The 57,671-nt window shown below is 41.5% G+C and carries 46 protein-coding genes, 1 pseudogene and 1 other annotated feature (1 of these 48 running past the window's edge); of the genes and pseudogenes, 31 read left to right on the top strand and 16 right to left on the bottom strand.

The window, feature by feature from the left end; genetic code table 11:
• Positions 1–271: the 5' portion of a 3-phosphoserine/phosphohydroxythreonine transaminase gene (gene serC, locus Xbud_RS14545; RefSeq protein WP_099136730.1), read on the bottom strand. It extends 818 nt beyond the left edge of the window; 271 of the gene's 1,089 nt are visible here — the first part of the coding sequence; the start codon lies at positions 269–271; its stop codon lies beyond the left edge, outside the window.
• 362 nt (positions 272–633) lie between these two features.
• Here serC and Xbud_RS14540 point away from each other — a divergent pair, with 362 nt between their 5' ends.
• Positions 634–3,690, top strand: a complete 3,057-nt coding sequence (locus Xbud_RS14540) for a non-ribosomal peptide synthetase (protein ID WP_099136729.1) — start codon at positions 634–636, stop codon at positions 3,688–3,690.
• 70 nt (positions 3,691–3,760) lie between these two features.
• Here the strand turns inward: Xbud_RS14540 and ansB are convergent, their stop codons facing one another.
• A complete protein-coding gene (gene ansB / locus Xbud_RS14535; protein WP_099136728.1) occupies positions 3,761–4,804 on the bottom strand; it encodes an L-asparaginase 2 in 1,044 nt (347 codons plus the stop codon).
• Positions 4,805–4,952: 148 nt separating this feature from the next.
• On the opposite strand from ansB, the gene ycaO reads away from it, so the two are divergent.
• From ycaO to pflA, 4 genes and pseudogenes are all read left to right on the top strand, one after another.
• A complete protein-coding gene (ycaO, locus tag Xbud_RS14530) occupies positions 4,953–6,722 on the top strand; it encodes a 30S ribosomal protein S12 methylthiotransferase accessory factor YcaO (protein WP_099136727.1) in 1,770 nt (589 codons plus the stop codon).
• A 326-nt stretch (positions 6,723–7,048) separates the two neighbouring features.
• Positions 7,049–7,715: pseudogene (locus Xbud_RS14525) on the top strand (formate/nitrite transporter family protein).
• A gap of 57 nt (positions 7,716–7,772) precedes the next feature.
• Positions 7,773–10,055 (top strand): formate C-acetyltransferase, encoded by a 2,283-nt coding sequence (gene pflB / locus Xbud_RS14520; protein ID WP_099136726.1) that lies wholly within the window; start codon positions 7,773–7,775, stop codon positions 10,053–10,055.
• 138 nt (positions 10,056–10,193) lie between these two features.
• Positions 10,194–10,934 (top strand): pyruvate formate lyase 1-activating protein, encoded by a 741-nt coding sequence (pflA, locus tag Xbud_RS14515; RefSeq protein WP_099136725.1) that lies wholly within the window; start codon positions 10,194–10,196, stop codon positions 10,932–10,934.
• 696 nt (positions 10,935–11,630) lie between these two features.
• Here pflA and serS read toward each other — a convergent pair.
• The 5 genes from serS to lrp form a co-directional block, all read right to left on the bottom strand.
• Positions 11,631–12,920 carry a serine--tRNA ligase gene (gene serS / locus Xbud_RS14510; RefSeq protein ID WP_099136724.1) on the bottom strand — a complete coding sequence of 430 codons (1,290 nt, stop codon included), beginning with the start codon at positions 12,918–12,920 and terminating at the stop codon, positions 11,631–11,633.
• Between the two features lie 162 nt (positions 12,921–13,082).
• On the bottom strand, positions 13,083–14,426 hold the full coding sequence (locus Xbud_RS14505) for a replication-associated recombination protein A (protein WP_099136723.1): 1,344 nt from the start codon (positions 14,424–14,426) through the stop codon (positions 13,083–13,085).
• A 7-nt stretch (positions 14,427–14,433) separates the two neighbouring features.
• Positions 14,434–15,045: an outer membrane lipoprotein periplasmic chaperone LolA gene (lolA, locus tag Xbud_RS14500; protein WP_099136722.1), complete on the bottom strand. Its 612-nt coding sequence runs from the start codon at positions 15,043–15,045 to the stop codon at positions 14,434–14,436.
• A 66-nt stretch (positions 15,046–15,111) separates the two neighbouring features.
• Positions 15,112–18,645 (bottom strand): DNA translocase FtsK 4TM domain-containing protein, encoded by a 3,534-nt coding sequence (locus Xbud_RS14495; RefSeq protein WP_099136721.1) that lies wholly within the window; start codon positions 18,643–18,645, stop codon positions 15,112–15,114.
• A 139-nt stretch (positions 18,646–18,784) separates the two neighbouring features.
• The gene (gene lrp / locus Xbud_RS14490) at positions 18,785–19,279 is read right to left on the bottom strand and encodes a leucine-responsive transcriptional regulator Lrp (RefSeq protein WP_004256338.1); all 495 of its coding nucleotides are present in this window, start codon (positions 19,277–19,279) and stop codon (positions 18,785–18,787) included.
• Positions 19,280–19,914: 635 nt separating this feature from the next.
• Between lrp and trxB the strand changes: the two genes are divergently transcribed.
• From trxB to infA, 5 genes are all read left to right on the top strand, one after another.
• Positions 19,915–20,874: a thioredoxin-disulfide reductase gene (gene trxB / locus Xbud_RS14485; protein WP_099136720.1), complete on the top strand. Its 960-nt coding sequence runs from the start codon at positions 19,915–19,917 to the stop codon at positions 20,872–20,874.
• A gap of 148 nt (positions 20,875–21,022) precedes the next feature.
• Complete coding sequence (gene cydD / locus Xbud_RS14480) at positions 21,023–22,792, top strand: heme ABC transporter permease/ATP-binding protein CydD (protein ID WP_099136719.1); 1,770 nt, start codon at positions 21,023–21,025, stop codon at positions 22,790–22,792.
• Between the two features lie 2 nt (positions 22,793–22,794).
• Positions 22,795–24,531, top strand: a complete 1,737-nt coding sequence (gene cydC / locus Xbud_RS14475; RefSeq protein WP_099136718.1) for a heme ABC transporter ATP-binding protein/permease CydC — start codon at positions 22,795–22,797, stop codon at positions 24,529–24,531.
• A 14-nt stretch (positions 24,532–24,545) separates the two neighbouring features.
• Positions 24,546–25,235: a leucyl/phenylalanyl-tRNA--protein transferase gene (gene aat, locus Xbud_RS14470; protein ID WP_099136717.1), complete on the top strand. Its 690-nt coding sequence runs from the start codon at positions 24,546–24,548 to the stop codon at positions 25,233–25,235.
• Positions 25,236–25,389: 154 nt separating this feature from the next.
• Complete coding sequence (gene infA / locus Xbud_RS14465; RefSeq protein ID WP_002211347.1) at positions 25,390–25,608, top strand: translation initiation factor IF-1; 219 nt, start codon at positions 25,390–25,392, stop codon at positions 25,606–25,608.
• A gap of 118 nt (positions 25,609–25,726) precedes the next feature.
• On the opposite strand, the gene clpA is transcribed toward infA, so the two are convergent.
• Both clpA and clpS read right to left on the bottom strand, forming a co-directional pair.
• A complete protein-coding gene (gene clpA, locus Xbud_RS14460; RefSeq protein WP_099136716.1) occupies positions 25,727–28,012 on the bottom strand; it encodes an ATP-dependent Clp protease ATP-binding subunit ClpA in 2,286 nt (761 codons plus the stop codon).
• A 31-nt stretch (positions 28,013–28,043) separates the two neighbouring features.
• The gene (gene clpS, locus Xbud_RS14455; protein ID WP_099136715.1) at positions 28,044–28,364 is read right to left on the bottom strand and encodes an ATP-dependent Clp protease adapter ClpS; all 321 of its coding nucleotides are present in this window, start codon (positions 28,362–28,364) and stop codon (positions 28,044–28,046) included.
• Positions 28,365–28,688: 324 nt separating this feature from the next.
• Between clpS and cspD the strand changes: the two genes are divergently transcribed.
• The 6 genes from cspD (at position 28,689) to artM (ending at position 33,614) form a co-directional block, all read left to right on the top strand.
• Positions 28,689–28,934: a cold shock-like protein CspD gene (gene cspD, locus Xbud_RS14450; protein WP_099136714.1), complete on the top strand. Its 246-nt coding sequence runs from the start codon at positions 28,689–28,691 to the stop codon at positions 28,932–28,934.
• Between the two features lie 580 nt (positions 28,935–29,514).
• Positions 29,515–30,417, top strand: coding sequence for a LysO family transporter (locus tag Xbud_RS14445; RefSeq protein WP_099136713.1), 903 nt, complete (start codon positions 29,515–29,517; stop codon positions 30,415–30,417).
• Positions 30,418–30,644: 227 nt separating this feature from the next.
• The gene (gene artP, locus Xbud_RS14440) at positions 30,645–31,373 is read left to right on the top strand and encodes an arginine ABC transporter ATP-binding protein ArtP (protein ID WP_099136712.1); all 729 of its coding nucleotides are present in this window, start codon (positions 30,645–30,647) and stop codon (positions 31,371–31,373) included.
• Positions 31,374–31,478: 105 nt separating this feature from the next.
• Positions 31,479–32,216 carry an arginine ABC transporter substrate-binding protein gene (artJ, locus tag Xbud_RS14435; RefSeq protein ID WP_099136711.1) on the top strand — a complete coding sequence of 246 codons (738 nt, stop codon included), beginning with the start codon at positions 31,479–31,481 and terminating at the stop codon, positions 32,214–32,216.
• A gap of 14 nt (positions 32,217–32,230) precedes the next feature.
• Entirely contained in the window at positions 32,231–32,953 is a 723-nt protein-coding gene (artQ, locus tag Xbud_RS14430) for an arginine ABC transporter permease ArtQ (protein ID WP_099136710.1), read from the top strand.
• Positions 32,946–33,614 (top strand): arginine ABC transporter permease ArtM, encoded by a 669-nt coding sequence (artM, locus tag Xbud_RS14425; protein WP_099136709.1) that lies wholly within the window; start codon positions 32,946–32,948, stop codon positions 33,612–33,614. Before artQ ends, artM begins: the two co-directional genes overlap by 8 nt.
• A gap of 108 nt (positions 33,615–33,722) precedes the next feature.
• Here the strand turns inward: artM and rlmC are convergent, their stop codons facing one another.
• The 3 genes from rlmC to Xbud_RS14410 all read right to left on the bottom strand — a co-directional run bounded on the left by rlmC (position 33,723) and on the right by Xbud_RS14410 (position 35,770).
• On the bottom strand, positions 33,723–34,856 hold the full coding sequence (gene rlmC / locus Xbud_RS14420) for a 23S rRNA (uracil(747)-C(5))-methyltransferase RlmC (RefSeq protein ID WP_099136708.1): 1,134 nt from the start codon (positions 34,854–34,856) through the stop codon (positions 33,723–33,725).
• A 24-nt stretch (positions 34,857–34,880) separates the two neighbouring features.
• Entirely contained in the window at positions 34,881–35,378 is a 498-nt protein-coding gene (locus Xbud_RS14415) for a type III secretion system chaperone family protein (RefSeq protein ID WP_099136707.1), read from the bottom strand.
• 80 nt (positions 35,379–35,458) lie between these two features.
• On the bottom strand, positions 35,459–35,770 hold the full coding sequence (locus Xbud_RS14410) for a YbjC family protein (protein WP_099136706.1): 312 nt from the start codon (positions 35,768–35,770) through the stop codon (positions 35,459–35,461).
• A 260-nt stretch (positions 35,771–36,030) separates the two neighbouring features.
• Here Xbud_RS14410 and Xbud_RS14405 point away from each other — a divergent pair, with 260 nt between their 5' ends.
• The 3 genes from Xbud_RS14405 (at position 36,031) to Xbud_RS14395 (ending at position 39,621) form a co-directional block, all read left to right on the top strand.
• Positions 36,031–36,294, top strand: a complete 264-nt coding sequence (locus tag Xbud_RS14405) for a GrxA family glutaredoxin (protein WP_099136705.1) — start codon at positions 36,031–36,033, stop codon at positions 36,292–36,294.
• Positions 36,295–36,743: 449 nt separating this feature from the next.
• Positions 36,744–37,373, top strand: a complete 630-nt coding sequence (ybjG, locus tag Xbud_RS14400) for an undecaprenyl-diphosphate phosphatase (protein WP_099136704.1) — start codon at positions 36,744–36,746, stop codon at positions 37,371–37,373.
• A 943-nt stretch (positions 37,374–38,316) separates the two neighbouring features.
• A complete protein-coding gene (locus Xbud_RS14395) occupies positions 38,317–39,621 on the top strand; it encodes an HAAAP family serine/threonine permease (RefSeq protein WP_099136703.1) in 1,305 nt (434 codons plus the stop codon).
• Positions 39,622–39,745: 124 nt separating this feature from the next.
• Here the strand turns inward: Xbud_RS14395 and Xbud_RS14390 are convergent, their stop codons facing one another.
• Entirely contained in the window at positions 39,746–40,951 is a 1,206-nt protein-coding gene (locus tag Xbud_RS14390) for a serine hydrolase (RefSeq protein ID WP_422645753.1), read from the bottom strand.
• A 167-nt stretch (positions 40,952–41,118) separates the two neighbouring features.
• On the opposite strand from Xbud_RS14390, the gene Xbud_RS14385 reads away from it, so the two are divergent.
• A complete protein-coding gene (locus Xbud_RS14385; RefSeq protein ID WP_099136701.1) occupies positions 41,119–41,739 on the top strand; it encodes a glutathione S-transferase family protein in 621 nt (206 codons plus the stop codon).
• Here Xbud_RS14385 and Xbud_RS14380 read toward each other — a convergent pair whose 3' ends face one another.
• Positions 41,740–42,591, bottom strand: a complete 852-nt coding sequence (locus Xbud_RS14380; RefSeq protein ID WP_099136700.1) for an SDR family oxidoreductase — start codon at positions 42,589–42,591, stop codon at positions 41,740–41,742. It abuts the gene before it with no gap.
• A 407-nt stretch (positions 42,592–42,998) separates the two neighbouring features.
• Positions 42,999–43,121, top strand: a sequence feature (His leader region).
• Between the two features lie 62 nt (positions 43,122–43,183).
• Here Xbud_RS14380 and hisG point away from each other — a divergent pair.
• Genes hisG through hisIE form a run of 8 tightly spaced genes read left to right on the top strand, consistent with a single transcriptional unit; the run spans position 43,184 to position 50,373 of the window.
• Entirely contained in the window at positions 43,184–44,083 is a 900-nt protein-coding gene (gene hisG / locus Xbud_RS14375) for an ATP phosphoribosyltransferase (protein WP_099136699.1), read from the top strand.
• A gap of 5 nt (positions 44,084–44,088) precedes the next feature.
• A complete protein-coding gene (gene hisD / locus Xbud_RS14370) occupies positions 44,089–45,471 on the top strand; it encodes a histidinol dehydrogenase (RefSeq protein ID WP_099136698.1) in 1,383 nt (460 codons plus the stop codon).
• Positions 45,471–46,577 carry a histidinol-phosphate transaminase gene (hisC, locus tag Xbud_RS14365; RefSeq protein WP_099136697.1) on the top strand — a complete coding sequence of 369 codons (1,107 nt, stop codon included), beginning with the start codon at positions 45,471–45,473 and terminating at the stop codon, positions 46,575–46,577. Before hisD ends, hisC begins: the two co-directional genes overlap by 1 nt.
• Positions 46,574–47,641, top strand: a complete 1,068-nt coding sequence (gene hisB / locus Xbud_RS14360; protein ID WP_099136696.1) for a bifunctional histidinol-phosphatase/imidazoleglycerol-phosphate dehydratase HisB — start codon at positions 46,574–46,576, stop codon at positions 47,639–47,641. Before hisC ends, hisB begins: the two co-directional genes overlap by 4 nt.
• A 12-nt stretch (positions 47,642–47,653) precedes the next feature.
• Complete coding sequence (hisH, locus tag Xbud_RS14355) at positions 47,654–48,244, top strand: imidazole glycerol phosphate synthase subunit HisH (RefSeq protein WP_099136743.1); 591 nt, start codon at positions 47,654–47,656, stop codon at positions 48,242–48,244.
• 4 nt (positions 48,245–48,248) lie between these two features.
• Positions 48,249–48,986: a 1-(5-phosphoribosyl)-5-[(5-phosphoribosylamino)methylideneamino]imidazole-4-carboxamide isomerase gene (gene hisA / locus Xbud_RS14350; RefSeq protein WP_099136695.1), complete on the top strand. Its 738-nt coding sequence runs from the start codon at positions 48,249–48,251 to the stop codon at positions 48,984–48,986.
• Complete coding sequence (hisF, locus tag Xbud_RS14345) at positions 48,968–49,744, top strand: imidazole glycerol phosphate synthase subunit HisF (protein ID WP_099136694.1); 777 nt, start codon at positions 48,968–48,970, stop codon at positions 49,742–49,744. The genes hisA and hisF overlap by 19 nt, the downstream gene beginning before the upstream one ends.
• Positions 49,738–50,373 (top strand): bifunctional phosphoribosyl-AMP cyclohydrolase/phosphoribosyl-ATP diphosphatase HisIE, encoded by a 636-nt coding sequence (gene hisIE, locus Xbud_RS14340; protein ID WP_099136693.1) that lies wholly within the window; start codon positions 49,738–49,740, stop codon positions 50,371–50,373. Before hisF ends, hisIE begins: the two co-directional genes overlap by 7 nt.
• Before the next feature lie 163 nt (positions 50,374–50,536).
• Here hisIE and yiaY read toward each other — a convergent pair whose 3' ends face one another.
• Positions 50,537–51,688, bottom strand: a complete 1,152-nt coding sequence (gene yiaY, locus Xbud_RS14335) for an L-threonine dehydrogenase (RefSeq protein WP_099136692.1) — start codon at positions 51,686–51,688, stop codon at positions 50,537–50,539.
• A gap of 337 nt (positions 51,689–52,025) precedes the next feature.
• On the opposite strand from yiaY, the gene Xbud_RS20945 reads away from it, so the two are divergent.
• Positions 52,026–52,151 (top strand): hypothetical protein, encoded by a 126-nt coding sequence (locus Xbud_RS20945; RefSeq protein ID WP_280176113.1) that lies wholly within the window; start codon positions 52,026–52,028, stop codon positions 52,149–52,151.
• A 110-nt stretch (positions 52,152–52,261) separates the two neighbouring features.
• On the opposite strand, the gene gndA is transcribed toward Xbud_RS20945, so the two are convergent.
• Complete coding sequence (gndA, locus tag Xbud_RS14330) at positions 52,262–53,668, bottom strand: NADP-dependent phosphogluconate dehydrogenase (RefSeq protein WP_099136691.1); 1,407 nt, start codon at positions 53,666–53,668, stop codon at positions 52,262–52,264.
• Positions 53,669–53,948: 280 nt separating this feature from the next.
• On the opposite strand from gndA, the gene Xbud_RS14325 reads away from it, so the two are divergent.
• Both Xbud_RS14325 and Xbud_RS14320 read left to right on the top strand, forming a co-directional pair.
• The gene (locus Xbud_RS14325) at positions 53,949–55,529 is read left to right on the top strand and encodes a TerC family protein (RefSeq protein ID WP_099136690.1); all 1,581 of its coding nucleotides are present in this window, start codon (positions 53,949–53,951) and stop codon (positions 55,527–55,529) included.
• A gap of 312 nt (positions 55,530–55,841) precedes the next feature.
• The coding region (locus tag Xbud_RS14320) for a phage tail protein (protein WP_099136689.1) at positions 55,842–57,671 on the top strand (1,830 nt) is incomplete at its 3' end.

Here is a 57,671-nt window from a genome sequence, read left to right as displayed (position 1 = left end):
TATTACCAAGTAAATTCAATGGCAATGCTGAAAACTGGCCTCGGGCACCACCATGACAAAATAGCACCTTATAATTATCAGGTATCGATAATAAATCCCGGAGATCTTTTTCTGCTTCAGTTGCAACAGCGATAAACTCTTTACTGCGATGACTGATCTCCATAACCGACGTTCCCAATCCATACCAGTTGCAAAGCTCTTGTTCCGCACGACGTAATACTTCTGCTGGCAACATGGCTGGGCCAGCACTGAAATTATATACCTGACTCATTAACTCACCCTATCATTATGGATACAATAAAAATCGGACGTATTGGTTTTATCATTCCCGCTCTGCCTCTGCAATGGTTATTACCAGATTATTGTTAACTTGCGGTTAGGTCATTCTGCTTGTAGTCAAAATATTAATCTGTCCAATAAAAAACTAATTATTTCAGATTAAAAATTCTGTTTTCGTTATTTGAATTCATATGATTTAATAGAAACATGAATATCAAATTATGTGTAATACCCGCCAAAGCCATTCAGCGTAAATTATTTATCGATAATTGATACAGTAAAAAAATAATAAACCTCCTGCTATATAACTATATAAATAAAGACAATTATTAATTATTTGTGAAAGGAATAATCATGATTCACACAATGATAAATACCACTCTCCATAATTTCGAAAGTAAATCGAAACCTCCTACTGACTGTGATTTAATTAATATTCTTATACAAAAAACTTCAGAAAATCCTGACCACCATGCAATAATTACAGAAGAACGTACAATCAGTTACCGAGAATTAGTCCATCAAGCACAATCATTGGCATTACACTTATATAATCTGGGTGTGAAATATGAAACTCCCGTTGCTATTTTACTGGAACCCGGAATCGAACAAGTCATTAGTCAAGTTGCCATTCTAATGGCAGGTGGAAGTTGTGTTCCTCTCGATCCTGCCATGCCTGATAACAGGCTATGTTTTATGTTACAAGATTTGCAAATAAATCTGACATTAACAACTCACCAATATCAAGATCGCACCTTACCAACAAATTTCGTTATTATTAATCAAAATATACTGGAAATTTCAAAGACTGAAGATCTTCCTAATATTCATAGAGGAAAAAACCATCGCTCCCATATTTTATTCACTTCTGGAACTACTGGAACCCCCAAAGCAGTTGAAATTGAAGCTCGCGGTATTCTCCGCTTCGTTATTAATCCAACTGATATCAATTTAACTGCTACGGATATAATGGCCTCTATTTGCAATCCTACATTTGATGTTTATCTGTTCGAGATCTGGATAACATTATTAAATGGAGCCTCAATAGTTGTTATTCCAAGAAAAATAATTATTGATCCTTATAGATTTAAAGCCACATTGGAAAAGTTTTCCGTGAATTGCCTGATTATGACGACCACTTTATTCCACTTAACTGCTCAAACATGTCCTGAAGCATTTCGTCAATTACGTTACCTTCTCGTAGGTGGTGAAACACTAAATCCACATGTTTTACGCCAAGTTTTACAATTCACACCTCCCCAACATTTCATAAACTGCTATGGCCCCACTGAAAGTACCATCATGGCCCTAACCTATGAAGCCACGTTAAACGAATTAACAGAAGATAGTGTACCAATAGGAAAGTCAATTGCTAATGCTGATATCTATATTTTAGATGACCAACAACAACCTGTTGCACCAAATCAAATAGGTGAGATATATCTTGCAGGCGAGGGTTTAGCCCGTAGTTATTGGAATCGTCCAGAAATTAACGCTCAACGTTTCATTATGATTGACGTTGGGAAAAATAACCAATTAAAAAGAATATACAAAACCGGTGATTTAGGCTGGAAACGTTCTGATGGTGCTTATATGTATGCAGGACGGATAGATAATCAGATAAAAATACGCGGACATCGTATCGAAATTGAAGAGGTAGAAACTCAACTATTGAAAAGCCAATTGCTACAATCAGCGGCGGTATGCGTAGTAAAAAAAGAGAATACAGAACCCTACTTAATTGCTTTTATCGTTCCTAAAGAATCGGAGACTTTCTCCAAACAAACACTTGCTCAATGGGTGAGTCATCATTTACCTGATTATATGCACCCCCGGCTTGTCGTTGTTGAATATATTCCTCTTACCCTAAATAGTAAAATGGATAGAGCTCATTTACTAGCGGAATATTCGAAGAATCAAAAACAACAATTGCTGTCTCAACTAAATACTGAAATGAGCGAAGAGGAATTAATCGTTTTGAATATTTGGAGTCAAATCTTAGATAATTACGATATTACGTTAGATAGCGATTTCTTCCAGTTAGGCGGTAGTTCATTACAAGCAGCCAGACTTATTATTGAACTCGGGAACAAGATGCAGCGAGCTTTACCCGTTCAACTCTTATATGAATCACCCACACCAAGAAAATTAGTAACAAGCCTACAACAAAACAAGAACAATCTCGCTGATTTATGCGCTATTATGCTTCAAGATGGCATAATCCCTTCAGATATTCAGCCATTATCTCAATCACCCCAACCATGGCTCAATTCAGACTCAGGACGAGTATTACTAACCGGAGCAACCGGATTTTTAGGCGCGTTTTTCTTGCGTGATTTGTTGTTACAAACAGAAATTAATAAGGTCATTTGTCTAGTACGTGCAGACAATGATGAAGCTGCCCTAACGCGAGTTAAGAAAAATCTAAATCAATATGGTCTATGGAAAGAAGAATTTCTCTCACGATTACAAGTTATTGCCAGTGATCTTATCAAACCTCAATTAGCCTTGAGCCAACAAATTTATGATCAACTCTCTACAGAATGTGATGTTATTTTTCATTTGGCTGCACATGTAAATTATATTCAGCCTTATTCTGCGCATTATTCTGGCAATATTTTGGGAACACTAAATGTATTACGCTTTACTGTTAGCAAAAAAACAAAGCCCTTACACTATGTATCTACTCTTTCTGTTTTTGGCCCCGCCAGCCTTTTCTCTCCTGTACCCAGAATATATGAAGATAACGATATAACACCTTACTTGACACACTTAAAATATGATTCAGGATATTCACAAAGTCAGTGGGTTGTTGAGCAGATAATATGGCAGGCCAGAGACAGAGGAATACCTCTTGCGGTATATCGTCCTGGTTTTATCATGGGAGATAGCCTGACCGGAGTAGGTAACCCCAACGATTTTATCTCTAGGTTGGTCAAAGGTTGTATAATGATTAAAGCTTATCCACTATTAGCCAATCAACGACAAGAGTTCGTTCCAGTTAATTATGTCAGCCAACTCTTACTTGATATCTCTCGCAATAACCGTAATTTGGGAAAAGCATATCACCTAGTTTCACCTGACAATAAGCAATCTGTCGATTTAAATCCATTCTTTGAATTAATTAATCAGTGTGGTTATCACCTCAAAGGCATGCATTATTCTGAGTGGCTAAAAAAATTAGAAACAGATCAAAAGCTGACAGATAACCCGCTGCTACCATTACTGCCCATGTTATCCGAAAAAGTTTACGGTGAACTCACACGATGGGAAGTTTACGAAAATATGCCAGCATATGACGCAAAAAATACAAAATCAGCACTAGAGACACCCGTTATATACACACCAATAGATAGTGATCTCCTAAGACGTTATCTTGCTTACTGGAAACAAATAGGTTTTTTGTCATAGCGTAGAGTTTATATTTTACACAATACAGAAAGACGTTTTTAACCGTCTTTCTGTATGCTTGGATCAGGAATTAATATTTAGAAAACATTGCCTGAACTTTTGCTGGATCAGAAGTTTCAGTCAGAGCCAGTTGCAGAAGAACACGTGCTTTCTGCGGGTTCAAACGTTCTGATGCTACAAAACCATATTTGCTGTCATTAACTTCAGCATTCTGAGTAGTGTAACCGAAAGGAATACGGCTGGAGCGAACAACTACAACGCCATCTTTAGCTGCTTGAACCAGTGTGTCCAAAATGGATTTATAGATATTACCGTTACCTACACCCGCACTGATAATCCCTTTATAACCATTTTCTACAAATGCTTTTGCTGGCAGATCAGAAGCATTCGAGTAGTTATAAACGATACCGACTTTTGGCAATTCGTTCAGTTTGCTGATATCAAAAACAGCTTTATCAGCTCTTACTGGTGCAACAGAGTAGTAGTTAACTTTACCGTTATGAATAAAACCCTGTGAACCCGCATTTACTGCCTGGAATGCCTGAACTTCCGTAGTGCTCAATTTGCTGATGTCACGACCATGAATAACAGAGTTATTCATAGCTAGCAAAACACCACGGTTTGAGGAATTTTTATCTGCTGCTACAACTACTGCATTATAGAGGTTCAATGGGCCATCAGCCCCCAGAGCAGTTGATGGACGCATCGCACCAACCATTACGATTGGTTTACGGCACTGAGTAGTCAAGTCAAGGAAATAAGCGGTCTCTTCCATAGTGTCAGTACCGTGAGTGATTACAAAACCGTCGGTTTTATCACAATCGGCATTGATCTTTTTCGCCAGAGTCAACCAAACCTGATCGTTCATATCCTGTGAACCAATGCTAACAACTTGCTCCCCTTTCAAATCAGCAATGTTTTTAATAGCAGGAACAGCATTCAGCAATGAATCAACACCTACTTTACCCGCAGTATAACTAGACTGAGTTGCAGATTCACCACCCCCAGCGATTGTGCCCCCCGTTGCCAACACAGTAATGTTTGGTAAAGCAAACGCAGAACCACTGACTAAAGCCAAAAAACTGGCTATTGCTGTTTTTTTGATCTTTTTCATTATTCAACCTCTTGTAAAAAAAGCTATTCTAGTATGTATAAGAGAAATAAATAAACTCCAATTAACAATAATTTTTGGAATTAAATAGAGGAGACAAAAAAAACTTCGTATGATATGCAATTCTTAACAGAAATCGAAGTGAATAACGATGACGCAAACCTATATCCCAGGCAAAGATGCCGCACTAGAAGATTCAATTAATAAATTCCAGCATAAACTGAACTCTCTTGGCTTTAATATTGAAGAAGCCTCATGGCTAAATCCTGTTCCGAATGTTTGGTCAGTGCACATCCGCGATCGCGATTGTCCATTGTGTTTTACTAACGGCAAGGGAGCCAGTAAAAAAGCAGCGTTAGCCTCTGCGTTAGGTGAATACTTTGAGCGTCTATCAACAAATTATTTTTTCGCTGATTTTTATCTTGGGAATACGATTGCCAAAAGCGAATTCGTTCATTATCCAAACGAAAAGTGGTTCCCTCTGCCAGAAGATGATTCCTTGCCAGAAGGTATTCTGGACGAACGTTTACACCGTTTTTACAATCCTGCCAACGAACTTTGTGGCAGTCAGTTGATTGATTTGCAATCCGGTAATAAAGAGCGTGGTATCTGCACACTACCATTCACTCGTCAATCCGATAATGAAACCGTTTATATTCCAATGAATATCGTTGGGAATTTGTATGTTTCAAACGGTATGTCAGCGGGTAATACCGTAAATGAAGCTCGTGTTCAGGGGCTATCCGAAGTATTCGAGCGCTATGTGAAAAACCGCATTATTGCAGAATGCATTAGTTTGCCTGAAATTCCACAAACTGTGATGGAGCGCTACCCTGGTGTTGTTGCATCAGTCAATAAATTGCAGGAAGAAGGTTTCCCACTCTATTGCTATGATGCTTCTCTGGGCGGTCAATTCCCGGTGATCTGCGTTGTACTGTTCAACCCCAACAACGGCACATGTTTTGCCTCTTTCGGCGCTCACCCTGATTTCGGTGTTGCGTTAGAACGTACCGTGACAGAACTTTTACAAGGCCGCAGTCTGAAAGATCTTGATGTCTTTACACCACCAAGTTTCGATGATGAAGAGGTTTCTGAACACACAAATCTGGAAACTCACTTTATTGATTCAAGCGGCGCAATTAGTTGGGATCTGTTCAAACAAAATGCTGATTATGAATTTGCTGATTGGGATTTCAGCGGTACAACAGAAGTAGAATTCGCAACTTTGATGGGCATTTTCAATTCGCTGGATGCAGAAGTTTATATTACTGATTATGAGCATCTTGGTGTTTATGCCTGCCGTATTCTGATACCAAGTATGTCAGATATTTACCCAGTTGAAGATCTGTACATTGCCAATAATACGATGGGAACTCACCTGCGTGAAACCATTCTGGCCTTGCCGGATAGCCAGTGGCAACCGGAAGAATACCTTGCCTTCCTTGAACAAATAGACGAAGAAGGGCTGGATGATTTTACCCGCGTTCGTGAATTATTAGGAATTGCAGCGGGTAAAGATAACGGCTGGAGCAACTTGCGCATTGGTGAGCTGAAATCTATGCTGGCACTGGCAGGTAATGATCTGGAGCAGGCTCTGATATGGGTTGAATGGACACAAGATTTCAATTCTTCTGTCTTCACAGCAGAAAGAGCAAATTATTATCGCTGCCTGCATACCCTGCTATTGCTTACCCAAGAAGAAGATCGTGATCCAGACCAATATCATCAGGCTTTTGTCAAAATGTACGGTCAGGAAGCGGTAGATGCTGCATCTTCAGCCATTAACGGTAAAAACTGTTTCTACAGATTATGGTCTGTCGATTCAGAATTAAAAGCATTACCAGCCCATCAGGCGTTATTAAATACTTATGAAAAATTACAAAAAGCCAAACGGGATTTTTGGATAAATAAACAGGGATAAATAATCTGTTAAATTAAAGTGATTTTTTGGCAAAAGTAAAACTCAGGTTAAATTACATTTATTTTCAAATAACAAATAAATGACAATTTAACCTGTTGTTTTACTTTTTCTATATTTTCCTTCAAATTCTTCATATAAAATATTTTTATAAACTTTAAAAAAAATTAATTTTTAAAAATCAATAAATTATACCCAAAAAAGACTATTTTCACAGCGATAACTCACCAGGCTTTCGATTTAACATGATCCATATCAAATTCAGGTCAATGCCCGTTTGTTACTATCATCACGTGCTATAATTAACTAAGGATAAAGAGAGTGTTAGTATGAAAACTGACAACCCTTTTAATTTATATCCACCTGCTGTAATGGCACAAATCGCAGATGATAGTGGTATATATAAAATCAATAAACATTCCGCAGTGACTTATTTATCAGCAATCATGGCTGGTGTATTTATTTCCATTGCTTTCGTCTTTTATATTACGGCTATAACAGCAACTTTTTCTATTCCTTACTGTTTGGCTAAATTGACCGATGGTATCTGTTTCTCCCTGGACTTAATGTTAGTAATAATATTTGGTGTCGATCTCTTCACTTCCACAGTATTGACTATTGTTTCAAAAGCAACAGGCCAATATGCCGTCGCCAATGGTTTCTGGGGCCTGAACGTATTACAGGTCGCCGATCATAAAATGCACCATACTTTTATTGAGGCACTGTGCTTAGGCATTTTAGCTAATCTGATGGTATGCCTTGCTGTCTGGATGAGTTATGCAGGCCGCAGCCTTATTGATAAATTATTTGCATTAATTCTGCCAATTAGCATGTTCGTCGCAAGTGGCTTTGAACACAGCATTGCTAACATGTTTCTGATCTCCTTTGGGATTGTTATTAAAGAATTCGCTCCCAGTTACGATTGGTAACATCATTGGTGGTTCGATATTGGTTGCGTTAACTTATTGGTTTATTTATTTACGTGGTAACCGCTGACATTAATTTGCTTCCACACCCAATTTCCAAATTCTACTGTTAAAAGGTAAAAGTATCATGTCCGAGTTAAATGAAAAATTCTCTGTAGCGTGGCGAGGCCTTAACGGAGGTAGCTGGCAGAATGAAGTCAATGTTCGTGACTTCATTCAGAAAAACTACACTCCATATGAAGGTGATGAATCATTTCTTGCGGGCGCCACAAAAGCGACGGATATTTTGTGGGAAAAAGTCATGGAAGGTATCAAAATCGAAAACTGCACCCATGCTCCGGTTGATTTGGATACTAACGTTGCGTCTACAATTATTTCTCATGATGCTGGTTATATTGAAAAAGATCTGGAACAAATCGTTGGTCTGCAAACTGAAGCGCCACTGAAACGTGCCATTATTCCATTTGGTGGGATTAAAATGGTTGAAGGCTCTTGCAAAGCATACAACCGAGAGCTGGATCCGAAACTGAAACAAATTTTTACTGAGTATCGTAAAACCCACAATCAGGGGGTATTCGATGTTTATACTCCTGATATTCTGAAATGCCGTAAATCCGGTGTACTAACTGGTTTGCCTGATGCTTATGGTCGTGGTCGTATTATCGGTGATTATCGGCGTGTTGCACTATACGGTATTGATTTCCTACGTGATGAAAAGTATGCACAATTCACCTCATTACAGGAAAAACTGGAAAATGGCGAAAACCTTGAAGCAACTATTCGCCTGCGTGAAGAGATTTCAGAACAGCACCATGCTCTTGGTCAAATCAAAGAAATGGCTGCTAAATATGGCTACGATATTTCTGGCCCGGCAACCACAGCCAGGGAAGCTGTACAGTGGACTTATTTTGCCTATCTGGCTGCTGTGAAATCTCAAAATGGTGCTGCAATGTCCTTCGGTCGTGTATCCAGCTTTCTGGATATCTACATTGAGCGTGACCTGCAAACAAGCAAATTGACTGAACAAGAAGCGCAAGAGCTGATCGACCATCTGGTGATGAAACTGCGTATGGTTCGTTTCCTGCGTACTCCTGAATACGATGAGTTGTTCTCCGGTGACCCGATTTGGGCTACTGAATCAATAGCCGGTATGGGGCTTGATGGTCGCACCCTTGTTACCAGAAACAGTTTCCGTTTCCTGAATACGCTGTACACAATGGGACCATCTCCGGAGCCTAACATGACCATTCTGTGGTCTGAAAAACTACCAGCCAACTTTAAAAAATACGCCGCAAAAGTGTCTATCGATACTTCATCCTTGCAGTATGAAAATGATGACCTGATGCGCACTGATTTCAACAGCGATGATTACGCCATTGCATGTTGCGTCAGCCCAATGGTTGTTGGTAAACAAATGCAGTTTTTCGGGGCCCGTGCAAATCTGGCGAAAACCATGTTGTATGCGATTAATGGTGGTATAGATGAAAAATTGAAAATGCAGGTTGGCCCAAAAGAAGAACCCATGAAAGATGACATTTTGGATTATAACAAAGTCATCAAACGCATGGATCACTTTATGGACTGGCTGGCAAAACAGTACGTCACAGCGCTAAATATCATCCACTACATGCATGATAAATACAGCTATGAAGCCTCCTTAATGGCACTGCATGACAGGGATGTTCACCGCACTATGGCATGTGGTATCGCAGGTTTGTCTGTAGCGGCTGACTCTCTATCCGCGATCAAATATGCAAAAGTATCACCAATCCGTGATGAGAATAGACTGGCGATTGATTTCAAAATCGAAGGTGAATATCCACAGTTTGGTAATAATGACACTCGTGTTGATGATATTGCCTGCGATTTGGTTGAACGTTTCATGAAGAAAATTCAGAAATTGCAGACCTATCGTAATGCAGTACCAACTCAGTCTGTGTTAACCATTACCTCTAACGTTGTTTATGGTAAAAAAACCGGTAACACACCTGATGGCCGTCGGGCAGGTGCCCCATTCGGGCCGGGCGCTAACCCAATGCACGGTCGTGATCAAAAAGGTGCGGTAGCTTCACTGACCTCGGTTGCCAAACTACCATTTGCTTACGCGAAGGATGGTATCTCTTATACCTTCTCCATCGTACCTAATGCTCTGGGCAAAAATGACGAAGCACGCAAAACGAATCTAGCAGCTCTGATGGATGGCTACTTCCATCATGAAACCCATATTGAAGGTGGTCAACATCTGAACGTTAACGTAATGAATCGTGAGATGTTAATGGATGCAATGAAAAATCCTGAAAAATATCCTCAGTTGACAATCCGTGTATCTGGCTATGCGGTACGCTTCAATTCCCTGACTAAAGAACAGCAACAAGATGTCATTACCCGTACATTTACGCAAACAATGTAAATATTTATTAGTAGCATCGTGTTACCTCAAAAATGCCATAGTTTTCTAATCGAGCAAAATGGCATACACTCCAAGGCCCCTGTACAACTCGGGCCTTTACTCTCTCAGCATCCAATCTGTTTTTGGAGAAACCCTTTCATGTCCGTACTTGGCCATATCCACTCTTTTGAATCTTGCGGAACCGTTGATGGCCCTGGTATCCGTTTTATCGCGTTTTTCCAAGGCTGCCTGATGCGTTGTCTTTATTGCCATAATCGCGATACATGGGATACGCACTGCGGCAAAACTGTAACTGTCGAAGAGCTTATCAAAGAAGCAACAACTTATCGTCATTTTATGAATGCTTCAGGCGGAGGAGTTACTGCTTCAGGTGGAGAAGCAATCCTTCAGGCTGAATTTGTCCGTGATTGGTTCAGAGCTTGCCATGCAGAAGGTATTCACACTTGTTTAGATACCAATGGTTTTGTCCGTCGCTATGAACCAGTCATTGATGAACTGCTGGATGATACCGATTTAGTGATGCTGGATCTAAAACAGCTTGACGATGATATTCACCGAGAACTGGTCGGTGTTTCCAATCACCGAACGCTCGAATTTGCCCGTTATCTGGCAAAACGCAATCAAAACACATGGATCCGCTATGTAGTTGTACCCGAATGGTCAGATGATGATAAATCTGTCCACATGCTGGGAGAATTCACCAAAGATATGAAGAATATCGAGAAAATTGAATTATTGCCTTATCATGAGCTTGGAAAGCATAAGTGGATTGCCATGGGTGAAGAATACAAGCTGGAGGGGGTAAAACCACCTTCTAATGAGACTATGGAGCGAGTGCAACGAATCTTGACTAGCTACGGGCATAATGTAATTTATTGAATCCAATATTCTTCCAACCTCCTCATAAGAAATAATCACAAATAGTAACTGGTTCAATAATAAATTGCAGCCAGTTCTGCGCTAAAAAATCATTTCCTGATAATATACTATTTAAAGTACAGAGTGATTTTATTTACTTCCTATAAAAAATAAATTAATTTTAGTTAGTGCAAAAGAAAAAATTAAATATAAGCGTAATTATTTGGTAATGTAGGAAAGAAATTGTGTATTAATCTCTTAATAATACCATCGATTACCCCTTGTTGATTAGCAAACTTCCTGAAATAATCCCTTCTACTTTACCCAAAAACTCTGTTCCGAGATGGATATATTTGGTAATTACTATTCAACCAGATAAAGCGAAAAAAAATGAATAATCAAGATATTAATTTCGATTCCGGGGAAAAAGCATATCCCTAACTAAAGAAAAAGAGGTATTCATTCGTGAAGGCCAGGCTGTTGGAGCAGGAACAGAATGGATCGGTAATGCATGGCAAATATTCAAAGTAAACCCAATGCAATGGATACTAATTTTTTTATAATATAGCAATATATTATTCTCCTTTTCACAGTGTTTTTTACACACAAGAAGTTAAGGAAGATGAAATAGTTATAACAAATCGAATCACAATCTTTACTTATAAAAAAATAAAAAAGCGCCAAATAATGGCGCTTTTTTATTAAATATACAAAGGATTAACCAATATATTCCAGCCCTTTCATATAAGGACGCAATACTTCTGGAACTTCAATACGGCCATCTGCCTGCTGATAGTTTTCCATTACAGCAACCAGTGTACGCCCTACAGCCAGGCCAGAGCCATTCAGTGTATGCACTAACTGGGTTTTCTTGTCATCTTTACTACGGAAACGAGCCTGCATACGACGAGCCTGAAAATCCCACATATTAGAGCAAGATGAGATTTCACGATAAGTATTCTGCGCAGGCAACCAAACTTCCAAATCGTAGGTTTTTCTTGCACTCGCACCCATATCTCCGGTACACAGTAACATCTTGCGATAAGGCAATTTCAGTAACTGCAATACTTTTTCTGCGTGCCCTATCAGCTCTTCCAATGCTTCCATGGATTTTTCAGGATGAACAATTTGAACCAGCTCAATTTTATCAAACTGGTGCATACGGATCAGACCACGAGTATCGCGACCATAAGAACCCGCTTCTGAGCGGAAGCAAGGTGTATGCGCTGTCATTCTCAGAGGAAGGTCACTCTCATCCAGAATTTCACCACGTACTAAATTAGTTACAGGCACTTCCGCAGTTGGGATCAGTGCATAGTTACTGCCGGAATCTTCTGCCAGCGCCTTAGTATGGAACAAATCTTCACCAAATTTAGGCAACTGGCCCGTACCGTACAGCGTGTCACGGTTAACCAGATAAGGCACATAAGTTTCCAGATAACCATGTTGTTCAGTATGCAGATCCAGCATAAACTGCGCCAATGCACGATGCAGGCGGGCAATTTGCCCTTTCATCACGACAAAACGCGCACCTGTTAATTTCACTGCGGCGGCGAAATCAAGGCCATCAGTTAACTCACCCAACGATACATGATCTTTCACTTCAAAATTATACTGACGCGGTTCACCCCAACGGCTGATTTCCACATTATCACTATCATCTTTTCCGTCAGGAGAAGAATCATCAGGAATATTCGGCATGCCTAATGCGAGATCACGGATCTCAGCCTGCAATGCTTCTAATTCAGCTTTTGCTGAATCTAGCTTTTCTCCCAATTGATTGACTTCCTGGCGCAATGGTTCAATATCTTCACCACGGGCTTTAGCTGCACCAATAGTCTTCGATCGGGAATTGCGTTCTGCTTGCAGGGTTTCAGTTTCAACTTGTAAAACTTTACGGCGCTCTTCTTGTTTACGCACCGTCTCCACATCAAGGGTATAACCCCTGCGAGCCAGTTTTTCGGCAACTGCGTCTAGCTCGTTACGCAGCATATTTGGATCGAGCATGCTATTCCTGTGCTTGTTGTTGTTAAGAAACTAGTTGTTGAGAAAATAATTGTTAAGAAAATAGTATTGAGAAAAAAGTTACTAAAGTAGTAGCAAAATCAGTTTTGATTAACCAATCTGATATAAATTCTTCGCCATATGAACCTTACCGTATCAATGACATTAGAGATAGCGTTTTATTGAGCTATTTTGGTCCTGCTCCATCAACCAGTTTAATTTCTCACCAATTTTACCTTCCAACCCTCTGCTGGTCGGGTGGTAATAACGAGTATTCTGCATCTCAGGTGGAAAATAAACTTCTCCCGCCGCATACGCATTGGGCTCATCATGGGCATAACGGTATTCTTCACCAAAACCCATTTCTTTCATCAATTTGGTTGGAGCATTACGCAGATGAGCAGGAACGTCATAATCCGGCTTTTCTTGTGCATCTGCCATAGCTGCTTTAAATGCCGTGTAAACAGCATTACTTTTGGGAGCACAGGCAAGATAAACAATTGCCTGAGCAATTGCCCGTTCTCCCTCTGCTGCTCCAACACGGGTAAAACAATCCCATGCAGCAATTGCTATCTGCATTCCACGCGGATCAGCATTACCTACATCTTCAGACGCTATTGCCAGTAAGCGGCGGGCAACATAAAGCGGATCTCCACCCGCGGTAATAATTCTGGCATACCAGTAAAGTGCAGCATCTGGTGAAGAACCACGGATTGATTTATGCAAAGCCGATATTAAGTCGTAATACCTATCACCTTGATTATCAAATCGCGCACTCCGCTCTCCGCTAACCTCTTTCAGTAACTCTGGGGTCAAGATATGTTGCCCTTGTACATTAACTTCCGCCATATCCGACATCATTTCCAACAAGTTCAATGAACGACGTGCATCCCCTGCAACCAACTCAGCTACCATCTGGCGAGTGCTGTCCGGCAACACGATATTTTGTCCACCAAGGCCATGCTCTTTATCATTTATGGCCTGAATAAGCACTTGTTCTATTTCTGCTGACGAAAGAGATTTCAATAAATAGACTCGCACCCGCGACAACAAGGCTGAATTTAGTTCAAAAGAGGGGTTTTCAGTCGTGGCACCAATGAATGTGATGGTGCCATCTTCAATGTGCGGCAGAAAGGCATCTTGCTGGCTTTTGTTAAATCGGTGAACTTCATCGACAAACAAAATTGTTCTGCGTCCTGCATTGCGGTTCTGTCGTGCTTTCTCTATAGATTCACGTATCTCTTTGATACCGGATGTAACGGCAGAAATACGTTCCATATCTGCTTGCGCATAATAGCCGATAATTTCAGCCAGCGTCGTTTTCCCCGTGCCCGGCGGCCCCCATAAAATCATGGAGTGAAGATGACCGGCACGGATCGCCCTTGGCAAAGGTTTCCCCTCTGCCAATAGATGTTGCTGCCCAATATAACGATCCAGCGTAACTGGCCGCATTCTTGCTGCCAGTGGCTGAAACTCATTCTGTGAAAAATCGAGTGAAAGATTGTTCACTTAAACCTCACTGGCGTTGATCATCCAGCGTAACACCTTCTGGTAAAGTGAATTTGAACTTTGACGCATCTACGCTGGTATTTTGCTGCCCTTTCAACTGATATGCGCTTTTCTGACCGTCTTGTTCAACAGCCGTCAATTTCTGAATAGTGCCATCAGGTGTTACTGTGATTGAAAAATGTTTCAGATTTCCATTGGCACTATTAGGCGTCAACTCAAAATTATTACCACTTTGTGTCACTCTGTATTGTTTCCAATCCGTGGGATCATTACGAGCAATCAACATAAACGGTGTATTGCCCGTAGCATCTTTCAGCCAATTAGCTGTTACTTGCTCGACAAAAGGATTGTAGAACCACAACGTTTTGCCATCAGAAATCAAAGTACTTTCATCAGGCGATGTCATATGCCAATTAAACAAATTGGGACGTTTAACCCAGAGTTGCCCTTCACCATTTTGGATCGTTGAACCGTCACTGCTGGTAACAGTCTGGGTAAAGTTCGCGTGAAAACTATTTACCTTACTCAATCGACCCTGCAAATCTTGCGCGGCATCAGCCCATGCAGAACTCACGCTTATTCCCATCATCAGACAACCAATCAACATCAGTTTTTTCATGTGTGAATACCTTCAATTCATATATTATCGGCATCACAATAGCCGATGCCGCATTTAAAATGATGCTCAGTGTTCATGTGGCGGAGGTGCTAAAACTTCTCGATTGCCATTATGACCAGGCGTACTGACAATTTGCTGAGCTTCCATCTGTTCTACAATTCGAGCGGCCCGGTTATAACCAATGCGGAATTGACGTTGTACCCCAGAGATAGATACCCGGCGTTTTTCAATCACAAATTCAACTGCCTGATCAAACAGAGGATCCAGCTCTCCATCACTATCCAATCCCAATCCTCCTTCGCCATCTTCACCCCCTTTAATAATATTATCAATGTATTGAGGGCGACCACGCGCTTTCCAGTCATTAACAACTTCATGGACTTCTTGGTCACGCACGAAAGCACCGTGGACACGTACAGGAATCGAAGAGTTTGGTGCTAAGTAGAGCATATCGCCCATACCAAGCAATGATTCCGCTCCTCCCTGATCAAGAATGGTACGGGAATCAATTTTACTGGAAACGGTGAATGCAATTCGCGTAGGAATATTAGCCTTAATCAACCCCGTAATAATATCAACAGAAGGACGCTGTGTAGCCAGTACCAAGTGGATACCCGCAGCTCGTGCTTTCTGTGCCAAACGCGCGATCAACTCTTCCACTTTTTTCCCGACTGTCATCATTAAATCGGCAAACTCATCGACCATAACAACAATATAGGGCTCTTTTTTCAGTACAGGATGTGTCACATCCATGCTATCACCGGGCTTCCAGAATGGATCCGGGATCGGACGGCCCATATTTTCAGCCTGTTTGATCTTATCGTTATAGCCCGCGATATTGCGCACACCTAAAGCTGACATCAGTTTATAACGGCGTTCCATTTCATTGACGCACCAACGCAATGCATTGGCTGCATCTTTCATATCAGTGACCACTTCCGTCAACAAATGCGGAATGCCTTCGTAAACAGATAGCTCAAGCATTTTCGGGTCGATCATGATAAAACGAACATCTTCTGGTTTCGCTTTATACAAAATACTGAGGACCATGGCATTGACGCCGACTGATTTTCCCGACCCCGTCGTCCCTGCAACCAACAAATGAGGCATTTTCCCTAAATCAGCAACAACAGGCTGACCAGCGATATCTTTTCCCAAAACAATAGTTAATGGGGACGGATTATCACGGAATTTTTCACAATCCAGCACTTCCCGTAAATAAACGGTCTGGCGTTTTTTATTCGGTAATTCCAGGCCCACATAAGGTTTTCCCGGGATCACTTCGACAATACGAACTGCCACAGCCGAAAGTGAACGTGCAAGATCACGAGATAAATTAGAGATACGGGAAGCTTTAACCCCAGGCGCTAAGTCCAATTCAAAACGTGTGATTACAGGACCTGGAGAGAACCCAACAACATCCGCTTTGACACGATAATCATTCAGACGAGCTTCAATTAAACGCGAAGTTTGTTCCAGTGCAAACATATCAACCGGTTCTTCTTCTGCTGGAGGTTCTGCCAAAAGATCTAAAGAAGGCATCGGTGTAGTCGGCTTAAGCAATGGTTGATCATTACGTACCAAAAATGGATGAAACAGGCTCGGTTGCTGCGGTTGCTGCGGTTGCTGCGGTTGCTGCGGTTGCTGCGGTTGCTGCGGTTGCTGCGGTTGCTGCGGTTGCTGCGGTTGCTGCGGTTGCTGCGGTTGCTGCGGTTGCTGCGGTTGCTGCGGTTGCTGCGCAAAATTATGCAGAGTTTCTGGCTGATGAGAAGTTTTTAAAACAGAAGAATCTGCTGCAACAGGAACAATATTTTTTTCCTGTTCTGGCTGAATAACCTCTTCCGATGGTATGGACTCTGAAGGCATAAATAATGGTTCTGCCGGCTTAGAAATTTCTACACTATTATTTTGTGAAAAATAATCAAACACAGACTTTTCATACTGCGGTGAAACAGCAGGCGGGATTTGATAACGTTCACGTTGCTGCTGTTCAAATGCTTTCCGCAACGTTTCTTCCTGCTCTGCATGCTCATCAATGCTGATAGGTGCTTTATCATCACTGTTCTCAACAGATTTTTCTACTGTTGTTTTGCCATGTGCAAGCTGCTTATAAATTGGTTGGTTAAAAATAGAGGTAAAATCTTCAGCATTTTCTTCTTTTACCTCTTTTTCCAAATCATAACCATAACGCTCACGCTGTTGCGCAATAAATTGCTCACGCAGCATATCTTGCTGCTGCTCATCCATTCTCTGTTCTTCAACTTCAGCATTGAGTTCGTCCTGCCTTTCTTTTTCTTTCCGCTGTAAATGCTCAGACAAGCGGTGAGAAGGGACTTTAATCCCATACAATTCACGGCGAGTCGGTATTCGTACCGGATTCGGCCTTGGCATTTCAGGGCCTATTCCCTGTTTCATCTGAGGATTTTTCACAACAGCAACAGAGCTAGTTACCGAACTCTGCAAATAAGTACTATTATCTGTACAATCATTTACATCATCCCCCAACTGGCGCTCATCAGGCAGCTCAAATGTATATCGGACAGGCTCTTGCTCCTGGCTATTTTCAATTTGTTCTGATCCAACAATCTGTCCAGTTCTAGCCTGCCCTAATTCCATTTGTACTGATACTGTTTCTGGAGCTACGGATATTTGTGGCTTAATCAGGGGAGATTTATTGTCTTGTTCCAGAGCAGATTGCATCTGTTCAAGTGAAATACTTTCATGCTCAGGAAAAACAATTGCAGGTGGAATCTCTTCCTCTGACTGTTCCATAACCGACTGTACTGAATCGGTATTCACCAACTCTGTCACTGTTGGAGCTGCCAGCAACACATCATATTCATCATCAGCAATGGCGTTTTGAATAACATGAGTTGCCTTAACAGGAGCTGCTTTAGACTCCCCTTGTTTAGAATGGTTTATATCATCAGGAAGCTCGGGAACAACTTCTTTTTCCAACTCATCATCATAATCAATTTGAGTGCGGCTACGATTAACCACAAAACTGAGCGAATCCAGAATGCACTCCCCAATTTTTTCTGCAATGATAAGCCAGGACCAGCCCGTAAATAATGTGAACCCGACAACCCACGTACCAAGCAGAGCTAAAGTTGCACCAAGGATATTAAACCACGGTAGGATCGCGTTACTGAACAAACTACCGATAACACCACCTGAAGCAAAATCATCGAAATCATCAATATTGAGTGCAGCCAAACCACATGAAGTTAAAATAAGAGCCAAGGAACCAATAATGCGTAATGTCAGTGTGAAGAAATCCACATACTCTTGCCTATCTTTCTGACGGAAAGCATTCCAACAACCCAAAAACATTAAGGGTGGGACTGCATAGGCAAGAATACCAAATGCTGAGAATAGTATGTCTGACAACCAGGCACCAATGCTGCCACCTAAATTATGAACAGGTTCATGCCAGGCAGTTTGTGACCAGCTAGGATCGGAAGGATGAAAACTGACAAGTGCTACCATTAAATATACGGCACATATGACAATAACCAACAGAACGGCTTCCAGAAGCCGACGGCTACTGCTTACTCTTTTTAACCTAACACGTTTGTCTTCTGTATATTCCTGGTTCAAGAAAGGCTCTCCAGGTTTTCCTGTTGATTAAACGGAACAACGCTGAGGATAGCTCAGCGTTGAAACTGTATGCATAAACAGGAGTGTACCTAAATTTTTCCTGTTTTGCATCTATACACTGTACATTGTAGACAAAAGCTTAACGAGTCTTAATTACCAAACGGTTACTCTGTTTCACTTCTTCCATTACTACATAAGTACGAGTATCGTTAACGCCCGGAAGACGTAATAAGGTCTCACCCAACAATTTACGGTACGCAGACATGTCTGGCACACGTGTTTTCAGTAAGTAGTCAAAATCCCCTGAAACCAAATGGCATTCTTGAATTTCTTCCAGTTTTTGTACGGCAGTATTGAACTGCTCAAAAACATCTGCCGCTCCACGGTTTAGGGTGATTTCAACGAACACCAGCAATGATGCATCCAGGTAATGGGGATTCAGCAAGGCGGTATAACCAGAAATAAAGCCTTGACGCTCTAAACGACGTACGCGTTCCAGACAAGGTGTAGGTGATAAACCTACCCGCTTGGATAATTCCACATTAGAAATACGGCCGTCTTTCTGCAATTCGTTAAGGATATTACGGTCTATGCGATCAAGATCTTTTCCTGGACGCTTCTTATTATCTATCATCTTATTGCTCTCTCTTTATATTCCTACACCCATAACATTTTCCCTATCTCTTTTAAGCAGTTGAGCTGGAAAAGATGTCTTCAAAGGCTAAAGCTCAATCTGTAATCAAAGTTTGGGCCTACACGTAATCTTCCAGAATACAATTTCCCAGAACTCGATTAACCAAAACACAACTTACTAGAGCACCGTCTTCCAGAATATTATCTCCCAAAACACTATGTCTCCCAGAAAGCAGCTTATCGGCAATTTTTAATATTCTATGAGAAAATCATCTACTCCAAATTGTCTATTCTATAGAAACAATTGATTAGCGAGGCAGATAATTATCTCTTACACAGATGTTTTCGCAAATGCATAGCCGATTGTCAAAGTAAATGAACAAAAATCAGAACAACCTACCAAACAAATTTTCGGTAAATCGTTTCAATAGCTCGTTTCATGTCTAAAACGAATAAATGATGTTCAATTCAAAAAGTTAAGCACTCACTCCTTACATTCCCATTACATCATAGTTACTATCTATCGGTAAAATCGTTAATAACATGAATATTTTATCTGATAATCGCTTTTTTTAACTTATTATTTCTCCTACAATCCCTGAATCTGCGATATGCAATAATGGAAATGAGGTATTCATGAGTACAGCCAAACACAGTAAACTCATCATTCTTGGCTCAGGTCCTGCTGGTTATACTGCTGCTGTTTATGCGGCCCGGGCTAATCTAAATCCCGTACTCATTACAGGGGTTGAGAAAGGCGGCCAATTGACCACCACGACTGAAGTTGAAAACTGGCCTGGCGACCCTGAAGGACTAACAGGCCCAGCTTTGATGGAACGTATGTTTCAGCACGCTGAAAAATTTCAGACAGAAATTATGACTGATCACATTCAGAAAGTTGATTTCTCAAAAAAACCATTCCACCTATATGGTGATGAACAGGAATATACCTGTGATGCCTTAATCATCGCAACAGGTGCTTCTGCACGTTATTTGGGGCTACCTTCCGAAGAAGAATTTAAAGGACGTGGTGTTTCTGCCTGTGCAACTTGTGATGGTTTCTTCTACCGTAAACAAAAAGTTGCTGTCGTAGGTGGCGGTAATACTGCTGTTGAAGAAGCATTATATTTAGCGAATATTGCGTCTGAAGTTCACCTGATCCACCGTCGTGATACTTTCCGTTCAGAAAAGATCTTGATTGACCGTTTGATGGATAAGGTTAAAAACGGCAATATTATTTTGCATACCGATCGCACTCTGGACGAAGTTTTGGGTGATGAAATGGGTGTAACAGGTATCCGTATTCGCGATACGAAAAGTGATAACACTAAAGAGCTGGATGTTGCAGGTGTTTTCATCGCCATCGGCCATAGCCCTAATACCGATATTTTTGCAGGACAGCTTGAACTGGAAAATGGGTACATCAAGGTTCAGTCCGGTCTGCATGGAAATGCCACCGAGACATCTGTTCCCGGTATATTTGCCGCAGGTGATGTCATGGATCATGTTTATCGACAAGCTATCACTTCAGCCGGCACGGGCTGTATGGCTGCGCTGGATGCCGAACGTTTTCTGGACGGATTGGCAACCAAATAAGATTATCTTTTTCTAAAAGCGCTATTTCGATAGCGCTTTCTAACAGGTAACATTTTTTTGTAGGCAACATAGTACGCGAAAGCTGGCAATACAATTACCAGCTTTTTTGATACGCCGTATCATCATCTGCTAATCTGAAATTTTTCTTATGGACAAAACAAGACAATCTGAACTTGTTCGATGGCTGAAGCAACAAAGCGCCTCAGCCCGTCAATGGCTTCGTCTATCCATGCTACTAGGGCTAATTAGTGGTTTACTGATTATCACTCAGGCCTGGCTTCTCGCTTCCATTCTTCAGGCGCTTATTATGGATAATGTCCCCCGTGAAAATCTCATCAACCAATTCCTGATGTTGATGGCTTCTTTCACGCTGAGAGCTATTGTCAGTGCTGTCCGAGAACGTATCGGGTTTATCTGCGGTAAAGTCGTGCGTCAACAAATTCGCAGTATGGTATTGGATAAACTGACACAATTGGGTCCTGTTTGGGTAAAAGGCAAACCTGCTGGTAGCTGGGCGACCATTATTCTGGAGCAAATTGAAGACATGCAGGATTTTTATTCCCGCTATTTACCTCAAATGACCCTTGCGGCTACTATCCCTGCCTTAATCCTGATCACTATCTTTCCCATCAATTGGGCCGCTGGCGTTATTCTATTCGTAACTGCGCCATTGATCCCTATTTTCATGGCTTTGGTCGGATTAGGGGCTGCCGATGCTAACCGGCGCAATTTTGTTGCACTTGGTCGTTTAAGTGGTAACTTCCTGGATCGTTTACGTGGTCTCGAAACTCTGCGTTTGTTCCATCGGGGAAAAGCCGAAATTAAACAAATTACCGAATCGACAGAAGATTTCCGACGCAGGACAATGGAAGTACTACGTATGGCATTTTTATCTTCTGCTGTATTAGAGTTCTTTACCGCTGTTTCCATTGCTGTTGTTGCTGTTTATTTTGGTTTTTCTTATCTGGGAGAGTTGCATTTTGGCAGTTATGGTTTTGGCGTGACATTATTTGCTGGTTTCCTCGCACTTATCCTTGCTCCTGAATTCTTCCAACCGCTACGTGATTTGGGCACTTTTTATCATGCTAAAGCCCAGGCTGTGGGCGCTGCGGAATCACTTTTCACCTTGTTAAGCAGCGATGGGGAACACACCACATACGGCGGCAGAAAAACCTTGTCAGATAAAGAAACAGTGACTATTGAAACAAGCGAATTGGAAGTTCTGTCACATGATGGGCATCGTCTGGCCGGTCCTTTAAATTTTACAATTGATAAGCATCAACGGATTGCATTAGTGGGAAAAAGCGGCGCAGGAAAAAGTACACTGATAAATGTGTTACTCGGTTTTCTTCCTTACCGGGGTTCATTGAAAATCAATGGAAACGAATTGCGTGAGCTTGATCTCGACAAATGGCGTCAACAATTAAGTTGGGTTGGGCAGAACCCCCATCTGCCGGAACAAACGATACTCGATAATATTCGTCTTGGTCAATTTGACGCGACACAAGAACAGATCCACGATGTAATGAAACGCGCTTATGTCGATGAGTTTGTCTGTGATCTCCCTGATGGCATAAACACAGTTATTGGCGAGAATGCTGCTCGCCTATCTGTTGGACAAGCACAGCGTATCGCTGTAGCACGGGCATTATTAAATCCGTGCCAACTCTTGTTACTGGATGAACCCGCAGCCAGCCTTGATGCTAATAGTGAACAACGCGTAATGATGGCATTGAATCAAGCATCCAGTCAGCAAACGACATTATTGGTTACACACTTACTGGAAGAAACGCTGGAATATGACCAAATCTGGGTTATGGAGGGCGGATTAATTATCGAAAAAGGTAACTATCAAATGTTGAGCCAATCTCAAAGTGCATTTTCCCATCTGTTGTCTCATCGCAGTGTGGAGCTTTAATCATGCGTGTATTACTCCCTTTTCTCGCACTATACCGCCGCCATTGGTTTCTTATTAGCTTAGGTATGATTTTGGCAGTTGTAACCCTACTATCCAGTATTGGCTTACTTACGCTGTCCGGTTGGTTTCTTGCCGGCACTGCTGTAGCAGGATTTGCCGGAAAATATACCTTCAATTATATGCTGCCTGCGGCAGGTGTCCGTGGGGCAGCTATTTTTCGCACTGCCGGACGTTATGGTGAACGGTTGGTCAGCCATGATGCTACATTCCGGGTATTGGCTCATCTTCGGGTTTTTACCTTCCAGAAGATCCTGCCACTTTCTCCGGGAGGTATCACTCGTTTTCGCCAGGGAGAGTTATTGAATAGGATTGTGGCTGATGTCGAAACGTTAGATCATCTCTATCTACGCGTCATGTCTCCCGTCCTTGCTGCACTTACCGTCATTATTGTCCTGACATTTGGCTTGGGGTTCCTTGATAAGACGCTTGCCTATACTCTTGGTGGTATTCTGTTAGGGCTGCTGCTGACATTACCTTTTGTGTTTTATCATGTGGGCAAACCTTACGGCAGGAATATCACTTTATTACGCGGCCAATATCGAACATTGCTCACTAGTGCATTACAAGGCCAGGCGGAGTTAGCCGTATTCGGTGCTCTCCAGCGCTTCCGCCACTCAATGTCTGAGGTTGAATCCAAGTGGTTAAAGTGTCAACAACAACAAGCTAATCTGACGGGGATTTCTCAAGCCATTATGATTTTTGCCACTGGCATCACAGTGACACTGATACTGTGGCTGGCAGCAGCAGGTATAGGCGGAAACAATCAACCCGGAGCGTTGATTGCTCTGTTTACATTCTGTGCTCTTGCTGCTTTTGAGTCCCTTGGGCCAGTCACTGTAGCTTTCCAGCACATGGGGCAAGTTATCTCCTCAGCTACACGTGTCTCTCAGTTAATCCATCAGAAAGCTGAAGTCACCTTCCCTGAGCACGGGCCAGAAAGTACAGATAATCTCAGTCTTGAGATAAAAAACATTGATTTCACTTATCCTAATCAACCTTTACCTGTATTACAGAACATTTCTCTGTCTCTGCAAGCTGGTGAACATATTGCTTTGTTGGGCAAAACAGGCTGCGGTAAATCAACTCTTTTACAGTTATTGACCCGTGCATGGGATGTTGATCACGGAGAGATTTTAATCAACCAACAGCCTATCTCTTGTTATGATGAAGCTACACTAAGATCGATGATGTCTATCGTTCCCCAGCGAATACATGTATTCAGTCATACTCTGCGTGAAAATTTGTTATTGGCAAAACCAGATGCTACTGATGAACAATTAACAACTGTTTTAAAGCAGGTCGGATTAGGAAACTTGCTAGACAATAATGAAAAGCTAAACTGTTGGATAGGCGAAGGTGGACGCCAACTTTCTGGCGGTGAACAACGCCGATTGGGCATTGCCAGAGCATTGCTGCATAATTCTCCACTTATGCTTCTGGATGAGCCGACAGAAGGGCTTGATGCAGATACTGAACAACAAATTCTGTCGCTATTACGCGATGGTTGCCAAAATAAAACGCTTATTGTGATTACCCATCGGCTAACTGGCTTACAATACATGGATCGTATCTGTGTAATGGATGGGGGGCGTATCATTGAGCAAGGGCAACACGATGTGTTACTGTCCCAGCACGGGCGTTATTACCAATTCTATCAACGGCAATATTATCCTGAGTAGGAGTGATAACTTTTATGTTGATAGCTCAATTGGATAACTCATGTGAATTTCCTCATCCAACCAATGCATTAGCAGAGCCGAATGGTCTATTGGCATTCGGAGGAGATTTGAGTGCAGAGCGCTTAAAGGCCGCTTATAGTAAGGGAATTTTTCCATGGTTTTCGCCTGATGAGCCTCCCTTATGGTGGTCTCCGGATCCCAGGGCGGTTCTAATCCCGGGAGAATTACATACCGGACGTACTCTGCGACGTTTTATTCGCAAACATTCTTATCAAATTACGGTAAACTATGCTTTCGATCAGGTGATATACGGCTGTGCCCAGCGACAAGAAGGTACGTGGATCGGAGCTAATATTCAGCAAGGTTACCAAACCTTACATCAGGAAGGTCGGGCTCATTCGGTTGAAGTCTGGCATAAACGCCAGCTTGTTGGTGGATTATACGGTGTTAGTGTAGGAGCGCTATTTTGTGGTGAATCAATGTTCAGCAAAATAGAGAATGCATCTAAGTGCGCTTTTGTGGCATTCTATCACCATTTTTTACGTCATGGCGGTCAGCTGTTTGACTGTCAGGTGCTAAATCACCATACAGAGTCACTGGGCGCGAAAAATATTCCAAGGAGAGAATTTCTCCAGTATCTTGAGCAAGGTAAAAAACAATCATTGCAAGCAGGCTGTTGGGATACACAAGTGCTGGAATTATAATCAACACTTGGTGATTTATGCTGTTTACGGTGGGAGTGTCAATTCCATTATGAGGAAAATGATGGTTTAAAATACGACATTCCTTTACATAATGAGGGTTTTTCGGCATTATCTTGTCGGTTAAAGACTATGGTTGTTACATTTAGAGGATTAGATGGCCAAAGAAGACAATATTGAAATGCAAGGCACTGTGTTAGACACACTGCCAAACACTATGTTCCGTGTCGAACTAGAAAACGGACACGTCGTTACTGCTCATATTTCAGGCAAAATGCGTAAGAACTACATCCGCATCCTGACTGGAGACAAGGTTACAGTTGAGCTAACCCCATATGACCTGAGCAAAGGCCGTATCGTCTTCCGTAGCCGCTGATTCACAGACCTTCTTAACACCACAGGTAATGTATTTTTCAGCATTCTCCTGTGGTGTCGTTCTCAGTCATACGGCCAGTGTTTGCCGTACTTATTTATATGCAGTTATTTATATGCAGCTATAGTACGGCATCTTCTGATTTTTTCTTATTCGACTTTTGCACGCCTTTGAAATCGTATTTCAGTACCTGCTTATCTTTATCAAGAGTAATCCTGACAGATCCGCCATGCACTAAGGAACCAAACAGTAATTCATTGGCTAAAGGTTTTTTCAGGCTATCCTGGATCACGCGAGCCATAGGACGGGCTCCCATCGCTTTATCATACCCTTTATCACATAACCACTGACGGGCATCTGTATTGATTTCCAGAGAAACACCTTTCTCATCCAACTGAGCTTGTAATTCAACAATAAATTTATCAACTACTTGCTGAATAACTTCCGCAGAAAGTGCATCAAACCAAATGATACTATCAAGTCGATTACGGAATTCAGGGGTAAAGATTCGCTTAATTTCTCCCATACCATCAATGCTGTTATCCTGCTCAGTGAAACCGATGGATTTACGCTGGGTCTCACGCACCCCGGCATTGGTTGTCATGACCAAAATAACATTGCGGAAATCAGCCTTCCGGCCATTGTTATCAGTCAATGTTCCATTATCCATGACTTGCAGCAGTAAATTGAATACATCAGGATGAGCTTTCTCAATTTCGTCAAGCAGCAATACAGAATGAGGGTGTTTGATAATAGCATCTGTCAATAAACCACCCTGATCATAGCCAACATAACCTGGCGGTGCACCAATCAGGCGGCTAACAGTATGACGTTCCATATATTCAGACATATCAAACCGCAGTAGCTTGATATTAAGTACTTTGGCTAACTGAACTGTCACTTCAGTTTTACCAACCCCTGTAGGCCCCGCAAATAGAAAAGAACCAACAGGTTTATACTCCTGCCTCAATCCAGCACGACTCATTTTAATGGCTTCTGTTAATGCTCCAATTGCTTTGTGCTGACCAAAAACCAACATTTTCAAACGATCATCCAGTGTTCTCAATACATCTTTATCACTGGCTGAAACTGTTTTCTCCGGAATACGGGCAATACGAGCCACAACAGATTCAATGTCTGAAACATTGATTGTCTTTCTGCGACGACTGACCGGGACTAACCTCGTTCGAGCCCCTGCTTCATCAATCACATCAATAGCTTTATCTGGCAAATGACGATCAGAAATGTATTTCACAGATAACTCAACAGCAGCCCGAATAGCTTTCGATGTATAGCGGACATGATGATGCGCCTCATATTTGGCACGTAAGCCATGAATAATCTGTATTGTTTCTTCAGAAGAAGGCTCAAGAATATCAATTTTCTGGAACCGACGAGCCAAAGCGCGATCTTTCTCAAAGATATTGCTGAATTCTTGATAAGTTGTTGAACCAATTACCCGAATACGACCGCTGGATAAAAGTGGTTTAATCAGATTAGCAGCATCCACTTGCCCACCCGAAGCAGCACCAGCCCCGATAATGGTATGAATTTCGTCGATAAAGAGAATACTTTTACTATCTTGTTCTAGTGTTTTTAACAAGGCTTTGAAGCGCTTCTCAAAATCGCCACGATATTTTGTTCCTGCCAGTAACGAACCAATATCCAATGAATAAATCGTGCAATCTTTCATCACTTCCGGGACATCTTTTTGCACAATACGCCATGCAAGCCCTTCCGCAATCGCTGTTTTACCAACCCCGGATTCACCCACAAACAAAGGATTGTTCTTACGCCGACGACATAACACCTGAATTGTCCTTTCCAATTCATGCTGACGTCCGACAAGTGGATCAATCTGCCCTTTCTGCGCTAACAGATTCAGGTTTGTCGTGAAATTCTCCAATCGATCTTCACCTATCACTTGTTCTTCCTGAACTGGATTAACGCTGTGATGAGGCTCATTATCGAGTTCATCTTTACGTGTTCCGTGAGATATAAAATTCACAACATCCAGTCGGCTAACATCATGCTTACGCAGTAAATAAGCCGCCTGAGATTCCTGTTCACTAAAAATAGCAACTAACACATTTGCCCCAGAAACTTCTGAGCGCCCTGAAGATTGAACATGAAATACGGCACGTTGCAAAACACGCTGAAAACTCAACGTTGGTTGTGTATCTCGATCATCATTCTCAGATAGTAAAGGGGTTGTTTGAGTTATAAAATTTTCTAATTCCTGGCGTAATATTGCCAGATCGACCTTACAAGCCTCCAGTGCTTCTCGCGCTGATGTGTTACTTAACAACGCCAGCAATAGGTGCTCTACAGTCATAAATTCATGTCTGCTATCCCTTGCTTTGGCAAAAGCAATGTTGAGACTAAGCTCCAATTCTTGATTGAGCATAAGCACCTCCTCCCAAAATCAATAAGCCAGATCAGACCTTTTCTAGCGTGCAAAGTAACGGATGCTCGTGCTCCTTCGCATACATATTCACTTGCGCAGCCTTAGTTTCTGCGATCTCTGCTGTATAAATACCGCAAATAGCCTTTCCTTGGTAATGGACATCCAGCATTAGTTGCGTTGCTCGTTCAACATCATAAGAAAAGAACTTTTGCAATACGTCAACCACAAACTCCATAGGGGTATAATCATCATTGTTCAGAATAATCTTATACATTGACGGCGGCTGTAACGCTTGCTTTTCTTTATCTTCAACAAATTCTTCAAGATTCAAGCTGTTATAAAACTGACTCATTGTCTTTCCACTGAGTATTATCTTTCTACCGGATTTTAGTATGAACTAATTCATTCTACCTCTATATATTTTATCACTGCATAAAGCACTCTGCTTATTCCCATAGACGATCAGAGCAAGTCTTCCACCTGAAAATCTGATACCGTTATCTATATCAAACTTTAGCGATTTGAGACAACCTGACGCTATTTCTATGCTTGACGATGAAATGAATTTCACTACAGTGTATTTTATGAACACCATTCCTAGCTGAACGACTGTTCATAATCCTGAAATTTTTAGTGATTCCTAAATCCGAAATCATAATACGAGGGATAGAGAAGTATGGAAACAGGTACAGTTAAATGGTTCAATAATGCAAAGGGCTTTGGATTTATTTGCCCGGCTGGCGGCGGCGATGACATATTCGCTCACTATTCAACCATTCAGATGGATGGTTATAGAACGCTGAAAGCGGGACAAAAAGTGAATTTCAGTGTTAATCAAGGCCCTAAAGGCACTCATGCCAGTCTTATTGTTCCTTTGGAAGATGGCTTAAAATCAAAAAAGAGTAATCAAATTAATTCGTAATTTCCACGCCACAGATAAACAAACGTTATTTGTGGCGTGTTATTATCCAATAGCCATATCACTTTTTCTCTGGCTAAGAATCTAAAATCAGCGATAAGCTTGGCACCTCACCTCTTCTGTTCTTATCAACTCTAATATGCCAATTGTCTATCCACGATAGATATAAATGTGTCAGATGTAAATAAATTGGATATAAATGAAATAGATGTAAGAATCAGAAGAACTTTATCATTAAATACCAATGACAATTGATTGAAACCTCTAATATCATAAATTCATATACAATTCAATAGTATACCTCTCTATTCAGTATCAAAATCACTTCATTTTATTTAATGATTTCAACCTTATCATATAGTAAAAAACGCGTTGAATTTCAGTAGGTTTCCCTTTATCCTACTTGTTACTCCAGTGTAAATTTATTGTTGTTATTATTTTTTTGGTTTTTATGACCAGTTAAAGATATACCCGATAGATTATCTGCTACGGCCATAAGTGTGAATGCAGCTAATAATGAAGCTCGTAAGATAAAGGGTATAAAAACAGATAAAAAGACGTTTATTATAATAAGGATTGTGACATGTATTCAGGATTACTAATTATCCTCCTTCCATTGAGCCTGGGTTATCTGATCCGTCTAAATAATAAAACGATACTTATCAGAGTTCACCAACTGCTCAATGTCATGGTTTATCTCATCCTCGTTTTCATGGGTATCAGCCTTGCTATGCTAGAAAATCTGGGTAGTAACCTACTCTCTATCTTGCTATATGCGATGACATTTTTTCTGTGCATCTTTGTAACTAATTTACTGGCACTTTTCCTGTTGGATAAAAGAAAACCGTGGATTATCGCAGAATATAAGCAAGAAAGCCCTCCTTCCCGTCTACATATGGCATTTGATTCCATTAAATTATGCGGTGCTCTAATATTGGGTTTTCTATTTGGTTTGACGGAATGGTCATGGTTTCATTTTGCCAGCAAAGCGAGTGAAATCACCTTAATTTTTTTACTTTTTCTTGTCGGAATTCAGCTACGTAATAACGGCATGACCCTGAAACAAACCCTGATCAATCGCCGTGGAACCATTGTTGCTATCGTTGTCGCTGTCAGTTCTCTTTTAGGTGGTATGCTGGCTGCTTTTCTACTGGGGCTACCGACCAAAACAGGCCTTGCCGTTGCATCTGGCTATGGCTGGTATTCTCTTTCTGGCATTTTACTCTCTGATGCCTATGGTCCAGTATTAGGCAGTACTGCTTTTTTCAATGATTTGGCTCGTGAACTGGCATCAATCATGCTCATCCCCATGCTAATCAATCGATACCGTTCTACAGCATTGGGTTTAACCGGAGCTGCATCAATAGATTTCACATTACCAATATTACAGCGCTGTGGTGGTTTGAGTATCGTACCCGCAGCTATCGTTCATGGTTTCATTTTGAGTTTAATGACACCCATATTTATTGCATTTTTTACCCAGTAGATTTAGCTCATGTTTTTAGTATAAGAAATTTGCAACATCATTTAACAGCATAATACTTAATCGAAAAAACCATATTAGAGAACAAAAAGAAACCAGATAAAATATCGACAGCCTGATTAGTTAACTTATTAAATTGACTAAAACAACAATCTTATGCAGATATTATTGCATAGTTATTCCTTTGAGATTAATATCCCATCAACCAGCTAACTATTCATATTTTTCGCATGAGAATTCAATTAAAAAACATCGATTGTTTCTATGGAACTAATCAAGCTCTGTTTGACATCAATTTCGAATGTACGTCAGGAGAAACCATAGTATTACTAGGGCCTAGTGGTGCGGGCAAAAGTTCCTTACTGCGAGTCCTGAATTTACTGGAGGTGCCACGTTCTGGTCAGTTAAGTATGGCACAGCATCAATTTGACTTTAAACACCCCCCCGGCGAAAAAAAAATCCGTGCCCTACGGCAGAAAGTAGGTATGGTTTTCCAACAATACAATTTGTGGCCACATCTGACTGTAATGGATAACCTGACCGAAGCTCCCCGTCAGGTATTAGGGCTACCTAGACAACAAACACAGGAAAAAGCAGCAAAATTACTCTCCCGTCTTCGTCTGGAGGAATTTTCCAATCGTTTTCCATTACATTTGTCAGGCGGACAACAGCAACGTGTCGCCATTGCACGAGCGTTGATGATGGAACCTCAAGTTCTGCTGTTTGATGAACCCACCTCTGCACTTGATCCAGAAATCACATCTCAAGTCGTTGACATAATAAAAGAATTGGCAGAGACCGGGATCACTCAAATTATTGTGACACATGAAGTAGAGCTTGCCCGTAAAACAGCAAGTCAGTTCATCTATATGGAGAAAGGGCGAATTATAGAAAAAGGTGATGCAAGCCATTTTTTGAAGCCTCACACAGAAGCCTTTGCTAATTATTTGTCACACTAACCCTGTCATATTAATTCAGCCAGGCAGATAACTCGTTAACAAATAAACACCAATAACTTTAATAACATTCATCAACCACATACTTATGAATTACAGGACATGGCTATGAAAAAATTATTGCTTGCAGCCTTACTAAGTTCAATAACACTATCCGCGACCGCAGCAGAGAAACAAACACTCCGTTTTGCCACTGAAGCAACCTATCCCCCCTTTGAGTTTATTGATGCAAATAATAAAATCCAGGGATTCGATGTGGATTTAGCAAACGCTATGTGTAAAAAAATCCATGCCGAATGCACCTTCACCCACCAAGCATTCGATAGTCTCATTCCCAGCCTGAAATTCCGCCGCGTTGATGTATTGATGGCGGGTATCGATATTACACCAGACAGACAGAAACAAGTTGATTTCACTGATACTTATTATGATAATTCGGCCATATTTGTCACTGTCAAAGGGAAATACTCCCAAGTTACTGAACTTAAAGGAAAACAAGTAGGTACTCAAAACGGCACAACCCATCAAAAATACCTCATGGAACAGCATAAGGAGCTAAAAAGCGTTCCTTATGACAGCTATCAAAATGCGATCCTTGATCTGAAAAATGGGCGTATTGATGCACTATTCGGTGATACAGCCGTTGTTAATGAGTGGCTAAAAAAGAATAAAGAACTGAGTACTATTGGCGAAAAAGTTACTGACAAAAATTACTTCGGTACAGGTTTAGGCATAGCTGTTCGTAAGGGCAATACCGTCTTATTGAACAAACTGAACCAGGCTCTGGCTGAAATCAAGCAAGATGGTACTTATGGCACTATCTACAAAAAATGGTTTGAACAATAATTAGCTGAATCTCTATGAGTGAACTTCAATCTTTAATCAGTGCCGCCGGTATAACCGTCGGCCTTGCTGTTGTATCTCTTGTAACTGGTCTGATTCTGGCAATGCTTTTTGCTACCTGGGAGTCTTCCCGTTGGAAACCCTTTGCATTTCTAGGAGCCTGTTGGGTTACTTTGATCCGTGGGTTACCTGAAATTTTAGTGGTTTTCTTTATCTATTTTGGAAGTTCACAACTTCTGATCACCTTGTCAGAAGGCATTGATATCAATCTTGTGGTGTGGCAATTCAGGATACAAATGGAAATTGACAGTTTTGATGTCAGCCCTTTCCTTTGTGGTGTTATTGCCCTCTCCCTGCTTTATTCTGCATATGCCTCTCAAACATTGAGAGGGGCATTGAAAGCAATCCCGATGGGACAACGAGAAGCCGGGCAAGCATTAGGGTTAGGCCAAGGCCGTATCTTTTTTCGTTTAATTATGCCGCAAATGTGGCGTCATGCTTTGCCGGGGCTTGGTAATCAATGGTTAGTCTTACTGAAAGACACAGCATTGGTTTCACTGATAAGTGTTAATGATTTGATGTTACAAACAAAAAGTATTGCCACCCGCACACAAGAGCCATTCACTTGGTATATGATTGCCGCCATTATCTATCTACTTATTACATTGGTGAGCCAATTTATCCTTAAACGACTTGAAGTGCGTGCTACTCATTTTGAACGGAGTGCTTCCGATGTTTGAGTATATAAAGGATATTTTGCCAGGTTTACAAACCAGCCTAAGCCTGACTGTTACCGCATTGCTGGTAGCATTTATGACGTCTGTCATCTTGACTGCTATTCTGACGATGAAACTGCCGATATTATCGCAATTGGTGAAAGGCTACATCACACTGTTTACCGGAACACCCTTGCTCGTGCAATTCTTTTTGATTTACTACGGCCCAGGCCAATTTCCGTCACTGAAAGCATATCCGTGGTTGTGGCAACTCATGTCCGAACCGTGGCTTTGTGCTATGGTGACATTGGCATTAAATAGTGCAGCATATTCGACTCAACTTTTTTACGGTGCGGTTAAAGCGATCCCTGCCGGACAATGGCAATCCTGCGACGCGCTTGGGATGTCAAAAGCACATTCCATGCGCATTCTATTACCTTATGCCTTCAAAAGAGCACTTTCTTCCTATTCAAATGAAGTTGTATTAATTTTCAAAAGCACTTCATTGGCTAGTACGATAACACTGCTGGATATAATGGGATACAGCCAACTCCAGTTTGGCCGCAGCTATGATGCAACAGTATTTGTTGCCGCAGGTATTATTTATCTTTGTATAAATGGCCTTTTAACACTACTCATGCGTCTGATTGAACGACGCACCTTATTATTTGAGCAACGTAATTAAAATTATCTGCATTATTGTTATTTTCGCTTCCATTGTTGATTGCTATTTGTTACTAGTAAATTATTACCAACACATTGTTATCAACAATGGAAATATCCCTCGTTCCGGTTAATTGCCATCAATAACTAATAATGCCAGCGTTTCATAATGCTCTGTATGGGGGAACATATCGAATAATTGTACTTTCTCTATTCGGTATCGTCCGAGCATAGTGATATCTTTTGCCATAGTCTCAGCATTACAGCTTGAATAAAGAATAAATTTAGGAGCCATCCGATTAAGATATTGGCAAAGCTCCTTACCAATTCCCCTGCGTGGAGGATTAACCAACACCAACTCAGGGATCTGAGATTTATCAAGAGCAAAACGTGTAGAATCCAGTGCCTGAAACTCAACATGTTTAAGTCCAAGGCTATTAGCCGAGTTCTTGGCACAATCAATGGCTTCCTCACTGATTTCAATACCAGTCAGCCTTGTCTCTTTATCTGCACAATGCAGACCAAAACCACCTGCACCACAAAACAGATCCCACATACTGTTTATATTTAATTCCCTGACCCACTGCCCGGCAGTCGCATATAATAGTGAAGCAATATCGGGATTAGTCTGGAAAAAGCTACGGGGACGAATGTACAACGGAATATTATTAAAATTATCCTGTAACATTTTCTTTTCAGTAAGAATTATCTCTTTTTCACTTTCCAGGATCGCCATATGGACAAACTGAATATTTGCGGAAATCACCACCAATTGTGGTAATTGTTCTTGTAACCACGGTAAAGCACGTTTTAGCTGTTCCAATTTGGTTTCTGAACGCAGCACAAACCTCAGCATCATTTCTCTGTTAGCACGACTTTCGGTCAATAAAATATATTTGAGCTCACCTCTTTTACGCGCAACGTTGTATGGAACTAATCCCGCTTTAGCAATAAATACTTTTATTACTTCGAATACTGATTGAAAGTGTTGTGGATACAAAGGACAATCGCAAAGATCGACTGCCCTGCCATCCCGATGCAACATCCCAAGTAGCGGACGTTCAACACTGCCACTCACTACCATTTTAGCTTTATTACGAAACTCAGTAAGTTGACTGGCAACAGGAGGCTGCCAGCACGTTATTGATGATTCTTGTAAAAGTTGTTGTAAATGTTCTTGTTTATCAGATAATTGTTTTAAATAGGACTTATCAAGCCACTGGCAGGAGTGACAATGCCCCGCAGTATACTGCACACATTGCATTGTAAAAAACCACATTAAAAAATATTAGTGCAAGGTAAACGTCGAAGTTTGTAATTCTTCATCTTCCACTTCCATTTCACTTTCCATATCACTATTAACATAAAGGAAATTATTACTGTGAACTTCAAAGATCACATTAGCAATTTGTTCCTCACTCTGCTTCAGAAAATGAGAAAATTGTTGGAAAGTCATACCAGCAGCGATAGGAAACGCCTGACAAACAATCAACTTGGGTAAATTTTCATCCTGAACATCAAGAAATGCCTTAACAGTAAGGGAACTGGCATTAATCTGACTCAAATTTGCCACTAATGGAATAATCGCAGTTGGCCTGACTTCCGCCAAAGCGGAGAAAAAGACAACATCCCCTAACAGATCAAGCTTGGCATCAAACAAGCCATCAATGTTCTGCATATGAGGCAAATGTAATACTGGACTTGCTTCATTCTCAAAATAAGAGATTTTGAGTTTATCAAGCCAATTACGTAATGTTGCTAAATTTGGGATAACCATAGAATCCATTGAATCAACCTCATATGACTAAAAGTGACATATGCTACCTTCAGAAAACACGACTAGGATAGCAACATGAAATCGTTAACCTATTTTGTTTTTTCTTCATCAGAGTCAATCTGATGATTTCTACCTGCTTTCTTATGATCAATTCCTAAGAAAGAAAGATTATAGATCGCACGCCAGATAATATGGATAGCTGCGGGTATCAAACAACCAATACCCAATAAGATCATAGCAATGTGTGCTTCTGTCGTCATTAATAAAGGCGATAGAATTATACTACCAGTTATCGACAAATAGACTAAAGCCAACAACCCAATTCCCAATATTTCTAATAAAATAACCAGCTTTGGCATATCAGCCAACGAACGCATCTCTTTTGATGTACTTTTCTTCATTTGTTGACTACCTTCCAAATCTGATATGTGAGATGCTTTTTTAACCGTTTCATCAGGCTATCATACATAAATATCTGCTATATCCTTCGTCTTTCAAGTTGCCTCCTTTGTTGGCTACATTTTGAAATCCACGAGGTATAATTGGCGGGATTGATTAAAACGAAATGAAATTCCTGCTTTTTTTTACCCACGCTTACAGGCATAGTAACCCAAGATGACATATCTATGTAGTCCATGATTATTACCAATAAGGAGTTTATATGTACACAGTCATTTTTGGTCGTCCTGGTTGCCCATACTGCGTCCGAGCTAAAGAGTTGGCTGAAAAATTAAAAACAGAGCGCGAAGATTTTGACTACCGCTATGTTGATATCTGGGCAGAAGGCATCACCAAAGACGACTTATCAAAAACAGTAGGTAAGCCTGTTGAGACGGTTCCTCAAATTTTCATTGATGAAAAACACATTGGCGGTTGTACAGATTTTGAAGACTACGCCAAAGAAAACCTAGAACTGTACAAATAATCATATTATCCGCTATTTAGGTGAAAGAAAAATTCTCTTTCTGAATAGCGGTATACGCCTAAATATTCCACAAAATTCCAACCCATACAGCTCAAACTACTGCCGCACTAAAAAAATTCTGTAATTTTTTTCGATATCGAGAACTTTCATGTTTTCACACAGTCTCAATTAGTGCCACTGCTTTTCTTTGATGTCCCCATATTGAGGAGCCCGATGGTCATCCCCTTTGGTTAAAGACTATCGGGTTTTTTGTTTATACCGGAAAGGAAAAAAGCACGCCTAAGGAGTATCCTGCCCTGCGCTTATCAATACATTATTTACTCACCTCAAATTTAATCAGTATTAAACAATATGACGAATTAAGGCGATATCTCTTTACTAAGCCACATGATAAAATTACTGTTTTGCACAATATTTGATAAAAAGCACATTATCATATTTTTACTTCAATGCGCTGTGTGAGGCTCATTTTGCTAGAACAACTGAACCACGATTTATTTACTCTTATCAATGCTACACCAGATTCATCACCAGGCATGATCATGTTTTCAATCTTTGTTGCAAAATATATGGTGTATATTTACCCCACCACCTTAGCAATTTGCTGGCTTTGGGGGAAAAAAGAAGCTATCTCACACCAGCGCATTGTTGTCAGCAAATCTTGTATTGCCTTTGCCTTTGCAATGACGGTTTCAGCAATCATTGGAATGCTGGTTCCTCATGTACGCCCTTTTGTTGAAGGTGTTGGCCATAATTTTCTTGCTCATGCGCCAACAGTTTCTTTCCCCAGTAATCACGGTACAGCTGTGTTTACTTTCGCATTAGCATTTATCTTCTGGCACCGCATCTGGTCAGGTTTTTGCCTGACGGTTATTGCCTGCGCTATTGCCTGGGCCAGAGTCTATGTCGGAGTTCACTGGCCAATTGATATGCTTGGCGCATTTTTGGTCAGCCTTATGGGATGTGCATTTTCCCAAATATTCTGGCACCTGTATGGAGCATGTTTGCAAAGCAAACTAACCTACCTTTACCAATTCTGCTGTGCCTTTTTAATCAGAAGAGGTTGGATACAAAGTTAAATCAAGCACTCAACATAGCAAGCAATAGAAAATGGATTCCCCCAGAAAATTAAAACATTGTAACTGGGGGGGACTATGATTAAAAAAGTGAGTGTGGCTGAACACAATAACTTCTCATTTAACCAAGCCTCTGGGTTATCTAAAAAACAAATAAATCAGCAATCGGTATAAAACACTTACGCTATATACAACATTTCATAACCGTAATAAGATTACTCTTTCTTTACAAATCAAACCTTGTTTGATTTTTTTTCATTCAATGTTTTTTTAACATCAAGAAGATTATTAATTCATAACATTAATGAAATCAAAATCCCAATCATACAGCACACATTTTAAACCAAAATAAAAGACACTATTATTTTACTGTTATTTCATAATGATACAGTGAAATAAAGGGGAAGGAATTTATAGCTAAAGAGATAAAAGTTATATTAATCTGGGACTGGAATCCCTCATGAAAAAATAATATATTAACACTTGAATGAAAAATCAGGAATAGTAGAACAAACACAGAATGTTAAAATTCAACTGATGATATTTATTATCCACTTTTTATGGATGCATTTTATTTTAATATTTAATTAACATCATCATAAAAATTCATAACATACTAACTTTATGATATAAATCTTACAATTGCGAGAGCGATCACGGTACATTTTACTAAAAATAATTATATTTCCCCTATCAAAAGTATGTGGTTAAGCTTTTTTGATTTAAGCATCAAAAAATAGAACTAAACTGGATCTCGAATCCTCTGCTTAAGATGACCGTATTTTAGGCAATATTATTTGTATAGAAATAAAAGTGTTTAAATAAACATCAGAACAATATCTGACAATTTATTACTCATTATAACGAATCCAATTCGCGCATTTTATTAATGTGCGGGTTTAGCAGTTTTTAAATTTTACTTTATCGCGTTTTTTCGGAGATATTTATGGACACATCTCAAACAGGTTCAATCGCATCCTCTGCTTCCGGCAAAAGCGATTACTCTACCTGGCGTAAATCAGACACTGTATGGATGTTGGGATTATATGGTACAGCCATTGGCGCTGGCGTTCTGTTTCTTCCCATAAACGCCGGTATTGGCGGGTTAATACCACTGATCATCATGGCACTGCTTGCACTTCCGATGACATTCTTTGCTCACCGCGGAATGTGTCGCTTTGTCTTGTCCGGCAAAAATAGCGGCGAAGATATCACTGGCGTGGTAGAAGAGCATTTCGGTAAAGTTGCGGGCTTTTTGATCACTATTCTGTACTTCTTTGCAATTTACCCTATCCTGCTGGTTTATAGTGTTGCACTAACCAATACAGTAGATAGTTTTATTATCCACCAGCTACATATGGACGCTCCACCTCGTGCACTGCTGGCACTGTTATTAATCCTGGGCGTCATGAGCATTGTTCGTTTCGGTGAACAAGCCATTGTCAAAGCAATGAGTGTCCTAGTGTTCCCATTTGTCACCGTTTTGATGCTTCTGGCTCTGTATCTAATCCCTCACTGGAACACTGCTATCTTTGACACTTTGTCGCTGGAAAATGCCGTATCTTCAACCAATAGTCATGGCCTATTGTTCACCCTGTGGTTGGCAATCCCAGTAATGGTTTTCTCTTTCAACCATTCCCCGATCATCTCTGCATTTGCTGTGGCAAAACGTGAAGAGTACGGTGAAAATGCGGAGAAAAAATGTTCAAGCATTCTGGGCTATGCTCACATTATGATGGTACTGACAGTCATGTTCTTCGTCTTGAGCTGCGTACTAAGCCTATCACCTGAAAATCTGGCAGAAGCTAAAGCACAGAACATTACTATTTTGTCTTATCTCGCTAACCATTTTAATGCTCCAGTCATTGAATACATTGCACCATTCATTGCCTTTATCGCAATTACCAAGTCATTCCTTGGTCACTATCTGGGTGCCCGTGAAGGCTTTAATGGCATCGTTAACAAAGCACTGATCACGCAAGGAAAAACTATTCAGCACAAGACACTGAATCGTATCACTAATTTGTTCATGCTAATCAGTGCTTGGATTATAGCAACACTTAACCCAAGTATCCTGAACATCATTGAATCTCTGGGTGGGCCAATCATTGCCATGATCCTGTTCATCATGCCAATGTATGCTATTCATAAGGTTCCGGCTATGCGCAAATATGCAGGCAAGCCAAGCAATATCTTTGTTATTTTGACAGGGTCAATTGCTATTTCAGCAGCCGTTTACTCTGTGATGTAATGAACATATCAGGCAGCTTTCTACAGTCGCTGCCCTGAAATAAATGCCAGCCACGATAAAGGGGACTGGCATTTTTTTAACTTCTAACTATTTTCAAGTTATTATATCTTTACTTAATCGTTCACTAACTGAAAATTGAGTTAAACCAACCGCTGACGGTCAGTACAATAAAATCCCAAATGCGGCCAAAGAACCCCGCCTCCTCAACGGCTTCTTTTACTACCAGCGGGCGTTGTTCAATGACCTTACCATCCAACATAAAATTAACCGTTCCTACAACCTGATTCTTTGTCAATGGCGCTTCCAGTGGTGTCTGATTCAGTGTAAAACTTGCTTTCAAATTACCCGACTGTCCACGCAAAACCGTAACTGCCGCATCTTTTTCTACCCCTAAAGCAACTTCCGGGCGGGTTCCATACCACACTTTTTCGGTTACCAGTACATCATCGGCCTTAAGTGGGATACTGGTTTCATAAAAACGAAAACCCCATGCCAGAAGCTTTTCACTGTCCACAAAACGAATTCGATCACTTGAAGCCCCCAGAACAACTGAGATTAAACGCATTGGGCCTTCTGTTGCAGAGGCGACAAGATTATATCCTGCTCCGCTGGTATGGCCTGTCTTTATACCATCCACACTCATGTTTTGATTCCACAACAAGCGGTTGCGATTAGGCTGGCGGATTTTGTTGAAAGTGAATTCTTTTTCTTTATTCAGTGCATATTCTTCTGGAACATCACGGATCATTGCTTGCCCCAAAAGTGCCATATCACGAGCAGTGCTATACTGCCCGGTAGCATCTAAACCATGAACAGTCTTAAAATGAGTATTTGTCAAACCCAGCGATTGAGAGTATTTATTCATTAAATCAACAAAAGCATCCTGACTGCCTGCAACATAATCTGCAAGAGCAATACTGGCATCATTGCCAGACTGGATCACAATACCACGATTTAAATCAATGACTTTAACTCTATCTCCAGGTTTTAAAAACATCAGGGATGACCCTTTAAGCACCGGATTACCTGTCGCCCAGGCATCCTTTCCGACAGTGACCAAATCCTCTTGGGAAATTTTGCCAGCTTTCATCGACTGCCCAATCACATAGCTGGTCATCATTTTTGTCAGACTCGCAGGATCCAAACGCTCATCAGGGTTATTTGACGCCAGAATTTTTCCACTGGCATAGTCCATCAAAATATAAGCTTTAGCATCAATCTCTGGCTCAGCTGGTTCATTTATCGCGTATAAGTTGGTACTTGCCAGCCAAAAAACACTCAGCCCCACCGTAAAAGACTTTATTATCTTTATCTGACCGCTTTTTTTCATCATCTCCCGCCTTTTTTCTCTGACAGCCAAAATACAAAACCTCTATTAATATAGGATGTTATGAGATAAGACTCCAATCCAATAACGTAAAGATTTTACTGTCATTCACATGCATTTATTGTCATATTATCAATAATTCAGAACAACCTGATATTAAGGAAAAAATGATGTTAACAGTCTGGGGCCGTAAAAATTCATCAAATGTAAAAAAGGTTCTTTGGTGTCTGGAAGAATTAAAGATCCCATATCAGCAAATTGATGTTGGTGGAAAATTTGGCAAACTTGATGAACCGAAATATTTGCACATGAATCCCAATGGTGTTATTCCATGTTTACAGGATGATGATTTTATTCTGTGGGAATCAAATGTGATTGTTCGTTACATTGCGGAAAAATTTGGCAAAGATATTATTTATCCAACTGATATTAAAGAAAAATATAATGTCGAAAAATGGATGGATTGGATAGGCTGTAATCTCTTTCCTCCAATCAAACAGCTTATGATAAACTTTGTCAGAACTCCAGAAGCACAACGCGATCAAAAAATCATCTCTCAAGCATTTGCAGAGATAAAAAAACTGCTGAAAATTGCTGATGAAACATTAGGCAAACAAACCTATCTTTCCGGTGATAAATTTGGCATGGCCGATATCGCCCTTGCTCCCTTTGTCTACCTATGGATTAATGTCGTGACAGAGCATCCATCGCTGCCAAGCTTAGAACGCTGGTATCAATTAATGACTGAAAGACCAGCGTTCCAAAAAATCGTTATGATTGAAATAAACTAATTACAGGCTCATCGGCATTCTACCGGGGTCTGGATACTGATACTCGAACCCCAGTTCCCGGCAGATGCGGCTCCCATCAACTGTTTTACACTTCCCTGCGTGATTTTCCATTTCTTCATCTTCCGGTTGTAAAAATTCTGGCGGGGTCAAATTAAGCTGACGGCAGGCTTGCGAATAAAACTCCGATCTTCTGGGATGTTCCGGAGCACACAAGTTATAAATATTGCCTCCTTCAGAACGCTGAATAAGGAGCTTAATAGCAGAGATAGCATCATCCTGATGAACTAAATTAACTGCATTTTCTCCCCCAGCAATGGCTTTCTGCCCTGCCAGAAAACGTCCTGCATGACGACCACTACCTACCAAACCCGCCAAACGCAGGATATCAACAGATGTATTGGGTAATTGATGCAACCAGTTTTCCAGCTCAACCAATGCCTTAGCAGATTGAGTTTCAGGAAACAATGGTGCATCTTCATTGAGATGGCCGACAGAAGAGCCGTAAACGGAAGTTGAACTGGTAAAAATAATATGAGGAACAGAATACGAGAGAGCAGTATCAACAAGTAACTGTATTGCTCTGACATACTCTGCCCCACCTCCTGCAACTCTGCTGACAGGCAATGTCAAAACCAATACATCAACTGACATAAGTTGTTCAAGCTTATCAGGTGTACAGATGATTTCAGGAGTCAAATTCAATAAATGACAGTCAACTCCACACATACAGGCTGCTTCAACACCATCCGGGGTTGTTTTGCTACCGACTACCTGTATACCACTCCTCCGTAAAGCTTGTGCCAATGGCATTCCCAGCCATCCCAGTCCAATAATTGAAACCTTTTTCACCATGATTCTCCCCAGCTCATATGATTTTGATTATTGAAGCAAATTGTGCCTGTAAAGGATATCACCCGCTCACTTACCTAAAGAGGATAAAACATAATTTTCATATAAAACAAAAGATTAATAGCTAAAAATAACTTTTTTTAAAAAAGGGTTGCTTTTCATACACAGGATCAGATAGGTTAAATGGCACACAACCAATTTCTTATGTCTGCTAACCTATAGCAAACATATAATATATATAAAGTGAAGCATAAAGTTTTCCTGAAGTCACAAAGTAGACCAAACATAAGTAACGCTAAAATATGCTATTGCCTACAAGGCTGTGACTTGGAAGACAACAAATGTACACTTAAATTATTAATCACGTATTCGGCAGAGAGCACACATATTATGAATCGTATTCAATTTAACCATCACCACCATCATCCTGATTAGTCTTTCAGGCTGTTGTGTGCTGGAAGACGTTTAATAACTCTTCCGGTGGTATGAATACGATAAAAAACCCTCGGAAGATTTTCCGAGGGTTTTTTTATGCCCAACAGATTCCGAGTTACCTAAGTTTTAAATTTATATATTGATATAGGGTAGACATAACATGTTAGATAAAACTCGATTACGGATAGCTATGCAGAAATCAGGCCGTTTGAGTGATGACTCCCAGACATTACTGGCGCGCTGTGGCATCAAAATTCATTTACAACAACAGCGCCTGATCGCATTCGCAGAAAATATGCCCATTGATATCCTACGTGTCCGCGACGATGATATTCCCGGCCTTGTAATGGATGGTGTTGTCGATTTAGGTATTGTTGGTGAAAATGTACTTGAAGAAGAACTACTTAGCCGTTGCGCACAGGGAGATAGCCCACAATATACCACACTGCGCCGCCTTGATTTTGGTAGTTGCCGCCTTTCTCTCGCCGCCCCTCTTGATTATGACTATACTGGCGTGGAATGTTTGCAAAGCTCTCGTATCGCCACCTCTTACCCACACCTATTAAAACGCTACCTGGATCAAAAAGGCATTCAATTCAAACCCTGTCTTCTCAATGGCTCTGTTGAAGTCGCGCCCCGGGCAGGATTGGCCGATGCCATCTGTGATTTGGTGTCAACTGGTGCAACATTGGAAGCAAACGGTCTGCGGGAAGTTGAAGTTATCTATCGTTCAAAAGCCTGTCTGATCCAGCGTGATGGTGAAATGCCAGAAACCAAACAACAACTCATTGATAAGTTAATGATCCGCATTCAAGGTGTCATTCAGGCTCGTGAGTCCAAATACATCATGCTACATGCCCCAAGTGACAAGTTAGAAGAAATTATTTCATTACTGCCGGGCGCAGAGCGCCCAACTATTTTGCCACTAGCCGGAGCTCAAAACCGTGTCGCCATGCACATGGTCAGCAGTGAAACTCTATTCTGGGAAACGATGGAAAAACTCAAAACACTGGGTGCCAGTTCCATTCTTGTTTTGCCCATTGAAAAGATGATGGAGTAACCTTGATGAGTGCCAATCTTAATATAACTTTGAGCAATGCCGCTGATTTTAACACCATCATTCGCTGGCAAGAGTGTACGCCAAAGCAACAGCAAATACTGCTGACCCGCCCCGCTGTTGCCGCATCTGAAGATGTTGCCCGTACGGTAAAACAGATCCTGGAAACCGTCAAAGAACGCGGAGATGAAGCATTACGGGAGCTTAGTCAACGTTTCGATAATATCGCAGTTAATACCATCCAAATTTCTGTAGATGAAATTAACGCCGCAACCAAACGCCTGACATCAGAAATCAAGCAGGCCATGCAACAGGCCATGAACAATATCCGCCTGTTTCATGAAGCACAAAAACCAACAGTGGTTGAAGTAGAAACCACACCCGGTGTGTACTGCCAACAAATTACACGACCAATTGATTCAGTAGGGCTATACATCCCCGGAGGTTCCGCGCCATTACTTTCCACTGTGCTGATGCTCGGAACACCTGCCAGTATCGCAGGGTGCCGTAAGGTAATTTTATGCTCTCCACCACCGATTGCTGATGAAATACTCTATGCTGCCCAATTATGCGGTATCAGCGAAATATTTCAGATTGGTGGTGCTCAAGCCATTGCAGCAATGGCATTTGGTACAGAATCCATCCCTAAAGTGGATAAAATTTTTGGCCCAGGTAGCGCATGGGTCACCGAAGCCAAACGACAAGTAAGCCAACACCTTGATGGTGCAACCATTGATATGCCCGCTGGCCCCTCAGAGATACTGGTAATTGCTGATAATAGCGCTAACCCCACATTTACAGCAGCAGACCTACTTTCACAAGCAGAACATGGCCCAGATTCCCAAGTCATATTGGTCACACCTGACGAAAATTATGCCAAACAGGTCACTCGTGAAATTGAGAAACAACTTCTCACACTGCCACGTCAACAAATCGCGATTCAGGCCTTACGATCCAGCCGTATCATTGTCACTGCTAATATTGACCAATGTGTGACAATCAGTAACCAATATGGCCCTGAGCATTTGATCATCCAAACACGGCAACCAGAACAGATTGTAGATAAAATCACCAATGCTGGTTCCATTTTCCTTGGCGACTGGTCGCCTGAATCTGCGGGAGATTATGCTTCCGGTACAAATCACGTATTACCAACTTATGGTTATACCTCAACCTATTCAAGCCTCGGTTTGGCTGATTTCCTGAAAAGAATGACAGTTCAGAAACTCACGCCACAAGGTTTAAAAAACCTTGCACCAACCATAGAAACACTAGCACAGACAGAACAACTCACTGCACACAAGAATGCGGTCACATTACGCATAGCTGCTCTGAACAGTACAAATATACAGACAACGCCGACACGTAGCCCAAAGCTTAAGGAGAAATAATGAGCACTGTTTTTGATGTCAATTCACTGGCAAGAGAAAATATCCGCAAATTAGTCCCTTATATGTCAGCCCGTCGTCTGGGTGGCAATGGTGATATTTGGTTAAATGCCAACGAATATCACACCGCTCCTGATTTTCAATTCTCGGAAAAAACTCTCAACCGTTATCCTGAGTGCCAACCTGTAACGGTTATTCAGCGTTATGCAGATTACACAGACCTGCAACCAGAACAAGTGCTTGTCAGCCGTGGAGCTGATGAATCCATAGAACTGCTGATCCGCGTTTTCTGCGAACCGGGTAAAGATGCCATTCTGCTTTGCCCTCCAACATATGGTATGTACAGTGTCAGTGCTGAAACCTTCGGTGTCGAGCAGAAAAAGATCCTCAGCAGTACTGACTGGCAGCCAAATATTCCAGCAATCCAAAGTAATCTGGATCGCGTCAAATTGATCTATATTTGCAACCCGAATAATCCAACAGGTAATCTGATTGACCCCGCTGCATTACGCCAGATCCTCGAACTTGCCCGCAATCATGCCATTGTTGCCATTGATGAAGCCTACATCGAATTCAGCCCGCAAAATAGTACCATTCACTGGCTGAAAGAGTATCCACACTTGGTGATTTTGCGAACCCTCTCGAAAGCTTTTGCTTTAGCAGGGCTACGTTGTGGATTTACTCTGGCTTCTGCCGATATTATCGCGCTAATGTTGAAAGTGATTGCTCCTTATCCACTTGCTACGCCTGTTGCAGACATCGCAGCACAAGCGTTAACTGCAACAGGCATTCAAGCAATGCAAAACCGGGTAGAAGAAATTATTGCTAATCGTGCTTATCTACAAGCAGCACTTGATGAACTGATATTAGTGGAAAAGGTATTCCCCAGTGGAACTAACTATATTCTGGTGAGATTCACCAATGCTGAATTAGTATTCAGAACATTATGGGATCAAGGCATTATCCTGCGCGATCAACAAAAACAACCAGGGTTAGAAAATTGCTTACGTATTACTGTTGGCAGCCGTAGTGAATGTGAGCAACTTGTCAATGCCATTGCTACTCTTTGCAAACAAACTCAACAAGTACAGGAAACAGAAAATCCATGAGCCAGAAATTGCTTTTCATTGATCGCGATGGAACATTGATTACTGAACCACCAACTGATTATCAAGTTGATCGCCTTGATAAACTGGCATTTGAGACTGGAGTGATCCCTGCTCTGCTGACCCTGCAAAAATCCGGTTACAAACTGGTTATGGTCACTAATCAGGATGGATTAGGTACAAACAGTTTTCCACTAGCTGATTTTGAACCATCTCATAATCTGATGATGCAAGTTCTTACCTCACAAGGTATTCAGTTTGAAGAGGTATTAATCTGCCCTCACAAACCGGAAGATAACTGTGATTGCCGCAAACCAAGACTCGGCTTGGTCGAGAAATATCTGGCAGATGGTGTTATGGATGACAAAAACAGTTATGTGATTGGTGATCGGGAAACTGACCTGCAATTAGCCCAAAAGATGGGAATACAAAGTATTCATTATCAAGCTGATTCACAGGGCTGGTCAGCTATTTGTGAACAGTTGACCCGTAAAGATCGTTATTCCAGCGTAAATCGTAAAACGAAAGAAACTGCGATCAATATTGAAATTTGGTTGGATCGTGAAGGAGAGAGTCGCATTAATACCGGTGTCGGTTTCTTTGATCATATGCTGGATCAGATCGCCACTCATGGTGGTTTCCGCATGAACATTCAAGTTGATGGTGATCTTTATATTGATGATCATCACACTGTTGAAGACACCGGCCTTGCGTTGGGGGAAGCTCTGAAACAAGCATTAGGTGATAAACGTGGTATTGCCCGTTTCGGATTTACGCTTCCAATGGACGAATGTCTTGCCCGTTGCGCCCTGGATATTTCCGGCCGACCACACCTCGAATATAAAGCTGAGTTTAAACACCAACGCGTCGGGGATTTAAGCACAGAGATGATCGAACACTTTTTCCGCTCCCTCTCTTATACAATGGGATGTACCTTACACCTGAAAACGAAAGGTAAGAACGATCACCATCGTGCCGAAAGTCTGTTTAAAGTTTTTGGCCGTACCCTAAGACAAGCTATCCGTATAGAAGGCAACACTTTGCCCAGCTCTAAAGGTGTCTTATAAGAGAAAATGATGATGAAAGTTGTTATTTTGGATACAGGCTGTGCCAATCTTGCTTCGGTTACCTATGCTGTTCGTCGGTTAGGCTATGAACCTGTAATCAGTCGTGATGCAGATATTGTTAAATCAGCCGAGAAACTGTTCTTACCAGGTGTAGGCACAGCTACTGCCGCAATGGATCAACTTCAACAACGAAAATTGATCTCCCTGATCACTTCTCTCACTCAGCCGATATTAGGGATCTGTTTGGGTATGCAACTTCTGGCTGAAATCAGCGAAGAAGGTGGCAATATCCCATTACTCAAATTAATCCATTCTTCTGTCAGAAAAATGGCAACTTCTGATTTGCCATTACCACATATGGGATGGAATCAAGTTAACGTTCTCGCCGAACATCCCTTGTTCCACAATATTAAAAATAATGCCTATTTTTATTTCGTACACAGTTATGCCCTACCTATTGGCGAATACACCATTGCTCAAACGAATTATGGCAATCCATTCAGTAGTGCAATTGCAAAAAACAATTTTTTTGGTGTGCAATTCCACCCTGAGCGCTCCGGCGCGGCAGGGGCACAGCTATTGAAAAACTTTTTGGAGATGTAATCGCATGATTATACCTGCATTAGATCTAATTGATGGCAACGTTGTGCGTTTGCATCAGGGTGATTATGACCGACGCCGGGATTATGGAAATTCTCCCTTATCCCGTTTACAGGAATATGAACAAACAGGTGCCAAGCTATTACATCTGGTGGATTTGACCGGAGCAAAAGATCCCACCAAACGCCAAATCACATTGTTACGTAAACTACTGGCGGGCGTTTCCATTCCAGTACAAGTAGGTGGAGGCATCCGCTCAGAAAACGATGTCAAAGCGCTCTTTGAAGCAGGAGCAAGTCGGATAGTTATTGGCTCAATGGCGGTCACCCAGCCAGAATTAGTTAAACAATGGTTTCAAGATTACGGAGCAGAAGCCATAGTGCTGGCACTGGATATCCGCATCAATACAGATAGTGTTAAACAAATTGCCATCAGTGGTTGGCAGGAAAACAGTAAGGTCACACTTGAACAAGTTGTTGAACAATATCTTTCTGTTGGCCTAAAGCATGTCCTATGTACCGATATTTCCCGTGATGGCACACTGAGTGGTTCTAATATTTCACTGTATAAGGAAATCAGTCAACGCTATCCACAAGTCGCATTTCAAGCATCCGGAGGAATCGGTAGTCTTGCCGATATTTCTCCCCTACCTGCGTCTGGTGTTACAGGTGTGATTGTTGGTCGTGCGTTACTTGAAGGAAAATTCACACTGAGAGAGGCTATTCAATGTTGGCAAAACGCATAATCCCTTGCCTTGATGTACGCGATGGACAAGTGGTTAAAGGGGTGCAATTCCGTAATCATGAGATTATTGGGGATATCGTTCCCCTTGCACAACGCTACGCCCAGGAAGGTGCAGACGAACTGGTATTTTACGATATCACCGCCTCTTCTGCTGGCCGTATAGTCGATAAAAGCTGGGTTGCGAAAGTAGCCGAAGTGATCGATATCCCTTTTTGCGTTGCTGGTGGGATCAAAACCGTCGAAGATGCAGGGCAAATCTTATCATTCGGTGCAGATAAAATTTCTATTAATTCCCCTGCCTTGGCAGATCCTTCTTTAATTAACCGTCTGGCGGATCGCTATGGGGTTCAGTGTGTCGTGATCGGTATCGATACATGGTTTGATGAAAAGAGCAATAGCTATCAAGTGTATCAATTTACCGGAGATGAAAAACGCACCATCGCAACTTCATGGCAAACATTAGATTGGGTCAAAGAAGTACAACAACGTGGAGCAGGTGAAATTGTCCTGAACATGATGAATCAGGATGGGGTTCGTGGTGGTTATGATCTCACCCAGCTTAAACTAGTTCGAGAAGCCTGTTCTGTGCCCTTAATCGCTTCCGGTGGTGCAGGTGATCCAATACATTTTCTGGACGCCTTCAAAATAGCTAATGTTGATGGTGCTTTAGCCGCTTCCGTTTTCCACAAACAGATCATCAACATTGGTGAACTGAAACAGTATCTGGCAGCACAAGGGGTTGAAATAAGAACATGTTAACAATACCGCCATTAACACAACAAGAAATCAAAAAATTAGATTGGGAAAAAGTCGATAACCTCATGCCCGTTATTGTGCAACATGTAGTATCTGGCACAGTGTTGATGATGGGTTACATGGATCAGGAAGCACTGAATGTGACGCTAATTTCAGGCAAAGTTACCTTTTTCTCGCGCACTAAACAACGGTTATGGACTAAAGGTGAAAGCTCCGGCAATTTTCTGGAATTAGTTGAAATTCACCCTGACTGTGATAACGATACTCTCCTTATCCTTGCCAACCCTATCGGCCCAACCTGTCATAAAGGCACTGAAAGCTGTTTTGCTTCCGCACAAACAGAATGGGGTTTTCTTTACCAACTGGAACAGTTAATAGCAAGTCGAAAAAATGCGTCCCCGGATAACTCCTATACTGCCTGTCTGTACGCCAGTGGGACAAAACGCATTGCGCAAAAAGTGGGAGAAGAAGGTGTAGAAACCGCATTAGCAGCAACCGTTAATGATAAAGAAGAGCTCATCAATGAAGCTGCGGATTTGATTTATCATCTGTTAGTGTTACTACAAGATCAAGATTTGGATCTCAGTTGTGTCATCCGCCAATTGCAAAAAAGGCATTCAATTAAGGAATAACCTTTAAAGAATAGTTTTCTGAATAGGAATCAAAGTTCGAAAATACCGCCACTTCGTTAATTTATCTTAATAAAACGAAGTGGCTTTTTACTAAATCTTACCCTTACCAGAGAAGATGGCAGAATTTATGAAAAATTTTATGAATAAAAAATGTTATGAATCACTACATTGCCTCTTCGAAAATAGCAACAATCTCTTCATGTGATGCCTGAATCGGATTGGTGAAACCACAAGCATCTTTTAAGGCATTAGCTGACAATGTTGGGATATCTTCTGCTTTAACATTCAGCTCAGCTAATCCCGCCGGGATATTGACATCTTTTGCCAGCCGACTGATCTCTTGAATACATACTTCTGCACCCTCTTGATCATCGACATTCGCAACATTGGCTCCCATCGCAGCAGCAATATCTTTCAAGCGAGATGCTGCGGCTTTGGCATTAAAGCGCTGTACATGAGGTAATAACACCGCATTACAGACACCATGTGGCAGGTCATAAAAACCACCTAACTGGTGCGCCATCGCGTGAACATAACCCAAAGAAGCATTATTGAATGCCATACCCGCTAAGAATTGGGCATAAGCCATATTTTCACGCGCTTCCACATCACTACCATCTTTAACAGCACGGCGCAAATAGCGGCTAATCATTGTTACCGCTTTTAACGCACAGGCATCAGTGATCGGGTTAGCTGCTATAGATACATAGGCTTCAATCGCGTGAGTCAATGCATCCATACCCGTCGCAGCTGTCAGCCCTTTTGGCATTCCAATCATCAATGCAGGATCATTGACTGATAAGATTGGAGTCACGTTTTTGTCCACAATTGCCATTTTAATATGGCGATCTATATCTGTGATGATACAAAAACGCGTCATTTCGGAAGCTGTCCCTGCTGTAGTATTAATTGCTATCAGCGGTAATTGGGGTTTCGCAGAGCGATCAACACCTTCATAATCACGGATATCACCACCATTTGCGGCAACCAGCGCAATACCTTTTGCACAGTCGTGTGGTGAACCACCACCCAGAGAAATTACAAAATCACAATCATGCTGACGCAGAATAGCCAGCCCTTGTTCAACATTGATCGTAGTTGGGTTCGGATTCGTTCCATCATAAACTGCACTTTTTATCCCTACATCAGTCAATAACCTCTGAACTTTCCCAACAACACCAATCTCGTTCAGCACATGGTCAGTGACAATCAAGGCCTGTCTATAGCCATAAGTTTTCACTAACTCAACGGCTTCATTCAAGCATCCCATACCGATTTTATTCACTGCTGGGATAAAGAAAGTTGATATTGCCATTAAGAACTCCTTAGATTTTACTGAGGTATCTCAAATCCTGATGTAAGAGAAGTGATTTATAATTTGTCACTTATCTGCATCAGTAATTTTGACTCACATCAATAACCTCCAGTGTAGGATTAAAAAATAAACTGAAATTCACTAAACCTAAAAAAATAAAAATTTATTTTAAAATGAGTCAAATACAGGATTAAACATTCAAAACGCCACCGGAGGGCGCTCAGGTATCGCCATACCGGAGTTAGTCACATTTAGAATACTCTCCAGTTAACCAGAAAAACTTAAACAAAATTTATATTTTGCTATAATTTAACCAGACGAAATAGGTGATTATTCTATGAATAATATTTTTGTTCTGGTAATAATTGGGCTGGTGGTTATCTGCATTATTGTGATGCATCATGCTTTTGATGCAAATATGGCTCACTGGCTGGCGCAATTTGCTGAATGGTTGGTGAGATAGAGATCATTTCCTTATATGTTGTTTATTAAAAAATTCTGTTACAAAAAGGTGCTGAAAACTCAGCACCCCATCATTTTGAAAGTTGAATATTTATTATAGATATCTAACTATTATGATAACCATTCAGTGTGAAACACACCTTCTTTATCGATACGCTTATAGGTATGCGCTCCGAAATAGTCGCGCTGTGCCTGAATCAGGTTGGCAGGCAAAACGGCAGAGCGATAGCTATCGTAATAAGAGATAGCCGCAGAGAAAGTTGGTGTTGGAATACCATTCTGTACACCATAAGAAACAACATCGCGCAGAGCTTGCTGATATTCATCAGCGATTTGTTTAAAGTAAGGTGCCAGCAACAGGTTAGCAATATCCTGGTTTTCGTTGTAAGCATCCGTAATTTTTTGCAGGAATTGCGCACGAATAATACAACCAGCACGGAAGATCTTGGCAATTTCACCGTAGTTCAAATCCCAATTGTATTCATCAGAAGATGCTTTCAACTGTTGGAAACCTTGCGCATAAGAAACGATCTTGCCTAAATACAAAGCACGACGAACTTTCTCAATAAATTCTGACTTATCACCTTTAAATGGCTGGGCTTCTGGCCCTGACAGAACTTTAGATGCAGCCACTCGCTGATCTTTCATAGAAGAGATGTAACGCGCGAAGACAGATTCAGTAATCAACGTTACTGGAACACCCAGATCCAGAGAACTCTGGCTAGTCCATTTACCAGTCCCTTTATTAGCGGCTTCATCCAGGATCACATCTACCAGATATTTACCTTCTTCATCTTTCTTATTGAAGATATCAGAGGTAATTTCAATCAGATAACTACTCAACTCACCCTGATTCCAATCATTGAATACATCTGCCAGTTCCTGATTGCTCAGATTCAGTGAATGTTTCAGCAAAGAATAAGCTTCAGCAATTAGCTGCATATCACCATACTCAATACCATTATGAACCATCTTTACGTAGTGACCTGCTCCATCCGGGCCAATATAAGTCACACAAGGTTCACCATCTGCTTGAGCAGCGATCTCTTTCAAAATCGGTGCAACCAGTTCATAAGCTTCTTTCTGACCACCCGGCATAATTGAAGGGCCTTTTAATGCACCTTCTTCACCACCGGAAACCCCTGTACCAATAAAGTTAAAACCTTGAGCGGATAATTCACGATTACGGCGGATAGTATCCTGAAAATAGGTGTTGCCACCATCGATCAGAATGTCACCCTTATCCAAATGCGGCGTCAGAGATGCAATGGTTTTATCCGTAGCTTCACCTGCTTTAACCATTAACAGAATACGACGTGGCCTTTCCAGCGAATCGACAAACTCTTCAATGGAATAACTTGGAACTAATTTTTTCCCTGGATTTTCAGCGATAACTTCATCAGTTTTATCGCTGGAGCGGTTAAAAATAGATACAGAGTAACCACGGCTTTCAATATTCAACGCCAGATTGCGTCCCATAACCGCCATACCGACAACACCGATCTGTTGCTTGGACATGAATAACTCCCGTCTGATAATGACTTGCTACCTATCAAAATGTTGTACATGTAACAATATCGCGTACAACAAAATATAGTAGACAATTTGTTAATGAGATCACATGTTAACTCAGGAATGGGTATCGGGGGTAGTTATTGATGCAACCGATATTGTGATACTGTTTTTTTGCTGAAAAAATTTCCAACTGTAATAAATCGCCTATTGATATTTTGGCAATCAATCCTCATTATTCAGAGGTCGGCACAAGCCGTCACACTAAAAAGGTAAAATAAACTATATGGAATGGATCGCTGATCCAACGATATGGGCAGGTCTGGCCACACTTATCGTTTTAGAAATTGTTCTCGGTATTGACAACTTAATCTTTATTGCCATTCTGGCAGATAAACTTCCTGAAAAACAGAGGGATAAAGCTCGTCTCACAGGTTTGTCCTGCGCTCTTTTGATGAGGTTGCTCTTACTATTCAGCCTCTCTTGGCTTATTTCTCTGACAACACCATTGCTAACCTTGTGGGATCACCCATTCAGTGCCCGTGATTTAATTATGCTGATAGGGGGAATGTTTCTGCTATTTAAAGCCACAATGGAGTTGAATGAACGGCTGGAAGGAAAAATCCTGCATACCAATCAACAACGTAAAGGAACAAGTTTTTGGGCAGTTGTCGTACAGATTATTGTCTTAGATGCTGTTTTCTCACTGGATTCCGTTATTACCGCTGTAGGTATGGTGAATCATATTGGCATCATGGTTACTGCGGTCATCATCGCCATGATCCTGATGATATGGGCCAGTAAGCCGCTGACAAAGTTTGTTAATGCCCATCCTACCATCGTGATACTGTGTCTCAGTTTTCTACTGATGATTGGTTTCAGCCTGGTAGCCGAAGGCTTTGGCTACAAAATACCCAAAGGCTATCTTTATGCCGCTATTGGCTTCTCCATTATGATCGAAGCACTAAATCAATTCTCCCAGTTCAATCGTCGCAAATTCCTGAGTGCTTCCCGCTCACTGCGTGAGAGAACCGCAGAAGCTGTCCTCCATATTTTAAATGGCAGACGTGAAAGTGCGGATTTGGATAATCATACCTCCAGTTTGATCGCGGATCATGAAAAGCACAAAGAAGTTTTTGAACCACAAGAACGGCAAATGATTGCCCGCGTTTTTAGTCTTGCACAACGTACAGTCAGCAGTATTATGACCTCACGCCACGACGTGGTTTACCTTGATGTTCACTCACCTACTGATAAACTGGCTATATTTCTGGAGCAAAAACCACATACTCGGATTGTTGTCACGGATGAAAAAACTAGTGATGAACCGCTGGGTGTGGTTCATGTAATTGATATCCTTAATCAACAACTCACTCATAAGACATCTAATTTGCGGCAATTAGTACAACAACCTTTGATTTTCCCTGAATCTCTCTCTTTACTTCAGGCGTTAGAACAGTTCCGTCAGGCACAAACTCACTTTGCTTTTGTTGTTGATGAATTTGGCTCTGTTGAAGGTATTGTCACAGTCACAGATGTAATGGAAACCATCACAGGAAACTTGCCTGTAGGTAGTGGAGAGATTGATGCTCGCCATGATATTCAGGTCACAGAAGAAGGGCATTGGATTGCCAATGGATTTATGCCACTGGATGATCTGATACTTTATGTTCCACTGCCACTGGATGAAAAACGCGAATACCAAACACTAGCAGGCCTGTTGATGGAACATTTACAACATATTCCACAACAAGGGGAACAACTACAAATTGGCGATTATCTTTTTGAACCACTGGAAATCACTAGTCATCGCATTAACAAAGTGAAAATCACCTTGCTAAAAATAGAAGAAGAGATGAAAGAATAATCCACTCAGTGATACACATCATTTACTGACAAAAACCGACACTATGTCGGTTTTTTCGTTTCTGACAAATTTCATTATTTTGATTTAATTTGAATTTTCAGATAATTAATCCGCTTTATCTTGCAGATGCAATGTATGTCTCATATAGGCATGACCTGCCTACATTTCTCCACGAACACATGTTTACCAAAACAATGAGCTCATTAAACAGTCTGCTGTTATAGCTCAAGCAAATGCTACAGGGACTTGTGTCGTAACAGGCAGGTTTGTGAATTATTCCATTGACTTGACATTGATAAATAAGGGGATTACATGAGTACGAAATATTTTTCATTATTGACAGATTCAGGCGCCAATAAGCTGGAAGACGCTGCAACCTCAGGTAACAAGTTTGAAATTACACATATGGCAGTTGGCGACGGAAATTTGCCAACGCCTAATGCTAATCAAACTCAATTGATTAATGAAAGACATCGCGCAGAAATTGACAGATTATTCATTGATCCTAAAAATCCTAACCAAATTGTTATTGAACAGATACTCCCAGAAGATGAGGGTAGCTGGTGGATCCGTGAAATAGGCCTGTTTGATAAAAGTGGTACACTAGTTGCCATCGGAAACTGTGCTGAACTGTACAAATCACAGATGCATGAACAAACAATTCGTATGCTTTTACCTATTGATAACATAAATTTGATAGGTTCGTTTGAAGAATTATTTTCTGGCTTAGCAACTCGCAGATACGTAAGGGACAAAATCAGAGACCATGCAGAAAGCCGTAACCATCCAGATGCTACGTTGAAAAACAAAGGATTTGTTATCTTAAGTAATGCTGTAGACAGTAACAGTGAAGCCCATGCAGCAACATCAAAAGCCGTGAAATCAGCTAATGAATTAGCCCTGAAAGCCGCAGACAGTAAAGTGCCGTTAACCCGCCGTGTCAACGACAAAGAGCTGGTCAATGACATTACCCTGACTGCCGCCGATGTCGGCGCCTATACCAAGGACGAAACCGATGCGCGGATCAAAGAGGGTGATGCACAGGTCATGAAAGTGGCGGACAGCAAAGTGCCGTTAACCCGCCGTATCAACGACAAAGAGCTGGTCAATGACATTGCCCTGACTGCCGCCGATGTCGGCGCCTACAGCAAGGATGAAACCGATAGCCGGATCAAAGACGGCGATGCACAGGTCATGAAAGTGGCGGACAGCAAAGTGCCGTTAACCCGCCGTGTCAACGACAAAGAGCTGGTCAATGACATTACCCTGACTGCCGCCGATGTCGGCGCCTACAGCAAGGATGAAACCGATGCGCGGATCAAAGACGGTGATGCACAGGTCATGAAAGTGGCGGACAGCAAAGTGCCGTTAACCCGCCGTGTCAACGACAAAGAGCTGGTCAATGACATTACCCTGACTGCCGCCGATGTCGGCGCCTACAGCAAGGATGAAACCGATGCGCGGATCAAAGACGGTGATGCACAGGTCATGAAAGTGGCGGACAGCAAAGTGCCGTTAACCCGCCGTGTCAACGACAAAGAGCTGGTCAATGACATTACCCTGACTGCCGCCGATGTTGGGGCCTACAGCAAGGACGAAACCGATAGCCGGATTAAAGACGGTGATGCGCAAGTCATGCAGGAAACCCAGAAGGCTATGCATGAAGCTCAACAGGCTCTGAAAGCCGCGGACGGCAAAGTGCCGTTAATCCGCCGTGTCAACGACAAAGAGCTGGTCAATGATATTACCCTGACTGCCGCCGATGTCGGCGCCTACAACAAGGACGAAACCGATAGCCGGATTAAAGACGGCGATGCGCAAGTCATGCAGGAAACCCAGAAGGCTATGCATGAAGCCCAGCGAGCATTGAATGAAGCTCAACAGGCCCTGAAAGCCGCAGACAGCAAAGTGCCTCTGACCCGCCGTGTCAACGATAAAGAGCTGGTCAATGACATTACCCTGACTGCCGCCAATGTCGGCGCTTACAGCAAGGACGAAACCGATGCGCGGATCAAAGACGGTGATGCACAGGTCATGAAAGTGGCGGACAGCAAAGTGCCGTTACCCCGCCGTGTCAATGATAAAGAGCTGGTCAATGACATTACCCTGACCGCCGCCGATGTCGGCGCCTACAGCAAGGAC

The organism is Xenorhabdus budapestensis (genome assembly GCF_002632465.1).
GTDB classification, from domain to species: Bacteria; Pseudomonadota; Gammaproteobacteria; order Enterobacterales; family Enterobacteriaceae; genus Xenorhabdus; species Xenorhabdus budapestensis.
The sequence above is the reverse complement of the archived record's forward strand: the minus strand, read 5'-3'. Positions and strand labels throughout refer to the sequence as shown.

What these genes read in the sequence shown, in the direction of transcription:
- trxB (WP_099136720.1), top strand. Translation starts at nt 19,915, where the DNA reads ATGAGTACAGCCAAACACAGTAAACTCATCATTCTTGGCTCAGGTCCT.
- aat (WP_099136717.1), top strand. Translation starts at nt 24,546, where the DNA reads ATGTTGATAGCTCAATTGGATAACTCATGTGAATTTCCTCATCCAACC.
- clpS (WP_099136715.1), bottom strand. Translation starts at nt 28,364, where the DNA reads ATGAGTCAGTTTTATAACAGCTTGAATCTTGAAGAATTTGTTGAAGAT.
- ybjG (WP_099136704.1), top strand. Translation starts at nt 36,744, where the DNA reads ATGCGCTGTGTGAGGCTCATTTTGCTAGAACAACTGAACCACGATTTA.
- Xbud_RS14540 (WP_099136729.1), top strand. Translation starts at nt 634, where the DNA reads ATGATTCACACAATGATAAATACCACTCTCCATAATTTCGAAAGTAAA.
- ycaO (WP_099136727.1), top strand. Translation starts at nt 4,953, where the DNA reads ATGACGCAAACCTATATCCCAGGCAAAGATGCCGCACTAGAAGATTCA.
- hisH (WP_099136743.1), top strand. Translation starts at nt 47,654, where the DNA reads ATGAAAGTTGTTATTTTGGATACAGGCTGTGCCAATCTTGCTTCGGTT.
- Xbud_RS14395 (WP_099136703.1), top strand. Translation starts at nt 38,317, where the DNA reads ATGGACACATCTCAAACAGGTTCAATCGCATCCTCTGCTTCCGGCAAA.
- rlmC (WP_099136708.1), bottom strand. Translation starts at nt 34,856, where the DNA reads ATGCAATGTGTGCAGTATACTGCGGGGCATTGTCACTCCTGCCAGTGG.
- pflB (WP_099136726.1), top strand. Translation starts at nt 7,773, where the DNA reads ATGTCCGAGTTAAATGAAAAATTCTCTGTAGCGTGGCGAGGCCTTAAC.
- artM (WP_099136709.1), top strand. Translation starts at nt 32,946, where the DNA reads ATGTTTGAGTATATAAAGGATATTTTGCCAGGTTTACAAACCAGCCTA.
- hisA (WP_099136695.1), top strand. Translation starts at nt 48,249, where the DNA reads ATGATTATACCTGCATTAGATCTAATTGATGGCAACGTTGTGCGTTTG.
- Xbud_RS14415 (WP_099136707.1), bottom strand. Translation starts at nt 35,378, where the DNA reads ATGGATTCTATGGTTATCCCAAATTTAGCAACATTACGTAATTGGCTT.
- lolA (WP_099136722.1), bottom strand. Translation starts at nt 15,045, where the DNA reads ATGAAAAAACTGATGTTGATTGGTTGTCTGATGATGGGAATAAGCGTG.
- Xbud_RS14385 (WP_099136701.1), top strand. Translation starts at nt 41,119, where the DNA reads ATGTTAACAGTCTGGGGCCGTAAAAATTCATCAAATGTAAAAAAGGTT.
- Xbud_RS14390 (WP_422645753.1), bottom strand. Translation starts at nt 40,951, where the DNA reads ATGAAAAAAAGCGGTCAGATAAAGATAATAAAGTCTTTTACGGTGGGG.
- hisG (WP_099136699.1), top strand. Translation starts at nt 43,184, where the DNA reads ATGTTAGATAAAACTCGATTACGGATAGCTATGCAGAAATCAGGCCGT.
- cydD (WP_099136719.1), top strand. Translation starts at nt 21,023, where the DNA reads ATGGACAAAACAAGACAATCTGAACTTGTTCGATGGCTGAAGCAACAA.
- ansB (WP_099136728.1), bottom strand. Translation starts at nt 4,804, where the DNA reads ATGAAAAAGATCAAAAAAACAGCAATAGCCAGTTTTTTGGCTTTAGTC.
- lrp (WP_004256338.1), bottom strand. Translation starts at nt 19,279, where the DNA reads ATGATAGATAATAAGAAGCGTCCAGGAAAAGATCTTGATCGCATAGAC.
- artQ (WP_099136710.1), top strand. Translation starts at nt 32,231, where the DNA reads ATGAGTGAACTTCAATCTTTAATCAGTGCCGCCGGTATAACCGTCGGC.
- artP (WP_099136712.1), top strand. Translation starts at nt 30,645, where the DNA reads ATGAGAATTCAATTAAAAAACATCGATTGTTTCTATGGAACTAATCAA.
- Xbud_RS14380 (WP_099136700.1), bottom strand. Translation starts at nt 42,591, where the DNA reads ATGGTGAAAAAGGTTTCAATTATTGGACTGGGATGGCTGGGAATGCCA.
- pflA (WP_099136725.1), top strand. Translation starts at nt 10,194, where the DNA reads ATGTCCGTACTTGGCCATATCCACTCTTTTGAATCTTGCGGAACCGTT.
- cspD (WP_099136714.1), top strand. Translation starts at nt 28,689, where the DNA reads ATGGAAACAGGTACAGTTAAATGGTTCAATAATGCAAAGGGCTTTGGA.
- hisIE (WP_099136693.1), top strand. Translation starts at nt 49,738, where the DNA reads ATGTTAACAATACCGCCATTAACACAACAAGAAATCAAAAAATTAGAT.
- hisC (WP_099136697.1), top strand. Translation starts at nt 45,471, where the DNA reads ATGAGCACTGTTTTTGATGTCAATTCACTGGCAAGAGAAAATATCCGC.
- cydC (WP_099136718.1), top strand. Translation starts at nt 22,795, where the DNA reads ATGCGTGTATTACTCCCTTTTCTCGCACTATACCGCCGCCATTGGTTT.
- Xbud_RS14325 (WP_099136690.1), top strand. Translation starts at nt 53,949, where the DNA reads ATGGAATGGATCGCTGATCCAACGATATGGGCAGGTCTGGCCACACTT.
- hisD (WP_099136698.1), top strand. Translation starts at nt 44,089, where the DNA reads ATGAGTGCCAATCTTAATATAACTTTGAGCAATGCCGCTGATTTTAAC.
- infA (WP_002211347.1), top strand. Translation starts at nt 25,390, where the DNA reads ATGGCCAAAGAAGACAATATTGAAATGCAAGGCACTGTGTTAGACACA.
- serS (WP_099136724.1), bottom strand. Translation starts at nt 12,920, where the DNA reads ATGCTCGATCCAAATATGCTGCGTAACGAGCTAGACGCAGTTGCCGAA.
- clpA (WP_099136716.1), bottom strand. Translation starts at nt 28,012, where the DNA reads ATGCTCAATCAAGAATTGGAGCTTAGTCTCAACATTGCTTTTGCCAAA.
- gndA (WP_099136691.1), bottom strand. Translation starts at nt 53,668, where the DNA reads ATGTCCAAGCAACAGATCGGTGTTGTCGGTATGGCGGTTATGGGACGC.
- Xbud_RS14410 (WP_099136706.1), bottom strand. Translation starts at nt 35,770, where the DNA reads ATGAAGAAAAGTACATCAAAAGAGATGCGTTCGTTGGCTGATATGCCA.
- yiaY (WP_099136692.1), bottom strand. Translation starts at nt 51,688, where the DNA reads ATGGCAATATCAACTTTCTTTATCCCAGCAGTGAATAAAATCGGTATG.
- Xbud_RS14405 (WP_099136705.1), top strand. Translation starts at nt 36,031, where the DNA reads ATGTACACAGTCATTTTTGGTCGTCCTGGTTGCCCATACTGCGTCCGA.
- Xbud_RS20945 (WP_280176113.1), top strand. Translation starts at nt 52,026, where the DNA reads ATGAATAATATTTTTGTTCTGGTAATAATTGGGCTGGTGGTTATCTGC.
- hisF (WP_099136694.1), top strand. Translation starts at nt 48,968, where the DNA reads ATGTTGGCAAAACGCATAATCCCTTGCCTTGATGTACGCGATGGACAA.
- hisB (WP_099136696.1), top strand. Translation starts at nt 46,574, where the DNA reads ATGAGCCAGAAATTGCTTTTCATTGATCGCGATGGAACATTGATTACT.
- Xbud_RS14445 (WP_099136713.1), top strand. Translation starts at nt 29,515, where the DNA reads ATGTATTCAGGATTACTAATTATCCTCCTTCCATTGAGCCTGGGTTAT.
- artJ (WP_099136711.1), top strand. Translation starts at nt 31,479, where the DNA reads ATGAAAAAATTATTGCTTGCAGCCTTACTAAGTTCAATAACACTATCC.